This window comes from Deinococcus aerolatus (assembly GCF_014647055.1).
In the GTDB taxonomy this organism is placed as follows: domain Bacteria; phylum Deinococcota; class Deinococci; order Deinococcales; family Deinococcaceae; genus Deinococcus; species Deinococcus aerolatus.
In genome coordinates this window covers 1-56,798 of record NZ_BMOL01000018.1, presented here as the reverse complement: position 1 = coordinate 56,798, position 56,798 = coordinate 1, and the positions used below count along the sequence as shown (strand labels likewise).

Here is a 56,798-nt window from a genome sequence, read left to right as displayed (position 1 = left end):
GGTGACCGCATGGCACGCCCTGACGGCTGCTGACGTCCTTGCGCGGCTCGGCAGCGCCAAAGGCACTGGCCTGGATGAGAGTGTAGCTGCGGGGCGCCTGGAACGAGAGGGTCCCAATACGCTGCCCGATCCCGAAGTCACGTCGCCCTGGCGCATTCTGGCTGGTCAGTTCACCGATACCCTGGTGTTGCTGCTGCTGGCGGCCGCTGCCGTCTCGCTGGCGCTGGGCGAGCGGGCCGAGGTTATCGCCATTCTGGTGATCGTGGTGCTCAACGCCGGGCTAGGCTTCATGCAGGAATACCGCGCCGAACGGGCGGTGGCGGCCCTGCGCCAACTGGCCGTACCCGTGGTGCGGGTGCGCCGGGGTGGGCGGACCCGGGAGCTTCCGGCGAGTGCGCTGGTGTCCGGGGACGTGGCGCTGCTGGAAGCGGGGAACCTGGTGCCCGCCGACGGCCGCGTGATCGAGAGCGCGGGCCTGCAGCTACAGGAGGCGGCCCTGACCGGCGAGTCGTGGCCCGTGGCCAAGGCCGCCGGCATTCTCGGGTCCGCCACGCCGCTCGCCGAGCGGCTGAACATGGTCTACCTGGGCACGGCCGTGAGCGCGGGACGAGGCGTGATGGTGGTGACGGGCACCGGCGTCCGGAGTGAGCTGGGCCGCCTGGCGGGAGCACTTGCGGCCGCCGTTCGCCCGCCGACGCCCCTGCAGCGTCGGTTGGCCCGGCTGGGCCGCAGCCTGACCTTCGCGGCCCTGGCGCTGGTTGCGGTGGTGTACGCCCTGGGTTCGCTGCGCGGCGAGAACCCGCAGACCCTGCTGCTGACGGCCCTGGCCCTGGCGGTCGCTGTGGTGCCGGAGGGTCTGCCGGCCATGGCCACCATCACGCTGGCCCTTGGGGCCCGGCGCATGTTGCGGCGCCGGGTCCTGATCCGCAAGCTGCCTGCGGTAGAGACATTGGGATCGGTCACGGTCATCTGTTCAGACAAGACCGGCACCCTGACCCAGAACCGCATGACCGTCAGTGCGCTGGACGTGGCGGGGCACCGGCTGCATGTAGATACGCTGTTAAACGGCGGTGCGGAACTGGGTACGGAACTGGAGAAGCAGCCAGACGCTTGTGCCGGCTGGGGGCCGGGTGCTGAACGTCTGGGATTGCCTCCCGCCGCGTTGCCCTTACTGATTGCCGGGGCGCTGTGTAGCGACGCCGAACTGGGCCCACTGGCAGCGGTACCACCGACGGGGCCTCAGGCCGTGGGCGAACCCACCGAGGCCGCGCTGGTGGTCGCGGCGGCCCGGTTTGGTCTGTTCCAGGGGGGCCTCCGCGCGGCGCTCCCCCGTGTGGATGAGCGCCCCTTTGACCCGGGCCGGCGGCGCATGACAACCCTTCATCAGGCCGCCGGCGCCTGGCCCCAGACCTGGCCGCTGCCCCCGGCCCCGTATCTGAGCCTGACCAAGGGGGCCGCCGACAGCCTGCTGACCGTGTGCACGCAGGTGCTGACCGAAGACGGAATTGAACCCCTGACGGCGTCCTGGCGGGAACGCATTCTCGCGGCGCACAACCGGCTGGCCGGACGCCAGATGCGGGTGCTGGGTGTGGCGTGTCGCCTTCTGGAGGCGGTGCCGGCAGACCTGGAGGAGGACCTGATCTTCGTGGGTCTGTTCGGGATGCTCGATCCCCCACGTCCTGATGTGCGCGAGGCTATCGCGACCTGTACGGCGGCAGGCATCCGCCCAGTCATGATCACGGGTGACCATCCACTCACCGCACTGGAAATCGCCCGCGATCTGGGCATTGTTGGAAGTGGAAGTCCTGGGGACCAGGTGCTGACCGGCGCGGAGATTGAGGACCTGAGTAAAGAGGCGCTGGCCCAGCATGTGGCCACGGTGTCGGTGTACGCCCGGGTCGCGCCCCACCACAAGACCCGGATCGTCCGGGCACTCCAGGGACGCGGCGAACTGGTCGCCATGACCGGAGACGGCGTCAATGACGCGCCCGCCCTGAAGCAGGCCGACATTGGCGTGGCGATGGGCATCGGCGGCACCGACGTCGCCAAGGAGGCCGCCTCGATGGTGCTGCTGGACGACAACTTCTCGACCATCGTCCGGGCCGTTCGGGAAGGCCGGGTTATTTTTGACAACATCCGCAAGTTCGTGAAGTTTGCCCTGGCTGGCAATCTCGCCGAGATCTGGCCGCTGCTGGTGGGGCCCCTGATGGGCATGCCGCTTCCGCTGTTGCCGCTGCAGATTCTCTGGATCAACCTGCTGACCGACGGGCTCCCCGGGCTGGCGCTGGGTGCCGAGCGGGCGGAGGCGGGCGTCATGCTCCGCGGGCCGACGCCGCCGGATGCCAGTCTCTTTGGCGCTGGAGTCGGCCGTCATATCCTGTGGGTGGGCCTGCTGATCGGATCAGTGTCGCTGGGCGTCGGGTATCTGTACTGGCGGGCTGGGCTGGACACCTGGCAGACCATGGTGTTTGCCACCCTGACCCTGTCGCAGATGGGACATGTGCTGGCGGTCCGCTCGGGCCGCGAATCCCTGTTCCGGCAGGGCCTGGCCTCCAACCCGGCGCTTGGCGGCGCAGTCGCGCTGACCACGCTGCTGCAACTGGCCGTCATCTACCTGCCGGCCCTGCAGACTGTATTTCAGACGCGTCCACTGCCTGCGGCTGACCTTGCACTTGCGCTGGCGCTGTCCACGGCAGCGTTCTGCGCCGTTGAGCTGGAGAAATGGATGGTTCGGCGACGCGGAGCCCGGCAGTGATCTGGCTGGCGTTCGCGCTGGTGGCGGGAATCACCGTGGCGGCCGGAACGGTGCTGGCGCGGACCGGGGACATTCTGGCTGAGAAGACCAAAATGGGCCGGACCTGGACGGGCCTGATTCTGGTGGCCGCCACCACCAGCCTGCCCGAACTGTTTACCGGCGCCAGCGCCGCTGTGCAGGACCTACCGGACCTTGCGCTGGGGGACGTGCTGGGCAGCTCCATGTTCAATCTGCTGATCCTGTCTATGCTGGACATGCTGGGCGGACGGGTTCCTCTCTCGGCGCGCGCCAACCAGGGGCACGCGCTCACCATCGGGCTGGGCATGCTGCTGGTGGGTGTGGTGGGTCTGGGGCTGCTGGCCCCCCTGCCGTCTGTCGGCTGGATTGGGGCAATGACCCCGGTGATACTCGGAATCTATCTGCTGGCAGCGCGGTTGATCTTCCTGTTTGAACGTCGCCGTCAGACCCAGCAGGCCAGCCGGCTGGCCGCTGAACTGCGGTATGCCCATGTGCCGCTGGCCAGCGCGGTGCGGCGTTACGCCCTGGCCGCCGCCGTGGTGATTGCTGCTGCTGTCACGCTGCCCGGCATCGGGGAACAGCTTGCCCGCGACACCGGACTGGGTCAGGCGCTGGTCGGCAATCTGCTGATTGCCATCACGACCTCGCTGCCCGAGGTCGCCGTCTCGCTGGCCGCCGTCCGGCTGGGCGCACTTGACCTGGCCATCGGGAACATTCTGGGCAGCAATCTGTTCAACATGCTGATCGTGGCCGTCGACGACGTATTTTTAACCAGTGGGCCGCTGCTTTCAAGCGTGACGGGAAGCAGCCATCTGGTGTCGGTGCTGGCCGTTCTGATCATGAATGCCCTGCTCTTGATCGGCCTGACCTATCACGCTCTGAAAAAGCAGCTGGTCGTGGCGTGGGACACGGCGGGCATCGCCCTGACCTATCTGGTGGCCGTGGCGCTGATCTTTGCCCTGCGGGGAGGCTAGGCCGTCGGCTCGCTGGGGAAGGCCCCGCAGACGAACCCCGCGGTTTCCGGCGAACTGCAGGGAGCGGCGGAAAGCCGGTGCTCGCACATGCCCCCTGAGTTCGCCGGAGTGGGTCCGGCTGCTGACACGGCTGCCGTCCCGTAAGGTACTGAGGGCTGTCCTGACTGCTGGCCCTGGCTTTTTTCATCCCGCTGCTGGGCACCGGCGGCAACATCGGCAGCCAGATCACCACCACCCTCGTCCGCGCGATGGCGGTGGAGGGATTGACGCTGCGTGACCTACTTCCTGATTGCCCGGGCCGTCCTGGGCTTGTAGCCACCCCCGGTGGCTGGGCACCTGCACTGCGGTCATTGACGCGGCGTGCTCCCGCGCCCAGCACGGCGGTCCGTGCGGCGCCGGCAGTTGGCCACCGGGGGTGGAGGGTGGACGTTAAGCTGTGCGGTATGACGCCGCTCAGGGGATGGATGCTGGCCCTGGCCCTGCTGGGCGGCCTCTTGCCGTGGCTGGGGGCCTTCACCGGCAGCGCGAAGGGGGGCAGGATGACCACCGCCTACCAGAATGACAGGTTAAACGCGCAGCTTCTTCAGGCCGCCGAGGGCGGTGACCTGAACAGGGTCCAGGTGCTGCTGAAGGCAGGTGCGTCTGCGGTCGCCGCGGACAGGAACGGGCGCACCGCCCTGACCTGGGCCGCAAAGGGCGACCACGTCGCTGTGGCGCGGGTGCTGGTGGCGGCAGGCGCGGACCCCGATCCCCAGGACACGGAGGGCAACAACGCCCTGCTGGTCACGGGTGAGACCGGCAGCGTGGCGATGCTGCGCGAGATCCTGAAGGCCAGGCCAGACCTGACCCGGACCAACCGCTTCGGCGGCACCGCCCTGATCCCTGCCGCTGACCGAGGCCACCTGCCGTACGTCCGCGAACTGCTGCGGACCTCGAACATCAACGTGAACCACGTGAACAATCTGGGCTGGACCGCCCTGCTGGAAGCGGTGATTCTGGGCGACGGCGGCCCCACCCACACTGAGATCGTGCGCGAGCTGCTGGCCCACGGCGCGGACCGAAATATTGCGGACCGCGGCGGCGTCACGCCGTTGCAACACGCCCGGCAGCGCGGGTACGCCGGGATGGTCAGGCTGCTGGCCGACAGCGCCGGGCGCCCCTGAACCCCTTCGCCCAGTGGGTTCACTGTGTCCAGGTTGAGGTGGCGGGTCAGGGCGGCCAGGGTCTGGTCTCCCTCGCGGGCCAGGGTGGTCGGTACGCTGCACCGGGTGGCGGAACCCACGTCGCAGCACGCGAGGTTGTGCTGCTGAAGTTCGGTGAACAGCCGGGGGATGGTCCGCAGCGTTTCGGCCGCCTGGGCCGCCGTACCCCGCTGGTTGTTGCCAACTACAACATCCATGGTCACAGTGTGGGCGGAGGACATATCGTTGTCAAAAACAACTAAGTAAGGGCCAGACCCTCAGGCCCTCACCAGGACAACCTCAGCGCCAGGGCGCCGAGCGTCACGAGCAGCACCGGCACGGTCAGGACGATGCCCACCCTGAAATACTGACCCCACCCGATGCGGATGCCCTTGCCTGCCAGCACATGCAGCCACAGCAGCGTGGCGAGGCTGCCGATGGGCGTGATTTTCGGCCCCAGGTCATTGCCGATGACGTTCGCGTAGATCATGCCCTGCTTCACGGTTCCCGTCGCCTGACTGGCGTCAATGGCCAGCGCGCCGATCAGGACGCTGGGCATGTTGTTCATTGCGCTGGAAACAGCGGCCATCAGCAACCCCGTGCCGAAGGTGGCGGCCCACAGGCCCTGCGCGGCGAGGCCGTCAAGCCAACCGGCCAGGACGTCGGTCAGGCCCGCATTCCTCAGGCCGTAAACCACCAGATACATGCCCAGCGAGAACATCACGATCTGCCACGGCGCACCTTTCAGGACGCGGCGGGTGTCGATCACCCGCCCACGAGCGGCCACCCCCCACAGCAGCGCCGCGCCGGAGGTGGCCACTGCACTCACGGGAATCCCCAGGGACTCAGCGGTGAAGTAGCCCACCAGCAACAGTCCCAGTACCCCCCAGCCCACCTGAAACACCCGCTGGTCCCGGATGGCGCTGCCCGGCACCTCCAGGACTTGTGGATTGTACCGGGGGGGCAACTGTCGGCGAAACATCAGATACAGCGCTCCCAAACTGGCCAGGATGGCGGCCAGATCCACAGGCACCATGATGGCGGCGTAGGCTCCGAAGTCCAGGTCGAAATAGTCGGCGCTGACGATGTTGACCAGGTTGCTGATGACCAGCGGCAGGCTGGCGCTATCAGCAATAAATCCTGTGGCGAGGATGAACGCCAGGGTGGCCCTGGGCCGGAAGCCCAGGGCGGTGAGCATCGCCAGCACGATGGGCGTGAGAATCAGCGCCGTGCCGTCGTTGGCGAACAGGGCGCTGACCACTGCGCCCAGTAGCACCACCAGCGCAAAGAGCAGATGGCCGCGCCCGCCGCCCCAGCGGGCGACGTGCAGCGCCGCCCACCTGAAAAAACCCGCCTCATCCAGAATCAGACTGATGATGATGAGGGCGATAAAGGTCAACGTCGCGTTCCAGACGATGGCCCAGACCACGGGGATGTCCGCCAGATGGACGACGCCCGCGAGCAGCGCCAGCGCCGCGCCGAGGGCCGCGCTCCAGCCAATGCCCAGACCGTCCGGCTGCCACCGCAACCGGGGCTGCCAGATCACCAGCACCAGGGTGAAGAGAAAGATCAGGACTGCGGTCAGCACAGTAGTTACTGGGCCGTCACGGCAGGGCTGTCCTGGTAACTTTCGGGCAGAGGCTGCCCCCGCTCGATGGTCCGCACCACCCGGTCAAGCTGCACGCCCAGTTGGTCCCGCACCGCGCGCCAGCGCTCCAGACTGCCGCCGCTGGGGTCCATGAAGGGGTAGTGCCGCCGCACCGTCTGCCCTGGATACACCGGGCACGTTTCGGCGGCGCTGTCGCAGACCGTAATCACGTAATCGAAGTTCCAGGGATCGGGCACGTCGTACAGCGTCTTGCTGGTGTGGGTGGACAGGTCCAGCCCAACTTCGGCCATCACCGTGCAGGCGTCGTCCTTGACGCGGGTGGCCTCGGTACCGGCCGAATGAACCTCCAGGGGCAGACCAGCCCGCCGGGCGGTCTCGCGGGTGAGGGCCTCGGCCATCTGCGAGCGGGCGCTGTTGTGGGTGCACAGAATCAGGAGGCGTGGTGGGGTAGGCACGGCCTCAGCATATCGACTTTGTTTGATGCGTCAAGGCGGGGGACTCGACAAAGATCTCGCTGAGCAGCGCGCCGCCCAGCCCAAAGAACTTCTCCTGCTGCAGGGCGTAATAGGTGTTCTTGCCGCGCTGCTCGGCCCTGATTAGCCCGGCGTCGCGCAGAACCGCGAGATGGTACGACACCTTCGACTGGGGCAGGGTCAGCAGAGCCTCGAGGTCGCAGACGCAGCGTTCGCCCCCGGCCAGGTAACGCAGCAGTTCAAAGCGGATCTCATGCGAGAGGGCCTTGAGCTGGTCGAGCACGGTGGGCGCTGTCCGCGTGGTCATCCATTCACTCTAATGGATGCGATGAGACGGCGTCCGGGGGAGGTCAGTGGTCCAGCGGTTCAAGGGTTCCCACGCTTCATCGGGTCTGGTGGCTGCCCGGGCCCGCTGAATGTGCTGGGGGCACCGGTCGGGCGCGGCCCCCTGGCCGGATGTGCTCGGCCTCTCCCGGTTCAGGGCAGCTTCGGGAGCGTGAAGCTGAACGTCGCGCCCTCGCCGGGCCGGGCGGTGGCCGAGACCTCGCCGCCGTGCCGCACGACGATGCGCCGGACATTGGCCAGCCCCACCCCGGTGCCTTCGAAGTCGTCCTGCCGGTGCAGCCGCTGGAAAACGCCGAACAACCGCTCGGCGTAGCGGGGGTCAAAGCCCACCCCGTTGTCCCGGACAACCACCTTCCAGCTGTCCGGCTGCTCCTCGGCCCACAGCTCGATCAACGCGGTGTCCTGTTTGCTGCTGTACTTCAGGGCGTTGGACAGCAGGTTGACCAGCACCTGACGCAGCATCGTGGGATCGCCCGTGACCTGCGGCAGCGGACCGATCTGCCACTGAACCGGCCGGCCGTCCGTCTCGGTGGCCAGCGCCGCGCGGGCCTCCTCGGTCAGGTGGTTCAGATCGACCGGGCCGGTCCGCAGCGGCAGCTGGGCCGTGCGCGACAGGTTCAGCATGGCCTCCAGCAGCCGGTCCATGCGCTGCACGGCGTCCTGCACCACCGCGAGGTAGCGGGCCGCCTTTGGGTCGGTGGTGTGGCCCAGGTGCTTGTGCAGCAGCTGCGTGAACCCTGCGATGTGCCGCAGTGGGGTCCGCAGGTCATGCGAAACGCTGTAGGCGAAGGCCTCCAGTTCATCGTTGGCGTCTTTCAGGGCGCGGGTGCGCTCCCGGACCCTCATCTCCAGGTGCGTGTTGAGCTCGGCGATGTTCGCCTCGGCCAGCCGCGGCCCGGTGACGTCCTGGATCAGCCCCAGGACGTGGTTGGAGGCCCCGTCCCCGCCGTCCATGGTCTGGCCCCGCGCCCAGATCCAGCGCACCTCTCCGTCCACCCGGCGGATGCGGCACTGGAAGTCCCAGGTGTCACCGCGCTCCAGCGCAGCGCTGTACTTGCGGTCCACTTCCGCGCGGTCTTCCGGGAGGACGTGGTTGAGGAAGGTCTGGTAGGTCCAGGCCGGGTGTCCCTGCGGATACCCGAAGATCTCGTCGTGCCGCAGGGTCCTGGTGGCCACCTGGGTGCGGGTGTCGAGTTCCCAGGCGCCCAGTCCGGCGGCCTCCAGCGCAAAGTGAAGCCGGCTGCGGCTGGCCAGCAGGGCGGCGTTCGCGTCGGCACGCGCCTCGCCCTCACGGTGCTCGCGGCCCAGTGCCAGGCCCAGACTGCGGACGGCGGCCTCCAGGATGTTGCGGTGACGTGGGGTCAGGGCGTCTGGTCCGTCCGCGACGAATCCGAAGATGCCGCGCACCTCCGAGGCCCACCGGAGCGGAAGCATCGCCGCGTGTGGGTTGGCCTGCGCGGGCCCGTCCGGGCGGCCGGGGTAGTGCGGCTCGCCGGTCTCGAGGGGAATCCTGAGATGGGCGGTGTCGTGGGGCAGGGTGTCGTGGCCGCTCCCGCTCTGGTCGTCGGCGCCGCCGGCAGAGACGAGACTTCTGACATGCCAGCCCCCGCCGCTCCGTTCGTAATACGCCATGTGGCCAGCGGGCAGATACTCCAGCAGCAGCTGTTGCAGATGCCGGATCAACGCGCCTGCCGTCCGGTCTGCCGTAGGAGCCTGCACGAACTGCTCGATCAGGGCCAGGGAGCGGGAGCGCGCCTCCAGTTCAATGCGCTGCTCCTGAAGCTGCCGCCGCGCGTGAACCTCCGTGGTGGTGTCCAGCACCGTCACCAGGACGCCCCCCACGGCGCCGCTCTCGTCGTGAACGGGGCTGAAGCCCAGCGTGACGTACGCCTCCTGCGTTCCCCCCCTGGGGGACAGGGGCAGGCGCTGGTCGGTGAAGCGGAACGTCTCGCCGCGCCGCACACCCTGGAACTGGGGTCCGAAGACGGCCCACAGCTCAGGCCAGGAACGCGGAAGGCCGCGCCCCAGGGTGCCCGCATGCCGCTCGCCGATCATGTCCAGGCACGCGTCGTTGAACAGCGGCGTGAAGTCCTGTCCCCACAACAGCGCCGTGGGAAACGCGCCGCTCAGCGTGAGGCCCACAGCCGTGCGCAGGCTCTGGGGCCAGCGCTCCGGGACCCCCAGCGGCGTGCCGGCCCAGTCGTGGGCGCGCATCCGGGCCGCCATGACGCTGTCGCCGGGAAAGGTAAACGGGACCGCTGGTGCCGGTGGGAAGGAGGGGTCACTCACGAGGAATGGTCAGCATAGAGGCTGCGGGACGCGCCTGCCAGTATCAGACCTGACGGTCTGAACAGGCAGGTGACGTCGGAGCCGGCGGGTGCGGGGGCGCTGCCCCCTGACCGCCCCCCTGCATGTCGGTTCGTCTGCACCGCCTACATTGTCCCCCGCCAAACCTGCTACCGTCACTGAGGCCCGCCTGCGGGTGGGCCGCTTCCTTCGGGGCAGGGCGAAATTCCCTACCGGCGGTGATGGCCCCAGGCCTCAGCCCGCGAAGCCCGCGCAAACTGCACCACGCGCAGGCCCGATCCCGTGAAATTCGGGAGCCGACGGTCACAGTCCGGATGAGAGAAGGAGGAACGTCACTCTGCCCACCCCGGTGGGTGACGACAACCCATGTATACAGAGAAAATGCCGCCCGGAAGGGTGGCGGCGGCCCTGTCCGCAGACGAGCGCTGGATGACGCTCGCGCTGGATCTGGCCGCCAGAGGACTCGGGCGAACGGCCCCCAACCCACCTGTGGGCTGCGTGATCGTTCAGGATGACGAGGTGGTGGGATGGGGCTTTCACCCCAGGGCGGGTGAGGCGCACGCGGAGGTGTTCGCGCTGCGCGGCGCTGCAGCGCGTGCCCGCGGCGCCACCGCCTACGTGACCCTGGAACCGTGCAGCCACCACGGCCGCACCCCGCCCTGCGCGGACGCCCTGATTGCGTCGGGCGTCCGGCGCGTGGTGGTCTCTGCCCTGGACCCGGACCCCAGGGTGGCCGGGCGCGGCGTGCAGGCGCTGCGCGACGCTGGGATCGATGTGAACGTGGGGGTGCTGGAGGCTGGTGCGCTGCGTCAGCAGGCCGGCTTCCGCAGCCTGACCCTCCGGGGCCGTCCCTGGGTGGTGGCCAAGTACGCCATGACCCTTGACGGCAAGGTGGCCGCGCTGGGGGAGGGCAACGGAGCGGTCAGCGGCGAGGCGGCGCGGGCGCGGTCCATGACCTGGCGCGACGCGCTGGACGCTGTGGCCGTCGGCAGCGGCACCCTGCACAGCGATGACCCGGCCCTGACCACGCGGGGGGTCTGTGGGGGCCGTGACCCGCGCCCAGTCGTGTTTGATCGCCGTGCCCGGTCCAGTTCACAGGCCCGCGCATGGCGTCCGGGCAGCCTTCTCGTGACGGCTCCCGACGCCGAGACATCGGCTTTTGAGGCGGCGGGCGTGACCATCGTGCGGGCCGCGACGCCCCTGGAGGCCCTCACCGGGCTGGGCCGCCTGAATATTTCCAGCGTGCTGCTGGAAGGCGGGCCAACGCTGCTCAGCGCCTTTCTGGACGCCGGACTGGTGGACGAGGTGCGGGTCTTCATCGCTCCCAAACTGCTGGGACATGGTCTACCGCCGCTCACGTCGCCTGCCCGCCCCATGCACGAGTCCCAGCCCCTGCGCGACGTGACCGTGGAGACGCTGGGCACGGACGTCCTCGTGACGGGACTGTTGAGCGACATTCCCCGGCTCTGACGCGCCCTTCCCTCCCTTCTCTGACTCTTCTCTGAAAAAACGCTGGCCAGGGAACCCGCTTCCCGCCGCCAGCCGCGAGGTCAACCATGTTTACTGGAATTATTGAGCAGCTCGGGCGTGTGGCCCGCACCGTGGACACCGCCGGCAACCTGACCGTCACCATCGAACCGAACGAGATGTGGGCGGACCTGTCCCTGGGCGAGAGCGTCGCGGTGAACGGCACCTGCCTGACCGTGACTGCCTGGGACCACGCGGGCTTCACGGTGGACCTCAGCCGCGAGACCCTGGCCAAAACCGCCCCGCACTGGCAGGACGGGCACCGCGTGAATCTGGAGCGGGCCATGACCGCGCAGGCCCGTTTCGGCGGCCACGTGGTGAGCGGCCACGTTGACGGCGTGGGTGAGGTGCTGAACGTCGAGGCCCGGCCCGGCGCGTACACCATGACCCTGCGTGCCCCCGCCGCGCTGGCCCGTTACCTGGTGCCCAAGGGCAGCGTCACCGTGGACGGTGTGAGCCTGACCGTGGTGGACGTGGGTGGCCCGGCGGGCAGCCGCGCCGACCTGCGCGCCGACGAGTTCACGCTGTGGCTGGTGCCACACACGCTGGACGTGACCACCCTGCACACCTGGGCTGCCGGAACGCAGGTGAACCTGGAGGCCGATCAGATGGCCAAGTACGCCGAGCGCCTGCTGCTGATGCGGGACTGGACGCCGCCCACCCCAGAGGGGGCAGGCCGTGACGCCCAGCAGGTCGGCGCGTGACGGCGTCGCCCCTGGTCCTGGCCCCGGTGGCTGAACTGCTGCTGGAGTTGCAGGAGGGCCGCCCCGTCATTCTGGTGGACGACGAGCGCCGTGAGAACGAGGGTGACCTGCTGATGCCCGCAGCGACGGCGACGCCGCAGTGGATCAACTTCATGGCGCGCGAGGGCCGGGGCCTGATCTGCGTGACCCTGACCCCGGAGCGCGCCGGGCAGCTTGACCTGACCCCCATGGTGGGCCGCAGCACGGATCCGAACGGCACAGCCTTTACGGTCAGTGTGGACCACACCGGCAACACCACCGGCATCAGCGCCTTTGACCGCGCCGCTACCATCGCGGCGCTGATGGACGACGCGGCGCGGCCCACGGACTTCCGCCGTCCCGGCCATGTCTTTCCGCTAGTGGCGCGGCCCGGCGGGGTCCTGCGCCGCGCGGGCCACACCGAGGCCGCGTGTGATCTGGCGCGGTTGGCCGGTTTTGCCCCGGTGGGCGTGATCTGCGAGATCATGGGAGACGACGGCGAGATGAGCCGCCTGCCGGACCTGCTGACCTTCGGGGCGAAGCACGGCCTGAAGGTGGGCAGCATCGAGGCGCTGATCGCCTACCGCATGCAGCACGATCCCTTCATGCTGCAGGTGGCCGAGGCCGAGTTGCCTACCACGTACGGCTCCTTCCGCATCGTGGGCTTCGAGGACACGGTCAGCGGCGCGGAGCATGTGGCGCTGGTGATGGGTGAGGTCACGCCGGAGCCGCTGCTGGTGCGCGTGCACAGCGAGTGCCTGACTGGAGACGGCTTCCACTCGCTGCGCTGCGACTGCGGCGCGCAGCGCGACGCAGCGATGCAGGCCATCGCCGCCGAGGGCCGGGGCGTTCTGGTCTACCTGCGGCAGGAAGGCCGGGGCATCGGCCTGCTGAACAAGATCCGGGCCTACCATCTGCAAGACGGCGGTGCGGATACGGTCGAGGCCAACGAACAGCTCGGCTTTCCAGCCGACGCCCGCGATTTCGGCATCGGCGCGCAGATGCTGCATCTGCTGGGCGCGCGGCAACTGCGTGTGCTGACCAACAACCCCCGCAAACTGCGCAGCCTGGGGGGCTTCGGCCTGGAGGTCGTCGAGCGGGTGGCCCTGCACGCGGGTCACAACGAACATAATGCCCATTACCTGAACACCAAGGCCCTCCGGCTGGGCCACATTGGAACGGACGGCAGTCACACCTGAACCCGTGCGGAGGCGGATGCGACGCGCCCTGGCGGCCCGTGCCACCTGTCTCCCCCCCCAAGGAGCATTCCATGAACCGAACCGAAGCAAACCTGATCGCCACCGACATGACCTTTGCTGTTGTCAGCACGCGCTGGAACCACCTGATCGTGGACCGGCTGGTGGAAGGCGCGGAGCTGGCCTTCGTACAGCATGGCGGCGCCACCGGGCAGCTGGACCATTACCTCGTTCCAGGGGCCTACGAGGTGCCGCTGGTGGCACGCAAACTGGCCGAGAGCGGCCGCTACGACGCGGTGGTGTGTCTGGGGGCCGTGATCAAGGGCGACACGGACCATTACGACTTTGTGGCGGGCGCCGCTGCCACCGGCATCTTGAACACCTCGCTTCAGACCGGCGTGCCGGTGGCCTTCGGCGTCCTGACCACCGACACCGTGGAGCAGGCGCTCAACCGCGCCGGGATCAAGGCGGGAAACAAGGGCGCAGAGGCGGTCACCGCCATGATCGAGACCGTTAACCTGCTGCGGAAGGTGGCCGCCGCGTCCTCCTGACCCTGGGGCCAGGCCGAGCGCCGAGCGGATTGGCCCCAGTCAGTCGTCGGCGCCGCGGTCCAGCGCCCGCAACGCCAGGATCCGCAGCAGCCAGTAGCCATAGGGCAGGGGGACCGCTAGGGCCATAAGCTGGGCGCGGCCTGGACTCCCCTGGGAAAGGGGCCATTCTGGGGCAGATGCGCCTGGTGGTGCGGCGTGTCGCCTAGACCCCGTGCCAGGGCGGTGGCCTGCGCCAGCTTTTGGGTGTTGGGGGTGCAAAGGCCTTCAGGGCGGTGTCGTTTAGCCGTGTGACGGCGTGCGGGCGCAGGGCGCTGCCGGTGGCGAAATCGAAGTTGGCCCACTGCAGGGCCAGCAGATCACGTACCTGGTAGGCGTGCTGGTCGATCAGGACCAGGGCGGCGTGCAGCGTGGTGTCGGAGGCAGCCTGGCGGTGCAGCCGTTCCAAGTCCCCACCGAGTAGCAGTAGCTCCCTCCGGCGGTCATTGGCGGGCTGGTGTATGCCGTTTTGTTAGGCGGGGGGCACAGGCCTGAGAGGAGCGGAATCGTGGCATCGAGTTCGGTCGCCTGCTGCGCCCCCATTAGTCTGCGAGCGCGCTCACTACCTGAATCATGGGCTGAACGCAGAAAACCGGCGTTAATGGACAGAGACCTCATCATCCCACTTTATCAATGTTCCATTCCCATGTGCACAAGCCCAAGCATCAGCACAGTGAAAATTGCAGCTCACACGTCTACATTTACTTGTCCATTAACGCCGGTTGAATCCAGAGTGATGCAGAAGTTGATTTCGGGGTCAGCGACAAAGCGCTCCCGCCATTTCGCTCAGCGAGCCATGGCGCAATGACCTCCCATCTCAAGTCAGTCCCGGATTAAGACCTCGGCTTCTACTTCCACAGGGATGTGCCACGGCAACTCGGCCACGCCCACCGCCGAGCGTGCGTGCTGGCCGGTCTCTGGGCCGAAGACGTCGAGAATCACCGCGGAAAAGCCGTTGATGACGCCCGGTAACCCGGTAAATCCGGGCGCGGCATTGACCATCCCGAACACCCGCACCCAGGCGGTGATCCGGTCCAGATCGCCCAGACTCCGGCGCAGGCTGCCCAGCATTGCGAGGGCCACCAGGCGTGCGGCGGCGTGCGCCTGCTCCGGCGAGACCTCAGCGCCTACCTTTCCCAGCGGCGTGGCCAGCGTGCCGTTCGGAGCCTGCGGACCGTGGCCGGACACGACAGCGCGCTGGCCCACCACCCGGACCACCGCAAACGGCAACACCACGCCGTCCGGCAACTGCAGCGGCGGCGGCAGCACCAGGCCAAGCTCCCGGATCCGGGCCTCAGCCCCCATACGGGCCACCGCCTGCGCAGTCCAGGTCCAGGTGGTGAAGCTGACCGTCCATCATGTCGATCATCAGGTCCCCTGCCCTGCCAGTGCGTCCCCAAAAAACCGCAGCAGCGCGAGGCGGGCCGCCTCCCTTGATTCGGGGTGGGGGGCTGACCGTCCCTCGCCGCCCTGTCCCCGGTGAAGGATGGGATCACGGTACTGGTACGGGGCCTCCAGCATATTGAAACCGTGTTCCGCGCCGGGATAGACGACGGTCTGCACCAGGGCGCGGTCGGCCGGTCCCAGGCCGGTGATCAGGTCATGGCCCGAGTCGCCGGGGTCGTCGTAGCGGTCACGCCCGCCCACCAGAACCAGCACCCGCGCTCCGGTCAGGTTCCGCAGTTCATAGCCGGGGACGGTGTTGTAGATCCAGCACGCCGGATACATGGCCGCGTGTGCGGCGAACTGCTGGCCTGCTGGAAGGTACTGGTCACGGCACCGACGGGTGGCGCTGAGCAGCGTCACTACGCCGCCCCATGAGAAGCCCAGCACGCCGATGCGCTGGGGGTCCACCCGTGGATGCGCCGCGAGCAGGGCGAAGGCCCCGAACACGTCGGGCAGGTTCTCCCACGCCGCCCCCGGACGGCCCTCGGAGCCGCCGTCCAGTCCACGCGCGCCCCACATGTCGAGCTCCAGCGTGGCTATACCGGCGCGGTTCAGGTCCAGCGCGTGCAGTTGCCCCCGCGAGTCGATGCCGTTGGAGCCGTGGGCGATCACCACCGCAGGCACGCGCCGCTCCGACACCGGCAGCTGCAGCCGCGCGCCGATGTGCAGCGCCGTGCCGTCCAGCGCCTGCACCGGAAAGCACAACTGCTGGGTGTGCAGGGCCGGCCAGGCCCCGCTGGAAGGAGGCAGGACGTCAGTCACGTGCCGGACCGGTTCAGCAACAGCACCATACCGGGCAAAGCAAAGCGGACCAGGGTCATGGGGCATCGTAAGAGCGCGGCACAGCGGTGTCAATGGCGCCCCCGACTGGCGTGGCCCGCGCCGCATTCTGAGCGCGGCGCGGCGGGGGGTTCAGCCAACGTTGCGACTCGCGCCGCTGGGGCCAGGCCCCCACCCATACTGGGACACCATGTCCACTCCCCCTGCCTTTTCCGGCTACGTGCAGGTGCGCGGCGCGCGGGAACACAACCTCAAAGACCTGTCGCTGCGGGTGCCGCGCGACGCCCTGGTGGTGTTCACCGGCGTCTCCGGCTCGGGCAAGTCCTCTCTGGCCTTTGGGACGCTGTACGCCGAGGCGCAGCGGCGCTACCTGGAATCGGTCTCGCCCTACGCCCGGCGCCTGTTTCATCAGGTGGGAGCGCCGGACGTGGACGCCATCGAGGGCCTGCCCCCCGCCGTCGCCCTGCAGCAGCAGCGCGGCGCCCCCACCGCCCGCTCCTCGGTGGGCAGCGTCACCACGCTGTCCAACCTGGTGCGCATGCTGTACTCGCGCGCCGGGGTCTACCCGCCGGGGCAGGACATCATCTACGCCGAGGGCTTCTCGCCCAACACCCCCGAGGGGGCCTGTCCCTCCTGCCATGGTCTGGGCCGGGTGTACGAGGTAACCGAGGCCTCGATGGTGCCGGATCCGTCGCTGACCATCCGCGAGCGGGCCGTGGCGGCCTGGCCGCAGGCCTGGGGCGGTCAGAACCAGCGCGACATCCTGGTGTCACTGGGCATCAACGTGGACGTGCCGTGGCACACGCTGCCGCAGGACACCCGCGACTGGATCCTGTTCAGCGATGAGCAGCCGGTAGTGCCGGTCTACCCGGGCCTGACCCCGGACGAGACCCGGCGGGCGGTCAACCGCGGGGCCGAGCCCGGGTACATGGGCACCTTCAGCAGCGCCCGGCGCCACATCCTGCACACCTTTGCCAGCACCGAGAGCGCCTCCATGAAGCGGCGTGTGCAGGGGTACATGGTCTCGGCCGCGTGCCCGGTCTGCCGCGGCAAGCGGCTGCGCCCTGACGCCCTGGCCGTCACGTTCGCGGGGTACGACATCGCCGACTTCTCGCGGCTGCCGCTCAAACAGGTGGCGGCGCTATTGCGCCCCTACGCCAGCGGCCACGAGGATGGGCACGCGGGGCTGCTTGAGCAGCGTCCCGAACAGGCCCTGGCCCGGCAGCGCGTGACCGCGGACCTGGTGGCCCGGCTGGACGTGCTGCTGAACCTGGGGCTGGGCTACCTGCAGCTGGAGCGCTCGACCCCCACCCTCTCCCCCGGCGAGTTGCAGCGCCTGCGCCTAGCCACCCAGCTGTATTCCAACCTGTTCGGCGTGGTGTACGTCCTGGACGAGCCCTCGGCCGGGCTGCACCCCGCCGACACCGAGGCGCTGCTCGCGGCGCTGGCCGGACTGAAGGCGGCCGGCAACTCGCTGTTCGTGGTGGAACACGACCTGGATGTGGTGCGCCGCGCCGACTGGATCGTGGACGTGGGGCCGGGGGCCGGGGAACACGGCGGTGAGATCCTGTACAGCGGCCCGCCGGAGGGGCTGCGCCGCGTGGACGGCTCCCGAACCGCCGAGTACCTGTTCCGGACGGCCCCGCAACCTGCCCGCCACCCACGCATCCCGGCAGGCTGGCTGGAGCTGCACGGCGTCACGCGTCACAACCTTCAGGACCTGAGCGCTCGGTTCCCGCTGGGCGCGCTGACCTGCGTGACCGGCGTGTCGGGTTCGGGCAAGTCCAGCCTGGTCAGCCTGGCGCTGGCCGAGACGCTCGCTGCCCACTTCGGTCAGGAGAACACGGGGCAGGACCGCGCACCTGGGGCCGAGGAGGAGCTGGGGGAGACGCCGGTGGCCCCCAGCGCCGCGCGGCTGGGGGGCGACGTGGCGGCGCTCACGCGGCTGGTGCAGGTTAACCAGAAACCCATCGGCCGCACGCCGCGCAGCAACATGGCCACCTACACCGGTCTGTTCGACCACGTCCGGAAGCTGTTCGCGGCCACGCCACTGGCCCGGGTGCGCGGCTACGGCGCGGGACGGTTTTCCTTCAACGTCAAGGGTGGGCGCTGCGAGCACTGCCAGGGCGAGGGCTGGGTGATGGTGGAGCTGCTGTTCTTGCCCAGCGTGTACGCGCCGTGCCCGGTGTGCCACGGTGCGCGCTACAACGCCGCAACGCTTGAGGTTCAGCTGCGGGGGCGCAACGTCGCCGAGGTGCTGGGCATGACGGTGGACGCCGCCTGGACCTTTTTCAAGGATGACCCGGCGGTGTTCCGCAGCCTGGACACCCTGCGCGAGGTGGGCCTGGGTTACCTGCGGCTCGGCCAGCCCGCCACCGAGCTGTCCGGCGGCGAGGCCCAGCGCATCAAGCTGGCCACCGAGTTGCAGCGCGCCGGGCGGGGGCACACGCTATACCTTCTGGACGAACCCACCACCGGTCTGCACCCTGCCGACGTGGAGCGCCTGGCCCGGCAGCTGGACCGGCTGGTCGAGGCCGGCCACACCGTGATCGCCGTGGAGCACGACATGCAGCTGGTCGTCGGCAGCGACTGGGTCATCGACGTCGGACCCGGCGCGGGCGACGAGGGTGGCCAGCTGGTGGCCCAGGGCGCGCCTGCACAGGTCGCGCAGGCCAGGGGAAGCCGGACCGCGCCGTACCTGGCGCGGGCGCTGGATCCCAGTGAACGGGGAATAGACACGCGCTGACCAGACCAGGGACCCTCCACGTCAAGGTAACGCGCCCGGACAGCGGTCGGCCTTCCGGACAGTTTGAGCTCACGACTTCCCCGCAACCGCAGCGCCGCCAATATCAGCCCCCTCGGCTGGATCTCTGACACCACACTGGCCAGCAGGCCCTTCCCCGGCATCGCCCGGGTCAACCCTTCAGCGGCGGGTTGCGGTGGACGGCCCGATGATCCGGCGCAGGTGTTCGGCGGCCTCCAGGCCCTTGATCACGTAGCCCGCCGCCCCCATCTGGAGGGCCGTTGCCGCCAGCCTGGGATCTTCCAGTCCACTCAGCACCACCACCGGGACGCCCGCTGCCAGCCTCAGCGCGCGGGTGAGCAGTTCCAGACCAAGGCCGTCCGGCAGGTCAAGATCCAGCAGCAATAGGTCGAACGGCGTGGCCTGCCAGCAGCGGGCCGCCGCCTCGAAGGTCGGCACATCCTCAACGGTCCAGTTCATTCCCGCGAACTCCAGGGTGTCTTGCAACAGCATCACGTCCGCGCGGTGGTCCTCAACGAGCAGCACCCGCGTCATAGGAAAGGGCGCCCGTTAAGGCCCAGCACGCCCCATAGAGCGTTGACCCCAGCGAACGGCTCCATGCTGTCGCGAAGCAGCGCTGGAGTGGACCGGCCCAGAACACCAGCGGATGAGTCGGGCTGTACAGTCGTTGCTCCCACACAGGCACGATAGCGGAGCTGGACCCGCAGGTGAAGATGACGTCACTTAAGGTGTGGGGGCCATGTCTCTTCACGCTCCAGGCAACGACAGGCTTGAACCCAGGGTTGGCCCCCTGTCGGAGCCTCTGTCCGTCGCCGTAATCCACGGCGGCGAATACGCGCAGATCGGCACGTTTATCCGTCAGGGGTCAATCTGCTGGTGGTCGGCGGCGACGGTCTGGACAGCGATGAATTGGCCCAGGTGGCGGGCCGGGGCGCAAGCAACATCTCCTACACCACGGTCGGTCCACCTCTGGATTCACTGCCCGGAGTCAAGAACTTTGTTGCCACATACCGCAATGCGGCGCCTTCGTGTTACTCGGCGTAGGCGTATGACTCGGCCACCGTGATCGCTGAAGGCATCCTGAGCGCGATCAAGGCCCATGGCGGAAAGCTGCCCACCCGGACCGATGTGGAAAGCGCCATCTGGGGGGCAGTTTCAAGAATCTGCTGTCCGGCGAGGCGTCGTTCAACAGCGTGGGTGACCGCAACGCCGCCGCCCTGTATTTTATGAAGATGCAGGCGGGGAAGCTGCCCCTGTACGCCAGGTCGGTGGTCAGGCCGTGCTAACCCTGAGACTCCAGGTCTGGGGCCGTCCAGTGCCGGCCCGCACCTCAACCCCCCCCCCAGTCCAGCCACAGGAAAGGTTGGGAGGCCAACAGGCCACACGCGGAGCCAGCCGCCCCCTCCCAGCACCCGTACCTGGCGGGAGGGGTTCCCACCACTCCATTACGGCGGCCCCTCGGCATTCCCCTTAAGCCTTGCTCTGTGTCCAGCACACAAAAGCCTGACAGGGCTGGGGCATCATCAGACACGATCTGGCAGGTCAGGGGCGGGCTGAATTTCCCTGAGTCTGCGTGTCATGTTCGGCAGATCAGGGGACAGCTGCCCACCCCTCCAACAACGGGCGCGCGAGTGGGTTCCCGTCGGCCCCTGGAGGGTTCGAGTCCCCCCGCCCACCACCACAACCAAGGCAGGTCAGGGAGCGCGCCAGTCCCTGACTTTTTTTGGCCTGATGCATCCGGCGCGGAATAGAAAAGCTGAGTGCCCCTGCGCGCCAATGCCTGCTGTTCTGTTCCCGGCCCGGCGGCGGACCCCGAGGGCTGGCCGGCGCGTCTCCTGCCCGTCCGCGACGCTGCCTTCTCCTGCACGGCGGCAGCCCGCACCTGTCTGGGCGGCTGGTGTGGACGGCTGGGAAACACGTTCACGCGCCATTGCCTCAGGCTGTTTCAGCGCAGCACGGCGCTCTATAGTCGGCCCATGAGCTTCAGCCCGGACAATAGCGCGCTGGAGGGTCTCGGCACCCCACAGGCGGCCAGCGTCGATCTGCGGCTGCTCAGCCAGGCCCTCGCCGCCAGTGTCAACAGCGCCGTCATTGCAGACGCGCGCCTGCCAGACCTTCCCATCATCTACGTCAATCCCGCCTTCGAACGCCTGAGCGGGTACCTGGCGGTCGAGGTGATCGGGCGCAACTGCCGGTTTCTCCAGGGCCAGGACCCCAATCCCGGCCCCAGGGCGGCCATCCGCGCCGCCATCCGGGAGGGGCACAGCACCACCGCGCTGCTGCGCAACTACCGCCCGGACGGCACCCTGTTCCACAACGAATTGACCATCAGCCCCATCCGGGACGCGGCAGGAACCGTCACCCACTTCTTCGGATTTCAGACGGACGTGACCGCGCGGGAGGCGACGTCCGCCCTGCTGGCCGGCCTTCAGAGCGTGACTGGGGAACTGGCCGCCGCGCGAACCCAGCAGGCGGCGTTTGACCTCCTGCTGGGTCCGGCGCTGGAGGCAGTCGGGGCCACCGGCGGCGCAGCGCTGCTGGCGCACGGCAACCGCCTCAACGTCGCGGCCCGGCGGGGTGCGGCCAGCGCCAGCGTCTGGCAAGACGGGAGCCTCGGCAGCGCCGGTCCGGGGGCGGATGCCCTGCGCTCCGGCCAGCCCCTGTTCTTCGGGCACAGCGGCGCGCTGACGGCGGCCTATCCGGGCCTCGAAGGCCGCACAGGAGGCGCCGCAGCAGTGGCGAGCGCCGTGCTGCCGATGCAGGCGGACGGCCGGCCGCTGGGGATCATCGTACTGGACTTCCGCGAGCCGCATGAGTTCGCACCCGAAGAGCGCTACTTCCTGCTGACCCTGGCCTCACAGTTCGCACTGGCGCTGGGCCGGATTCACTTTGCCGAGACCCTCGAGCAGCAGGTCCGTGACCGCACAGCCGAACTGGAAGCCCAGCGGGACCTGTTGCAGGTGTCGAACGAGGAACTCGAGGCCTTCACCTACTCGGTCTCGCACGACCTGCGCACCCCGGTCCGCCACATCATCAGTTTCAGCAACCTGCTGCGCCGGTCCCTTCCCGCCCCCCTCAGTGACAAGGCCGAGCGCTACTTCGGCATCGTCCGCACCGCCGCCGACACCCTCAACACCCTGATCGACGGCATGCTCGACGTCTCCCGCGCCTCCCGCCAGCCACTGAGCCCGGTCCAGGTGGACCTGGACCGCGTGTTCGCCGCCGTCCGTCACGAGCTGAGCGTGGCCCACCCGCAGCGCCAGATCGTCTGGCAGATCGGCCCACTGCCCACCGTCCCCGGGGACCTGAGGCTGTTGCGGCGGGTGGTCACGGCGCTGCTGGACAACGCGGTCAAGTACAGCCGCGGGCGGGAGCCCGCGGTGGTCACGGTCTGGGCCGAGGACCAGGGCCACACCTGGGCGGTGTACGTGCAGGACAACGGCGTGGGATTTAACCCGCAGTACCGAGACAAGCTGTTCACGATGTTTCAGCGGCTGCACCGCCAGGAGGAGTTCGAGGGAGCGGCGGTGAGCCTGGCCAACGCGCGGCGGATCGTGACGCGGCATGGCGGCACGGTGACGGCACACGGCGAGCCGGACCTGGGCGCCACCTTCGGCTTCGTTCTGCCCAGGGAAGCGGACGACGCTCCCGCAGCCTGACGGTGCCGGGGCGTCCAGTCCGCTTTCCAGGGCCCGGTGGCGGCAAGGAGACCGGGCGCAGCACGGCCCCTGGCCCGCGCTTCACGGCATGAGCGTCACGGCGGTGACACTCACGCTGCTGTGCTCCCCTTCTGGCGTAGGGGCCGGTGCGTCCGTGAGGTCCGGGCATGGCCCTTGACCGCATCCAGGACCGGTGCGTTCTGGAACCACTCAGAAAAGATGCTTGTCAGACAGCGTGACTACTCTGGTTCCGTGCATCGTGCCCCTCCCTCCCCCCCCATCCTCCCGGGCAAGTGCGATTGCCATCATGTCCAGTCTGTGGGCACTGACGGCATGGACGGTCTGGCGCTGTACGCCGCGTCCCGTCATCTTCAGCGCAAACTCTGGCTCTCCCTGGACGCCCATCAGATCTCGTTTCAAACGCACGGGCCCGCGTTCATCGTGCACTCGGACGCCTTTTCCGGGCTAAGCACGTTGACCGCCGGTTTCACGGCAACCGAGCAGCACGAAGTCCTGGCCACACCGTGGCACGGCGGCGAACCGGACCCGTGGCAGACCGCACCGCTGGAGCAATGGATGCACCGGCTGAACAGCCCCTGGTTCGCGGACGCATGCCAGCATCTTCACTTCGAAGTCCAGCCGATTGTGGGCCTCAACGATCTGGACATCTACGGCCACGAGGCGCTGGTGCGCGCGCACTGGGACGGGCAGACCCTGGGAGCCGGCCCCCTGCTGCGCGCCGCCGCTGCCCATGGCCAGGCCCGCGCGTTCGACGCCCTGGCCCGCCGCAACGCCATCACGCAGGTCTATCCCACGCTGCCGCCCGGTCAGCAACTGTTCATCAACTTTTCGCCCAGCGTGGTGTACAACCCCGATATCTGCCTGCAGACCACCTTCGAGGCCTGCCGTCAGGTGGGGGCGGACTTCAGCCGGCTGGTCTTCGAGGTCACCGAGAGCGAGGCCTTTCCCGACCTGACGCTGCTGCGCCGCATCCTGAAACGCTACCGTGCCGAGGGCGCGCAGGTGGCGCTGGACGATCTGGGGGCCGGGCACACCAGCCTGACGTACCTGGCCGAGTTGCGCCCAGATGTGGTGAAACTGGACCGCGCGCTGATCCGAGGCCTGCACGCCGATGATCCCCGCCTGCCGCTGGTGCAGGCGCTGATTGCCTATGCCCACGGTCTGGACATCCGGGTGGTGGCCGAGGGCATTGAAACAGCGGGTGAACTTGCGCTGGTCACCGCGCTGGGCAGTGATTACGCCCAGGGATATCACCTGGGCCGGCCAGCGCCCCAGCCGGTGTCCGGGCCTCTGAGAACGCCTCAACACTGACCGCGCCGCCGGTCTGAGTGTCACCCGTGCACAGGCCCTGGGGTTCGACAGGTTCCCGCAGGCGGTACGTTCCCGGAGTCCTGGCGGTACGGAGCCCTGGCGGCAAGCCCCCGCCTCTTCCAGCCGGAGCAGGCCCTGCACCGCACCCACAGGCTGGCAGGGGTCTATTCGGCACACCCTGGAGCATGGCTCAACATTGAATGAAGTTCCCTGGCTCGCCGAGGCACCACCCGGCCCCCATCCCCGGACACAATGGGACATGCTCAGATTGTCCCTTCTCCCGCTGCTCGCTGGCCTGGCGCTGGGTGGTGGGGCCGCCGCCCTACCCAGCAACGTGACCCTGAAAAATGTTCGCCACGAGTATCAGGGGCCAGACAACTGCGCGCCAGTCACGGCCCTGACCGTGCTGGGCTACCACGGCACGCGCGTGACCCAGGCGGCAGCAGCGGCAGCCATGAAGGATTATCCGGGAGACCCGCAGGTTAGCAGTCTTGAACTCGCGGCGTACCTGGGGCGTTTCGGCCTGCGCAGTGTCATCCGGTACGCAGGCGATCCTGACGTGCTGCGCGAACTGGTGTCGCGCGGTTTTCCGGTGGTGGTGCAGCAGCGGCTCAGGGCCGGGAGCAACGTGGCGCATTTCCGTACCGTCTACGGCTACAGCGGCGGCTCGTTTCTGCCACCGCCAACTGGCGGCACGCCCAGATGCACGGCGAACAGGACGTAAAGACGCGGCCGGGCGATCCCTACGCCTGGTGGGGAGTGGCAAAGGCCAGCCTCCGGCTGGGCAATGCGGAAACCGCGGCCGAGCAGTTTGACCGTGCGGTGAATCTGGGCGTGCCAGCCATCTACTACCTGTACCGGCAGGAAGCCTTTGAGGCCTGGACGCAGGTCGGCTGGTACTCCAGAATGCTTCAGGTCACCGGACCCGCCCTGACCTCCTTCCCAAAAAGCAAGGAACTACTGAAATTCCATAATGTAGCCCGGGAGGCGCTGGGGGATTAGGGACGATTTGCCTCTCGCCCGAGGGGTTGAAGTCGGCACTTCAACGGCAATATGTATACACACGGTCTGGCGTGATGGGCAGAATAGAGAGAGTTCGTCAGCAGGCATGATCCACGGTTCATGCGCGACAAGGGCCAGCAGATCAAGAAGTTCAGCGGCGTGGTGCGGGTTCGTAGGTTAACAGCAGCACGCCCGCGCCCAGGTCTCTCGAGGCGGTGAGGTTCAGCGGCAGCCGGTCCCCGCCCGCGAACAGGCGCTTGCCGCTCCCAAGGACCAGGGGGTAGACCATCAGGCGAAGTTCGTCCACAAGGCTGTGCCGCAGCAGCGTCTGCACCAGGGTGCCGCTGCCATACACGAGGAGATTCCGGCCGTCCTGCTCCTTGAGCGCCCGCACCGCCCCGGGAACGTCTTCCCCGAGGGAGGTAGCGTTCCACGTCAGGGAGGTCAGGGTCGTTGTGGCGACGAACTTCGGCAGGCTGTTCATGCGTTCACCAAACGCACCGGTATCCGTGGCCGTCGGCCAGTACCTGGCAAAGCCCTGGTAGGTCACGCGGCCCAGCAGCAACGCGCCGCTGTCAAACAGTTCATCGTGCTTGAACGGGCCGCTATCGGGGCTGTAGCCCCTTTGCCAGGGCGTGGAATCTTCATACACACCGTCGAGGGTCAGGAACTCGGTCACGATCACCTTGCGCATGCGTCCTCCTTCGCTTCCTTGTGCACCGCTCCATGCTACGCGGCAGGCGGGCAGGCACGTTCACCGGGTGGCACTCCCCCGGCAGGCCCCCACAGAACACCAAACCGTAAAGAAACAAGGGCAGGGCCGGCGCATCCAGCCGCCAGGGTCCTGGGGCATAGTGGGCCCATGTCATCTGCCAGAGCACAGGTTGAGCGCGCGGGCCGCAAGGTGGCTCCGGGCCTCGAGGTCCTGGCCCGTTTCGGTTACGCCAGCAAGGGCGTGGTGTACGGCACAGTGGGCTTTCTGGCCCTGAGCCTGGCGCTGGGTGCCGGCGGCACCACCACCGACACCAAGGGGGCGCTGCTGCGCCTGCAGGACCTTCCGGCGGGCAGCGTGCTGCTGTGGGTGCTGGTGGTGGGTCTGGTGGGCTACGCGCTGTGGCAGTTGCTGCGGGCCGTGCTGGATCCCGAGCACCAGGGCACCGAGGCCAAGGGGCTGGTCAAGCGTCTGGGCTACGCGGTCAGCGGCGTCGCCTACCTGGTGCTGGCGGTCTTCAGCGCCCGTGTGGCAGCCCAGGGCAGCGCCCCCCGCAACCAGAACAGCGAAAGTCAGACCGCCTCCGACGTGCTGCAACTGCCCGGCGGTCAGGTGCTGCTGGGTCTGGCGGGTGTGGCGCTGCTGGCAGTTGCGGCCAACCAGCTGTACAGCGCCTACGGGGCCAGATTCATGAAGCGCATGGCCTTTACCGACGTGGGCGCGCGGTACCGGGACACGCTGAAGCGCGTCGGGCAGATCGGGATCGCGGCGCGCGGCGTGCTGCTGACCATCGTCGGCATCTTCCTGCTGGTGGCCGCGTGGCGGGACAAGGCCAGCGTGGTGATCGGCACCTCCGAGGCGCTGGCGTGGCTGCGCGATCAGCCGGCCGGACAGTTCCTGCTGGCCGCTGTGGCGCTGGGCACGCTGTGCTACGGCGTGTGGTGCGTGACCCAGGCCCTGTACCGGCGCATCAACGTCTTGGACTGAGCCGAACCCGGCAAGACGTCGCCCGGCCAGCAGACACCGCACGGTCCACCCCTGACGCGGAACTCGCGTACCCGCTGTGGCGGTGACCGAGGGGCCGCCACACTTTCCGGCGGCCGACGCTCAGCCGAACACGCGCGCCGGGTTCCCGACCGTCATCTGTGTGATCTGAGTCTGGGTGACGCCGCGCCGCAGCAACTCGGGCAGGATGTCATCGCTCAGGTGGGTGGGATGCCAGTCCCTGATGGCGGGCAGGATGGCGTCCGGCACCGGCAGAGGGCGGCCCAGCCACTGCCAGATGCTGTCGTGCGACAGCAGAATGCGCCCCGCGTGGCCGTCACCCAGCAGCGCCTCCAGCACCCGCAGGCGGTCCGTGTCCATCGGCGTGCCCACCAGGCCCTGCAGCCCAAGGCGGTCGAAGGCGATATTGACGCCGTGTTTCAGGGTTTCGCGGTGGTAGTCGGGATCGGTGTTGCCGTCCATGTGACCGATCATGATTCGTTCCGGATCGGCCCCCTCCCCCACCAGCAGTTCGGCCTGCTGCGGTCCCTGGCGGCCCTCCTGGGTGTGGGTGATGATCGGCACACCGGTCTCGCACTGCACGCGGGCGGCGGCCTGGAAGAACACCCGCTCGTAGGGGCGAATCGCGTCGCGGCTGCTGGCCAGCTTCAGGACCCCGGCCCGAATACCGGTTGTGCCGATGCCCTCGGTCACCTCCCGCAGCATCATCTCGTAGACCTCCTGCAGGCCGTCGGTGAGCGAGAAGCGGAACTTGAAATAGGCGGTGGCCCCCTCTCCCTCGTAGTAAAAGCCGCTGGCACACAGGATGTTCAGCCCCGAACGCTCGCTGACCTCGCGCAGGAAGGCGGGGTCACGGCCGCATTCGTTGGGCGTGGCGTCGACGACCGTCTGCACGCCGCGTGAGCGCAGCGTTCCGGCCACCTGCACGCACGCCTCAAGGGCGGCGGCGTGGTCAAAGGCCCCCAGGGTCACGTCCCCCTGGTACCCGGGATACCCGAAAATCACGTGTTCATGCGGCAGGGTAAACCCAAGCCCATCGGCGGGAACGGGACCTGTGACGGTCTGTGCGCTCATGACAGTCTCCTTTGCAGTGGGGGAAGGTCCGGGCAGCCGGATGAACCGATCTGCCGCAGGCGGGCGTCGAGATGGCCCATCATGGCCAGCGCCGCGTCCCACGTCAAATTTCCCTCCAGCTGTGGCGTACAGTGGAGGCCGCCTCTACCGTCCCCGGCCACCACTCAGGGAGAACAGCACATGACCCAGTTCGGCCCAGCCCACTCTGATCCGGCGCACTCCGATCCGGCCCGGTCCGGCCCCGCGCAGCCACCCCGGCCTCTCAGCCCCAGCACCCGTTACTGGCCGCCCGGGCTGCCGGTCAGCCTGGATGTGCCGCAGACCAGCCTGTACGACAACCTGCAGGTGTCGGCCCGCCGGTACCCCGGCAAGGCGGCGCTGTGGTACTACGGCCGGGAGGTCCGGTACCGTGAGCTGCTGGCCGAGACCGACGCGCTGAGCGGTCACCTGGCGGCCGCGGGCGTGCAGCGGGGAGACCGGGTGCTGATCGCCATGCAGAACAGCCCGCAGTGGGTGGCGGCGGCGCACGCGATCTGGCGGCTGGGCGCGGTGCTGGTGCCGCTGCCCCCCATGCTCGGAGCCGACGAGTACCGCTACTTCCTGGAAGACGCGGGCATCTCGGTTGGCCTGCTGGGCGGCGAGCAGTACCCGGCCCTCAGGGCGGCGGGGCTGGTCCACGCCGTCGTCGCGGACCTGTCGGAAGGCACGACGCTGCCGCTGCCGGCGGGACTGGACGCCAGGCCTGACCTTCAGGCCGGAGATGTGGACTGGCAGACGGCCCTGAGGGCCGCGCCCGCGCCGGTGGCAGCAGTGACGTCGGATGACCTGGCCGCGCTGCCCTACACCAGCGGCACCACCGGCAAGCCCAAGGGCGCGATGCACACCCACGGCGGCGTGCAGGCCAATGTGACCGGCAGCGCGGTGATGCGCGGCGCGAACCCTGCCGACGTGCTGCTGATGACACTGCCGCTGTTTCACGTCTCGGCGTTCATCCACGACATGCTGATGGGCCTGTACCTGGGCAACCGCGTGGTGATGATGGCCCGCTGGGACAAGGCGCTGGCCAGACAGCTGACCCGGACCCAGGGCGTGACCGTGTGGTTTGCCATCACGACGCTGGTGGTGGACCTGCTGAGCCTGCCGGACCTGTCGGCCGCCGACCTGCCCACGCTGCGGATGATCGTGGGGGGCGGCGCGGCGATGCCCGAAGCGCTGGCGCGGCAGCTGCGTGACCTGAGCGGCCTGACCTTCGTGGAGGGCTACGGCCTGACCGAGACCATCTCGCAGAGCCACTTCAACCCCATGCACCGCCCCAAGCTGCAGTGCCTGGGCCTCCCGGTGTTCGACGTGGACTCACGCATCGTCGACCCGGAAACGGGTCAGGAATGCCCGGCGGGCGAGGTCGGGGAAATCGTGACACGCGGGCCGCAGGTGTTCCGGGGCTACCGGAACAGGCCCGAGGCCACCGCCGAAGCCTTCATGGAGCTTGACGGCCTGCAGTTCTTCCGCACCGGGGACCTGGGCTACGTGGACGAGGAGGGGTATTTCTTCTTCGTCGACCGGCTCAAGCGCATGGTGAACGTGGGCGGCATGAAGGTCTGGCCTGCTGAGATAGAGGCGCTGCTGCACGCCCACCCTGCCGTGCAGGAGGCCTGCGTGATCGCGGTGCCCGACGGGCGGACCGGCGAGCGGGTGCGCGCGGTGATCGTGGCCCGCCCCGGCGCGCGCCAGGATGAGGCGGAACTGATCGCGTGGGCGCGCGAACACATGGCCCACTACAAGGCCCCGCGCGAGGTGCAGTTTGTGGGTGCCCTGCCGCGCGGCGCAACCGGCAAGGTGGCGTGGCGGGCGATGCAGGACGCCGCCCGGGACGCGGACGTGAGGAACGCCTGAGCAGTCCTGCTTCTTATCGTAAGCAAGCGAAGGCCGCCTGATCTTCACAGTCGTATGCGCCCTCCGAACCTGCCTGCCCTGGATGGGCCGTGCAGCCAGTCGTTCCGTTGCCACAAGATCAATGCGCCGCCTCCGGGCCTCCCTCTGGCGGCTCTGGCAGGGTGAAGGTGTGCTGCAGCACGGGCATCTCCAGGGTCTCGGTGCCCTGGCTGACCACCCGGCCGCCCGCGTACCGGGCCACGCTTTCCAGCGTCCGTTGCCAGCTGAGGCGCTGCGCGGCATGAACGCCCAGGACGTAGGCCAGCAGATCGAAGGTGGAGCTGCTGCGCAGCAGCGACTCGATCTGCAGCGTCAGGTCTCCGGGCGCCGCTCCCGGAATGACGCGGAAGTCGGTGGTGCCGGCCTCCGGGTGCAGCCGCAGGGTCCGGACCCGGAAGCCCAGGGAACCGACGTGTTCCACCACCACCCGCCCTCGCCGGATCAGGAAAATCCGGAGCCACAGGCGGTCTCCCTGCTCGACTGGCGGAATGGGATGGTCCAGGCCCCGGAACCAGATCAGCCCTTTCGGTGCGTGGTCCGCGAGATGCGTGCGCCAGTGGCGGGCCACCTCCCCGGCCGGCCGGCCGGAGCCCGTCAGCTCCACCCAGTAGCGCCGGCGGATCAGGGGGCCCACGCCGTCCTGGGCAGAGGAAGGACGCAGGGGATGGCGGGGGCCTTTCAGGAGGGCCGTCGCGGCCGCCGCGAGCGTAAGCACAAGGAACAGGGGAAAGCGGTGCGACACGATAAACCTCCAGTGGATGGAACGTCGGTGGTCTAGAACATATGGTCCAGTCCGGGGCCTTGCCTTGCTGGCCCGTTCATCAATTTGAAAGGAACGGTCTAGACCCCCCGGTCCAGCCGGACACCCGGCGGTCCCCAGACGCGGCGGTCCACCCGGCGCGGGCATGGTTTCATCGCGTCTCCTTCATGCTTCCCTCAACTGCGCCCTCCCCCGCTGCACCTAGGCTGAGCGTATGCCCAGCATCGACGCCTCTGCCCTGACCGGAATCGGGCTCTACCAGCGCTGGCTGTCGCCCCACAAGGGCTTCCGCTGCGCCCACGCCGCCTTCTATGGGGGCGAGTCCTGCTCGGCCGCCATTGCGCGCACGGTCCGGGAGCATGGCCTGGGCGCAGGGGCTCCGGCCATCGCGGCCCGCTTCGCGGCCTGCCGTCAGGCCTACGGCCATCTGTCCGACCAGCTGACCGGCGGGGCGCGCGTCCGGGGCGTGTGCTGCTGCGGCCCTCTGCCCATTCCATTCCGCTGCGGCTAAGCCCGCCGCGCAACTGTGCCGTCACCGCGCGGCCCAGGAGGTCACCATGAGTTCTGACGATACGTCCCACCTGTCCAATGCTGCTACGCCCGCCACCAATACCCAGCGTCGCCGCGCCCGCCTGCTGCGCCTGGGGCTGATCGGCATGGCGGGCGCGCTTACCGTGACCGCGCTCAATGAGGGGGTCCGGCGGGTGTTGCCGCACGCGCCCCGCATCGAGGTGATCGGGGAGCGCGCCCTGGCCGGCTCGCTGCAGGCGCTGAATGTAGATCCCCCTCGCGGCGCGGCGCTGTACCGCTGGACGCTGCTGGGGGACCTGCTGTCCAACACGCTGTATTACGGCCTGGTGGGGCTGGGACCGCGGCAGGGCGCGTGGCAGCGCGGCGGGTTGCTGGGACTGGCCGCAGGCCTGGGCGCGGTGGCCTTGCCCCGGCCCCTGGGGCTGGGCGGCCAGCCCGGCGCTCGCTCGCCAAGAACGCCGCTCCTGACGGCAGCCTGGTATCTGGCCGGCGGTCTGGCGGCTGCCGTGGCCGCCCGCCAGCTCGACACGAATTCCCGGGGAGACTGAGGGACTGACCGTGACCCAGAGCTCTTGGTGCCGTCAATGCCCCCAGGGCCAGAGGGCAGGAAGGCCAGGGGGCAGGTCTTTTACGCCGCTCAGCACTCTTGATCGTGAAAGCTCACGGCTGCTGAGCGCATCCTGCGGTCCGGTACGGAGCAGCCCGGCCATGCGCTGCGATGGGCGCTCCCACGTTCTCCTGCCTGATCAAGCTGCTGAGTGCTTCGTTCCGCGTTTCAGGTAAGGAGGCTGGAAATTGAGCCCCTTCGATATCTGCTCAAGGCGACTTGCTGTCTCCTTCTTTGCCATTCATCAGTTGGGCATGTCCGACTCTACTTTGGTCTGAGGATTCAGCAGACGAGCGGGCGCCCGGTGATCGGCAGACGCACCCGTTTGCAGCTGCCGAGCACGGCACGGCCGCAACGCATTCCCAATCCCCTGACCATGGGTCTGGTGCGTCAGCCATTACGACGGCATATGCTGGCTCATTTGGTCAGGGGCGGGAGACTGGCCGCTTCGATCCCGCTGGCTTACTCAGGGGACCTGTGTCAAGACGCGCTCAATTCGCTGGCCACCAGTGTTGTTTATGGGCGATCCAGTAACGCCTGAACACCCGATCCACCGTCTTACAACTCACCTGGAGGCCCAGGGCATATTCGCGCATCCGGGCATGCTCGGTCAACGTCACGTCCTGATGCTCTTTCAGCTGATTCACGAGCTGTTGTTCGCCACTGAAGGTCACGCGTCGAGGACGCCCTGAACATCGCTCAATTTGGTCCAGCGTTCCCAGACGCTGCTTCTCGAGGTAGCGCTCCACGGGCGTGATGGGGCTGCCGTACAACCAAGCGACGGCTTTTTGAAATGTCTGGCTTCAACCGCGGTGACGGTGCGTTCTCGCCGTCCTCCCCTTAACCGACGGGACGTGTCATTCAGCAGCAATAACGCTGAACGACACGTCTCGTCGGACTTAAGTTGACAGAACCTTCTTATACGACAGGTGGGATCTTTAGCGCGGTCCAGTCCCAGTGGTGTGGGTGGTGCCTGCAGGATACGTCCGATCATCTCTACGGCGCAGCCCCGCCAGACCCAGCAGGCCGAGCAGGCCCAGCCAGCCCCAGTCAAAGCCGTCGTCCGAGGTGGTGGCGGTGGTCGTCGTTCCCGTGGTGGTGGTGTCGGTCTGGGCAAGGGCCGGGACCGGGGCGAGCAGCAGGGACAGCAGCAGTGTGGACTGAATCATTCGTTTCATGGCAGGGTCCTCCAGGACGGGATTGACCAGAAGGGACGTTCTCTGGTGGGTGAAGCATGTCACGCGGCCGCAGGATTTCGCCTGAAACTGTCGTTCAGTAAGCGTCCATACAGTCTTAACCTTTGGAGCGTTTCGGGGTGCGGCATCCACAGCCTGCGGGGTCCCGACCCGACGGAACTTTGCCCTTGATATTCGGAAGCCCAGTGGTTCAGGCGGGTCTGATCCCCTGAGAACACCACCGTGAGTGTCTACAGGCCCGCGGCCAGAACAAGCACCTGGGCCAGAGGGCCGCAGTTCGTGCCGCACCTGCCCCCTTCAGATCTACGTGAAGGCCGCAGCCTGATGCTGCGTCTGCTGGTTTTGCACCTTGGACCAAGATACGGATACTATAGAGACTTGACCTCGAACCATACCGCCCGCCCGCTCCCACCCAACGAACATCTCCGCCAGCTCCATCACGTCTACGGCCCCCTGAGTCCTGCGTTTGTCGCTGAAGAACTTGGATGCAGCCTCGAAGAGGCGATTCACCTCCTGTACGGTTCCCGCGCTGCCGGGTTCTGCTGGGTCAGTCTGGCGGATCTGGCCTATCTGTCGGCTGTAGGCATGGCTGCATTAAAGCGGTGGGTGCAGCGACATCACCTCCAGAGTGCGCAGCGGGGCCAGGGACGCACTGCGCACCGCTATGTCCATCTGGACGACGCCCGCCAATTTTTGCTCAACAACCAGCATCTGATCTCAGGATCAGGAGATGTCACGGCAGACGCGCTGCCCCGGGTGCGGGGCGAAGACCTGTGGTCCTCTCCCCCAGTGGTCCGGGCACCCGTGGTAGATGTGGACTGGCAGCTGGCGCGGCAGGCCGCCTGGCCCATGACGGTGGAGCGCCTGGCCGAAGCGATCTACGGTTCCCGTGCCGAACACGCCCAGCACCAGACCCGGAAGACGCTCCGGCGCTGGGAATCCCAGGGGCGTGTCGTGTGCTTTGCCCGGGGTCTGTATGACCTGGTGCGTCCGTCACTGGTGCTGGATCAGGAACGTTACGGACGGAGTGTGTTGCCCAGAGAGGAGCTCCAGAAACTGCGCACCCACCATCCAGAGATCGCCCACTGGGCTGGTGGGCCCCTGGCAGCCGCCTGGCGGGTTTACAGTCACTTCTATGCCCGGACGCTGCTGTCCGTGATGGACCGTGGGGAGCCCACGCTGCTGGAATACCTGATGGTGCGCCAGTTGAACCCAGACTGGGTGCCTGAGAATGTTGACGCCCATTATGAGGAGCTCTGCCGGGAGGCGGCCTTCTACCGTCTGTTGCCCGCACCATGCCAGGGTGTGCTGGCGATGGAACAACCTGTGCTGACCGTGGAGAACATCGAGGCAGGCCTGATCGACTTTGGAGCGGCCGCCGAGGCGACCCGGTTGAAGATGCAGCGTCACTCCGGCAGGGGCCGGAACCCAGACGGAGGCCGCAGGACAACGGGGGCGAGCGGTGTGCAGGAGCGCGCGTAGCGCATAGTTCAGAGGTCAACAGCGGCCAAAGGTACACAGCTGGTAGATTCCAGGACAGCACAGCGCCGCCTCCCCATCGCCAGGGCGAGGCAGAACCAGGCATACAGACGGTGGAGCGGGGTTGCTTGAGGAACAAGCCGCCCTGCCTGGTCCTCCAGACCTTCATTTCTGCCTGTGGTGTGGACCGTTCCGGCACCTTGCCGGTGTCCGTCACGTTGCGGGGTAGCCGTGCCAGCCGCACAGCGTACTCCAACGCGCCGTGAAGCAGCACGTGAGGGTGCTCCAACAACGGTGAGACAGCCGCTTGCCCTGAATCTGCTTGTGCAGGTGGTAGGTAAGCAGTGGTTGTCAAAAGCCGTCCTGATCCCTGGCAGCGTATGGTAGGGGTATGACCCAGAATGCTGACCGCCATGATCCCGAGGCTGCGGCCGACGAGAAACATGAGCCCACCAACGTGGAGTTGCAGTTTATGGGCCACGTTGACGAGCGCGAGGAACTGAAGGCCAGGGTCGAGGCCGAGAGCAGTGAGGCTGGCGCCTACAAGCTGCGCGGCATGGACGAGCATGATGTCGCCCTGAAAGGAACGATGGACGCGAGCGATCCGCCCAGCACCAACATGGGCGAGGCCGACGAGGACCTGACGACCTGAGCTGAACGGTTCTGCCTCACCCAAAAGGCCTCTGGCCCCTAGAGACAGTTGGTTTTGCTGGACAAGCCTCTCAATGAGCGAGCCTGCCGGCGACGGCGGGAACCGCGCGGCCTGCGGCGTGATGAGGTTCCCGCCAGCAGGCCATGTTGACCTGGAATGCCTTTCAGGCCACAGCGCGGGCCGCACCCCTCTGACAGGCCCTTCCGTTGTTCGTCCCTGCCCACTGCTTTCTCCCACCCTGCCAGGTGAGGACAGCCCCGAATTCCTCAGATTTTCTTGGGTATTCGTGAATCTGATTGACCATTTTTTCCCATGGGCGTACGCTGCAACCTGAACACCATCAACTCGCGTCTGCCATAGCCCGCAGCCCATCAGCACGTGGATCCGATTCCGCATGGAACGCTCCGTGACCCGGCCACGTTCTCCCAGGAGGTTTCCTGTTATGACCCGTCACACTGGTTCGTTTGGCCGTGGTGCAGCTTTGCTGGCGCTGCTCACTCTTGGTGCAGGTCAGTGGGCTGGTGCCCAGGGGTATACCGGGCCGCAGGTCAGTCTCACCTTCCTGCACGGGTTTACTGGTCCGGACCGGCCCGTGATGGAAGGGCTGATCAAGACGTACAACGACACCCATCCCAACGTACAGGTGCGCGGTCAGGCCCAGCCGTGGGGCACCACCTGGCAGCAGCTCCCGGCGCTGGTTGCCTCCGGGAAGGCTCCCGACGTGGTGGTGATCAATGAGGACCAGATCACGGGCTTCGTGGCGCGCGGCGCTGTGTCGCCGCTGACGCCCGCTGAATTGAAGGCCGCGGGCATCGACAAGTCAAAATTCTTCGGGCCGCTGTTCGCCACCGCCGACTATAAGGACCAGGCCTATGGGGTCCCGGTTTCGAGCGTCGCCTACGTCATGTTTTATAACAAGGACCTGATGAAGAAGGCTGGCCTGGACCCCAACAAGCCGCCCCGCACGCGAGACGAGTTTCTGAAAGCTGCCCTGGCCTGCACGGTGGACAAGAGCGGCAAGAAGGCGGGTGAGGCAGGCTTTGATCCCAAGAACCTGGACACCTGGGGCGTGAGCCTGTACAACAACTGGGTTGGTGCGCGCGCGGCCTACGCGGCAATCCTTCAGAACGGCGGGCAGATGGTGGACAAGAACCAGAACGCGGCCTTCAGTTCGCCGCAGGCCGTCAGCGCCGTCCAGTTCCTGGTGGATCTGGTGCAAAAACATCACGTCGCCCGGCCCAACAGCACCGAGGAGGCCGAGCTGGCCGCCTTCAGCCAGGGCAAGGTCTGCATGTTCCCCAGCGGACAGTGGTACCTGGACCGCTTCGAGAGCCAGAAGATGAACTTCGGCGTGACCTTTCTGCCGCGTGTGGGCGGGACCGTCAGGGACGCGGCCTGGGGCGGCTCCAGTCACCTGACCCTGCCCAAGCAGCGCCCCGGCTACGACGCCAACAAGCGCAAGGCCGCGCTCGACTTTATGGCGTGGATGAGCCTGCCCGCGCAGAATCTGGCGTGGACGGCCACCGGCAGCCTGCCCACCCAGGCCGCCGTCGCCAAAGATCCCGCCTTTGCCAAGGCGCCCATCAGCGGCATCTTTGACCGCCTGGGCAGTGTGTACGCGACCAGCGGTTATCCCTGGGTGGGCCAGGTGATGGGACCGTTCGATCAGGCGTGGGAGGCCGCGTACCTGGGCAAGAAAACCGTGGCGCAGGCCCTGGCCGACGGAGTCAAGGAATCGAACAAGCAGATTGAGCAGGCCCGCAAGAACTTCCAGTAGGGCGTGCGGTGGCCCGGCCCTTCCTTCTCGCCCGGCGAGATGAGGTGGTCCGGGCCGCCCTGTCGAACGACTTCACGCGCGAGGTATTCCGTTCATGACCATCACCCGAGCGCCCACCCGGACCACCACGGCACCGGCTCCCGCGCCGCGCCGCCGCATTCCGCTGGAACCCTACCTCTACCTGTTGCCGCACGCCCTGCTGTTCTTCGTCTTCACGGTGTATCCCATCGGCTACGGCCTGTACATCAGCCTGCACCGCTGGGACCTCCTGAATCCGGTCAAGACGTTCGTGGGCTCCGAGTTCTACCGCAACCTGTTCACGCCGGGCACGCCACAGGCGGACTTCTTCTGGAAGACCCTGTGGAACACGACGTTTTTCACGGTGGTCAGCGTGCCGCTGCTGATGGCCGCGGCGCTGGGACTGGCGCTGCTGCTGCACCGTCCGATTTTCGGGCGCACGTTCTTCCGGGCAGTGTTCTTTATGCCCGGCATCCTGACGGTCTCGGTGATGGGCATCCTGTGGCGCTGGATGTTCGACAACCAGATCGGGCTGGTCAATGCCGCGCGTGACGCGCTGCTGGGCGCCCCACCCATCCCCTGGCTGTCCACCGAGGGCCTGGCCTGGGTGCCGATTGTGGTCGGGACGGTGTGGTGGACCCTGGGCTTCAACATGACGCTGTACCTGGCCGCGCTGGGCAACGTGCCGCTCAGCCTGTACGAGGCGGCCTCGCTGGACGGCGCCACGCCGTGGCAGAGCCTGCGCTTCATCACCCTGCCGCTGCTGGCCCCGGTCACGCTGTTCGTGTTCGTCACGACTGCGTTGTCGTCTTTCCAGCTGTTCGGTCAGTCGCTGCTGATCACGGGCGGTGGCCCGAGCCGCTCCACCCAGAGCGTGATTCAGTACATCACCGAGGAGGGCTTTAGCAACGCGCAGTACTCCAGCGCCGCCGCGATGGGTTTTGTCTTCGGGCTGATCATGCTGATCTTCACCGCCGCGCAGTTCGGCATCATGGCGCGCGACGTGAAGGGAGACGGGGCGTGACGGGTCTCACCCCCGCCCACCCACCCAGGCGCCGCCGGCTGCTGCCGCGCGACATTCCACGTTTCCTGCTGCTGTGTGTGCTGGCCGTCATCTTTCTGGCCCCGGTGTACTGGATGCTCTCCACCTCTCTGAAGCCCGAGGCCGACGCCATCGCCACGCCGGTGCAGTGGATCCCGACGCAGCCCACCCTGGACAATTACCGCGAGATTCTGACCTCGCCGGACGGCAACATCCTGCGCTGGACCTGGAATTCGCTGTACGTGGCCCTGGCCTTTACCGGGCTGCACGTCGCCCTGTGCGCGCTGACCGCCTACCCACTGGCCCGCATGCGCTTTCCGGGCCGCAACGGCTGGTTCTGGTTCATTCTGTCGAGTCTGATGATTCCCGGCATCGTGACCCTGGTTCCCACCTACATCATGATGCTCAATTTTGAGTGGATCAATTCGTACCACGCGCTGATCTGGCCGGGCCTGAGCGGGGTCTTCGGGGTCTTCCTGCTGCGGCAGTTCTTTATCGGCATCCCGCGCGAACTGGAAGAGGCCGCGAGGCTGGACGGGGCGGGCAGCCTGCAGATCCTGTGGCGCATCATCTTGCCGCTGAGTGTTCCGGCACTCGCGACGCTGGCGGTGTTCGCCTTCATGGGGTCGTGGAACAACTTCCTGTGGCCGCTGTACACCGTTACCGACGTGGACAAGATGACCCTGCCGGTGGGCATCACCACCTTCTCGCAGCGTTACGTGACCGAATACGGCAAATTGATGGCCGCCACCACCCTCGCGGCCGTTCCCGCCCTGATCGCTTACCTGATCGCGCAGCGCTTTCTGGAAGCGGGCCTGTCCACCACCGGGCTCAAGGAGTAGACATGCGGCGTTCCCCCCTGCTTCTCGGTCTCACGGTCCTGGGGTTTGCGGCCCCGTCCCTGGCGGGCGGCGGCTCCACGGCGGCTCAGCCTGGGACCCCGGCCCCCGCCACGTTCCGCAATCCGGTGCTTGACGAGAATTTTCCCGATCCCGGCATCCTGCGGGTCGGTTCCACCTACCACGCCTACTCCACCAACAGCGCGGGCGCCAACGTGCCGCACGCCGTCAGCCGCGATCTGGTGCACTGGGAAGTGAAGGGAGACGCCATGCCGGCGCTGCCCCGCTGGGCCAGAGGCGGCCGCACCTGGGCTCCCGAGGTGGCCCAGATCGGGAAGACCTTCGTGCTGTACTTCACCGCGCAGGACGCCGCCAGCGGCCGCCAGTGCATCGGCGCGGCGACGGCAGCCTCCCCTGCGGGGCCGTTCATGGATACCTCGGGCAAGCCGCTGGTCTGCCAGCTGGGCGAGGGCGGCAGCATCGACGCCAGCCCCTTTCAGGACAGCGACGGCACACGCTATCTGCTGTGGAAAAACGATGGCAACTGCTGTAACCAGGCCACCAACCTCTACCTGCAGCCGCTCAGCGCCGACGGGCTGAAGCTGACCGGCAAGGCCAGCGCCCTGATCCAGAACTTTGCGCTGTGGGAGGGCAACGTGATCGAGGCCCCCACCCTGCACCGCGCGGGGGGCGTGTACTACCTGCTGTATTCCGCCGGGCCATACGACAGCGACCTGTACGCGGTGGGGTACGCAACGGCCCCGCGCGTGACCGGCCCGTACAAGAAGGCTCCCGACAATCCGGTGCTGGTGAGCCGGGGCCAGGTGGCCGGACCCGGGCACCAGACGGTGGTGAGCGACGGTGCAGGCCGCACTTGGCTGGCCTACCACGCCTGGACCGCCGGACGCACCTCGGACGCGGCGGGCGGCTACCGCAGCCTGCGCCTGGATCCAGTGAATTTTGTGGGAGGCCGGGTCAGTGTGGCCGGGCCAAGTCTCGCGCCACAACGGGCGCCGAAACCGTGAGTCCTTCACCCGGCCCGTTGCCGTCCGGCCCCCTGTACCCTGGATACTTTGCCGATCCCTTCGTGCTGCTTGAGGGCGGCGTGTACTACGCCTACGGCACGGGCCTGCACGGCGAGGCGGGCACGCGGGCCTTCGAGGTGCTGTCCTCGCCGGATCTGGTGCACTGGACCCCGCACGGCGGCGTGCTGGAGCCGCTGAGTGCACAGCGGATGGACTACTGGGCCCCGGAGGTCGCGCGCCAGGGCGAGACGTTTTATCTGTATTACTCGGTGGGCGACGGTGACCAGGGCCATCACCTGCGGGTGGCGACCGCGGCGCATCCGCTCGGCCCTTTCGTGGATCTGGGCGTGAACCTGACGCCGGACGAGCCGTTCGCCATTGACGCGCACCCGTTCCTGGCCCCCGACGGCACCTGGTGGCTGTATTTTGCGCGCGACGATCTGGGCAGCGGGCGCCCCGGAACGGTGCTGGCCGTGGCCCCGTTGCACAACATGACCCGGCTGGGCGAGATCCGGACCATTCTGCGGGCCAGCGGCGACTGGCAACGGTACGAGCAGGGACGGGCCATGTACGGCGGCGTGTATGACTGGCACACCCTGGAAGGGCCCTTTGTGCTGTGGCGGGACGGTCAGTTTCACCTGCTGTACTCGGGTGGGGCCTGGATCAATGAGACCTACGGCGTGGGGTACGCCGTCGCTCCGCATCCGCTGGGGCCGTGGACCGAACCTGTTCCGGGCGCCCATGTGCTGCGCACGGCAGGCCCACTGCTGGGGCCGGGCCACGCCAGCGTCACCACCCTGGGCGGCCAGGACATCCTGGTGTTTCATGCCTGGGACGCCCACCACACCCACCGGCAACTGCACGCTGCTGCGCTGTCGTGGGAGGAAGGTCGGCCCATGGCCCGGCCCCGATCGTCGTGACCTCCAGGAACGACATGACCCGCTGCAAAAGGTGAGATCATTTGCGAAGCGGGGGGACGCACCGTCTATCGGCGGCCGGGACAACGCCCACGCGGTGACTCCCTGCTGTGGGGAGGACCAACCAGCCCTTCAGACAACCGCGGTCGCAACATTGCCCCTCTGAAGATTTCCGCAACCTACCCGCCCTGCAACCTGCACCGTCGAAATTGCGGCCATGCTGCAATGGGGCATGCCCAAGACCCACAGCCCAGCAGCTCCCAGCCGCAGCGAGGTCTACGCCAGAAGTCCGCTTCCGCTCGCCAACGGCACCTTCGCACCTGGTGGGCGGCTGGTGGTCAGCCACCACCCGATGTTCGGAACGCCGCAGCGCGTGTCGGTCTTCACCGGACCCGATACGCTGGAGCCGTTCCCCAGTGCGGCCTGGAATACCCCACGCGACAACGACGACGACTGGCTCGACGCGGTTCAGGGCCTGCGCACCGACACGCAGGGCCGCGTCTGGCTGCTGGACATGGGCAGCCGCAGCGGCATTACTCCTAAATTCGTGGTCTGGGACTGCGCGGCAAACGCGCTGTCGCAGATCATCCGGCTGCCCTCGTCGGTGCTGAACGAATATTCCGAGCCGAACGATTTCGTGATCGACGAGCGTCACGGCGCGGTGTATATCGCCGACGAGGGCGCGGGAAACGGCGGGGACGGCTCGCGCGGGGCGCTGATCGTCGTGAACACCCGCACCGGACAGGCCCGCCGCCGGCTGGAGGGCCGCCCCGGCATCCTGGCCGAGGACTGCCCCATCGTCATCGAGGGCCGCGAGGTGACGGAGGAGACACGCGGCGCCGGGCGGCGTGGGCTGCGCGTCGGTGTCGACGGCATCGCCCTTGACCACAGGGGCGAGTGGGTGTACTACGGGCCACTGACAGGCAACGCCATCTGGCGGCTGCGGACCCGTGATCTGCTGGACGAGCGCCTGGACGACGACGGGTTGCAGCGACGCGCCGAGCATTACGCGGACCGGCCCAACACGGGCGGCATGTGGATGGACGCGGCCGACAATCTGTATCTCACCGAAATCGGGGGCGCTGCCATCGGCTGCATCCGTCCGGGCGACCGTTCGTACCGGCGCGTGCTGACGCGTGAGGACCTGTACTGGCCCGATGACGTGATTCCGGGCCCGGAGGGCGCACTGTACGTGGTGGTCAGCCAGTTGCCCAGTGCACCGCCGCTGAACGCGGGGGAACGGCAGCCCACCCTCCCCTTCCTGGTCGTCCGGTTCTGGCCGCAGGAGGACGGTACCTGAACCTGGCAGTCGCCCGGCTGAGGCGCCACCCGGTGGGTCACAGCCCAGGCGCAGGGCGGCGATCGTTCAGGCGCGAGCAGCGTCCCGGAGCCCTTCCGGCACAGCGGTCATACGTGCGTCTCGACCTGCAGGGTCCTGACTGCACCCGGGGACCAGATGCAGTACAGTGACGGCGCTGCCCCCACGGGCAGCCTCCGCAGGAACCGAGGGAAGTCCGGTCATACCTGTGCGCCCCAAAGGCGCAGCAGGCTCAGTCCGGCACAGTCGCGCTACGGTTTTCAGTCCGAACGCTCGCCTCGCGGAGCCCACGCCTTCTCGTGCCTGCTCCCGCGTCAGGAGCCAAGGGTGACCACCGTGCCGAACTAGTTGTGAGCTGACCGTCTTTGCCGTCCCCAGGGGACTGTGCGGGGGCGTTTTTTCTTTTCTGACCCTGCTATGACCGGTGCCTGCATCCGCACCGGTGTCTCTGCCTGCGCGCATTTTTGTGAGGTCACCCATGGACTGTCCCGCACTGGACCGCCTGAATCCGCCGCCCGGCGACATGCAACGCCGCCTCCTGGCCCGCCTCCACGCCCCGGAGACCCGCGTGACGCATGTGGTCTTTCCGGGCGACACCAACCACCACGGCACGCTGTTCGGCGGCGAGGCCCTGTCGTTCATGGACAGCGCCGCCTTTATCGCGGCCACGCGCTACTGCCGCCGCAAGGTGGTCACCCGGCACCTGGACGCCATGGAATTCACCCGTCCTATTCCGCAGGGCAGCCTGGTGGAACTCGTCGCCCGCGTGATCCGCACCGGGCGCAGCAGCATGACTGTGCTGGTGGAGCTGTTCATCGAGGAGATGTACAGCGAGTGCCGTGAACTGGGCTGCACCGGAACCTTCGTGCTGGTGGCGCTTGGAGATGACGGACAGCCCACCGCCGTGCCCAGCCTGATGGACCAGACCAGTGCCCCGTGAAGCAGACGCCCTGAGCGCTGTCCTGCCGGGCGCAGCGCGGGGCTGTGGCGTGATCCCGGAGACGGACGTGCGGCGGGTGGTGGGCATGCTGGCGGCGGAGGCCCGGATGTTCCGGGCGGGGCGGCGCGGTGGACGAGGACTGGAGCCGGAGTGATGCTGCTGGCCTACGACTCCCTGACCGGCAACGTGCGCCGGCTGGCACTGGAGCTGGCCGGACAGCTGGGCGCCGCCGTGGTGGACGTGCGGACGCAGGCTCCAGCCCATGAATACCTGCTGCTGACCTACACCTTCGGTTGCGGACAGGCGCCAGACAGCACCCGCAATTTTCTAGATCAGCACAGCCCGCTGCTGCGCGGCGTGGTCGCCAGCGGCTCGTACCACTGGGGGAACAATTTCGCCCGGGCGGCGGACGTGATCGCCGCCCGCTACGGCGTGCCCGTCGTCGCAAAAGTCAACAAGGGCGGCACCGCCGCCGACCGCGTGCGGGTCCTGACGTGGTTAAGGGAGCACAACCGATATGGAACGCTGGATTGAACTGAACAACCTGGTGCTGGCCGGAACCCTGGTACAGCCGCAGCATGATCTGGACGCCCTGCAGGCCTACTTTCAGGAGAAGGTCAACCCCAACACGGTCTTCTTCCACAACCTGGCGGAGAAGGTGCGCTACCTGACCGAGCAGGGTGTGTGGGACGCCGGGCTGTTTGAGCGCTACACACCCGAAGAGGTGCAGGCGGTCTTTGAACGCGCCTACAGCGCCAAGTTCCGCTTCCGGTCCTTTATGGGCGCGTACAAGTTCTACAACGAGTACGCTGCTATGACCCCGGACCGCACCCGCTGGCTGGAGCGCTACGAGGACCGCCTGAGCGTCACCGCCCTCGCGCGTTCGGCAACCGTGGAGGAGGCATTGGAACTGGTGCATCACCTGGTGGGCCAGACCTTTACCCCGGCCACGCCCACGCTGATGAACTCCGGCAAGGCGAATACGGGCCGCCTGGTCAGCTGCTTTCTCTTGCAGGACTGCACCGACAATCTGGATTCCATCACAAAAACATTGTCCTTCGTGGCCGAACTGAGCAAGGGCGGCGGCGGCATCGGCGTGGAGGTCAGCAACCTGCGGGCGCGCGGCGAGAGCCTGCGCGGTATCCAGAACGTCACCAAGGGCGTGATGGGCGTGGCCAAGATGCTGGACAACATGCTCAGGTACGCCGATCAGGCCGGGCAGCGTCCCGGCGCGGGGGCCATCTACCTGAGCGTGATGCATGCCGACTTTCTGGACACCCTGGGCGCCAAGAAGATCGCCACCGACGAGGACGCCCGCCTGAAGACCCTCAGCGTGGGGGCCACCATCCCCGACATCTTTATCGAGAAGGTGCGGGCGGGCGAGGACATCTACCAGTTCTACCCGCACTCGCTGTGGCAGGAAACCGGGCGCGAGTTCACCGACATCGACTGGACGCGCGAATACGACGCGCTGGCCGACAACCCGCGCATCCGCAAGAAGCGCGTGTCGGCCCGCCGGATTCTGGAAGAAATCGCCGTCACGCAGGGCGAGAGCGGCTACCCCTACCTGCTGTTCGAGGGCCATGCCAACCGGGCCAACCCCATTCCCAACGTCGGCAGCATCAAGATGAGCAACCTCTGCTCGGAAATCCTGCAACCCACCCTGCCCAGTTATTTCCACGGTTACGGGCAGGAAGGCAGGGACCGCATCGGGCTGGACGTGTCGTGCAATCTGGCCTCGCTGGTCATTGAGCAGACCATGGGCAGCGGCGACATTGGGCGGGTGGTGGGCGCGGCGGTGCGGATGCTGGACAACGTGGCCCGCTCCACCTGCGTCGCAGAGGTGCCCGCCGTGCGCCGCGCCAACGAGGAGATGCGCTCGGTGGGCCTGGGCGCCATGGGCCTGCATTCCTTCCTGGCCGGCCGGGAGCTGATCTACGGCTCTCCCGAGGCGCTGGAGTTCGTGGACGTGTTCTTTGCCGCCGTGCACTACCACGCCCGCCGGGCGAGTATGGAAATCGCGCGGGACACGGGCTTCGTCTTCGCGGGCTTCCAGGGCAGCCGCTACCAGTCCGGCGAACACTTCGCGCAGTACCTGGAACGGGACTTCGCGCCGAGGATGCCGGAAGTCGCGGCCCTGTTTGACGGTCACGCCCTGCCCACCCGTGCCGACTGGAAGCAACTCGTCGCCGACATCAAACGGCACGGCCTGGCCCACTCGTTCGTCATGGCCGTCGCCCCCACCGGCAGCATCAGCTACGTGTCCAACGCTTCAGCGAGCATCATGCCAATCACGGAAAGGGTGGAGACGCGCACCAGCAACAAGGCGCGCACCATCTACCCCATGCCGGGGCTCAGCACCGAGACCGAGTGGTACTACGAGGAGGCCTACGACATGGACCAGCGCCGCGTGCTGGACACCGTGGCTGCCGCGCAGAAACACGTGGATCAGGGCATCTCCTGCACGCTGTTCGTCCCGGCCAGCGCCACCACCCGCACCCTGCAGGCGTATTACCTGTACGCCTACCGCCTGGGCATCAAAACCCTGTACTACACGCGCCTGCGCAAGTCCAGCCTGCAGGAATGCCTGAGCTGCGTCGTTTAAGGAGTCCGCATGTCATCCCCACCCTTCTCCGCCACCAACTGGTCTGACCCCGAGGACAGCTTCTCGGCCACCTTCTACGAGAAATACACCTCCCAGCTGTGGTTTCCCGAGGAAATCCCGCTGAGCAACGACGCCCTGGTCTGGATGACCCTCGGGGACGCCGAACGCTGGACGTACATCCACGCCTCGGCTGGCCTGAACGCGCTGGACACCCTGCAGGGCGAGGTGGGCATGCCGGCCCTGCGCGGCCTGGTGGACGGCCACATCCGCAAGGCGACGCTGCAGTTTCAGGGCATGATGGAGGACATCCACGCCCGCAGCTATAGCCTGATGAACAAGACGTTCCTGACAAGTGGCGAGGAACGCGGGGTCTTCGAGTGGGTGCGGACGCAGCCCCACCTGCAATTCAAGATCGCCCTTATTCAGGGTGTGTTCAATAATCCCGACGTGTCCACGCTGGGCCTGTGGAAGAAGATGGTGGTGTCGTGCATGCTCGAAACCGCGCTGTTCTACAGCGGCTTCTTCTACCCGCTGTATCTGGCGGGGCAGGGCCGCATGGTCTCGGCGGGCGAGATCTTCAATCTGATCATTCTGGATGAGGCGCTGCACGGCGTGTACGTGGCGCTGCTGGCCCAGGAAAAGTTCAGCCTGATGTCGGGGGCCGAACAGGCGTATGCCAGGGCGTGGTACGAGGGAACGCTGCAAACGCTGTACAGGAACGAGTTGGCCTACACCGAAGTCCTGTATGCGGACGTGGGACTGGCCGGGGAGGTCAAACGCTTCATCCGCTTTAACTTCAACGTGCTGGCCGACAATCTGGCGCTGGAACGCACCTTCGCCGACGAGGAGATCAACCCGGTGGTGCAGAACGGCATCCAGTCGCGCGGCACCACCCACGACTTCTTCAGCGCCAAGGGCAGCAGCTACAGCAAGATCACCACCGAAGCGATCACCGACACCGACATCGAGGCGCTGTGGGCGGGCCGCTTCCCTGATCTTCAGCCCAGTGTGCAGGTGGGCCATGGCTGAGACCCGGAGCCCCACCGCGCCCTTTGTGCTGCTGACCCAGGATCACTGCCCCAGCTGCGAGCGCCTGAAGTTGATGCTCGCCAGGCCCCTGAAGGGCCAGTTTGACGCCCAGATCGAGGTGGTGCACCGCCAGCAGCAGCCAGGAGCATTTGCCGCGCTGACGGAGAGCAGTGGCGTTCGCAGCACGCCGGCGCTGATTCACCGGTCCACCGGCCGGGTGCTCCTGAACACCGGAGGACTGGGCCAGGTCCGGGGCTTTCTGCTGGAACAGGACTGAATCCACACCGCGAAGGGCCGAGGCGGCGCTCAGCGTTCATGGTAGGGCCAGAAGCAGGGCGCGTGAAGGCGAGCCGGCGATCAGGCGTGAGGTCGCAGAAATAGAGAGCCCCGAACACGGACCTGGACCCCATGACCCACAGGCCCGGTCATGTTGCGCTGGTGATTCGGTCCGCCGCCACTGCTCCAGCAGCTGGAGGCGGACACACCTGCCGGGGCGCAGCCGGGGTCAGCGCGCTGGCAACCTATCCGCACCGAACTCCAGTTCGGCCCGGTTCCAGTGTCCCAGTTCCGCCGCTGCCACGTAGGTGCTCTGCAGAAACGCCAGCAGCGTCGCGTCCGGCTCTGCTGCCGTGCGCACTGCCTCGTAGGGCAGCACAAACTCCCCCAGGTCTGCGTGGTAGTACGCCGCGGCCGGCTCCACCTGGGCCGTCCTGAAGCCGGACGGCTCCGGGTAGGCGTAGGCATAGAACGCCGCCTCGCCCAGTCCGGCCCCCGGCCAGAACCCCGCGCTTGACAATTCGTGGGAATACGCCTCTTCCATCACCCAGTCCGCGCAGTTGGGCGCCCCGCCGGGATGCCTGGGCGCCGTCCGCCCTGAAAAGCGCGTCACCGCCAGGTCACTGGCCCCCCAGAAGTAATGCACCGGGCTGACCTTGCCCAGAAAGCGCGAGCGGAACACGCCAAGGACCCGGTGGATGCTCAGCAAGGCCTGCCAGTACCGCGCCACCGCCTCCGGGTCATACGCCGCGTGGCCGTGGTCGTCCGGGAAGGGCGTGATGGGGTCAGACAGCTCCACCGGTCTGGGCCAGATCTCCACACTCAGGCCAAGGTTGTCCAGGACCACCATCAGGGCCTGGTAGAACCCGGCGACACTCAGCCCCTCCAGCGCGAAGGAGGGGGCCTCGCCTGTGGCCGTCACCACCGCGAGGTGATGACGACGGAAATCGAACTCGATCTCGAAGGTGCCGTGCGGATGGTGGATCGGCCCGGTGGTCAAGCCGCGGGCGCCCGGATACAGGGTGACGTGCCAGGAGTGGTTGGCCCAGGGGGTCAGGGCCAGCCGGACCTTGCCGACGATCTGGGTCCACAGGTGCAGGGTTTCCATGGTGTCCTGCCAGGGTTCAAGCGGCAGGGGCGGCCAGGCATCATGGGTCAGGGTCATGCGTCCTCCAGAGGGTGGGTTCAGGGCCTGTCGGGCAGGTGGTCTCGCTGGACAGGGTGCGGCCACCGGGAAAGAGGGCGGGCCTGTTCAGCGCGCCTCAGGCAGGCGGTCAGGTCGGGATCGGCGGGTCCCGCCAGGGTCAGGAGAGGCCAGAACTCTTCCGGGGCACGGCCAGACAGGTGGGTCCCCACCCCTGGCGCCCGCATCACTCCCCGAGCAGCGCAGCGTCGGCCTGCTGTCCGTCCTCCCGGTGACCGTCGCCGCGCAGGGCGGCCGAGGCCTGACCCCCGGGCTGTTCGCTCTTCCAGCCGATCCTGGCGTGCGTGCCGTCGCAGAAAGGCTTGTGGCCGCTTGCGCCGCAGCGGCACAGCGCGGCCCGGACCTCGCGCACCTCACCCTCCGGGGTCTGAATCACCAGGTCACCGCGCAGGGTCAGCGGGCCGTCCATGACCGGCGTCAGCGTGGTGGGCACGGCTGGGGCTTCCGGAGGCCCCCCGTGCAGGGCGTAGTGCAGCGCGCCCGTCGGGCAGGTCCGGACGATCTCGGCCACACGCTCGGCAGAGGCCTCGTTTTGCAACTGAATCCAGGGGCGCTCCTCCGGGCGAAACACGGCAGGCAGCCCACGGACGCAATTGGCGACGTGGGTGCAGCGCGTGGCGTCGTACGACACGCTCACCCCATCGCCGGTGTACACCTTGCCCCGCAGGAGGTCCTCACCCACCGGTTGATGTTGCTGGGTTTGAGAGTGCTGGGTCATGGGTCAGATTAATGCATTGGCCATCAACATGGGCGGAGAGCCGGCGACAACGGAGGCGGGCCACTATGATCATCGCAGCCCTCAGCGCCGATGCCGGGCAGCGCAGAGCGGGAAGTCTGAGACACGGGAGGCCAGCTATGGCAGAGATCATCAAGAACGAGGACCAAGGGCGGTATGAGGTCAGGGTAGACGGTCAGGTGGCCGGGTTTGCCGAGTACCGTCTCGTGGGGGACGCCGTGATGCTGCCCCACACGGAGATTGACCCCCAGTACGAGGGCCAGGGCCTGGGAAGCCAGGTGGCCCGGTTCGCCCTGGACGACGTGCGTCAGATGGGCCGGCTGGCGATTCCGATGTGCCCCTTCATCGCCAGTTACATCCGGCACCACCCGGAGTACGTGGATCTGGTGCATCCGCAACAACGCGGCGTCTTTCACCTGTAGGCGGCCGTGCTGCCCTCTGCCGGGTGGTGCCATCGAGGTGACGGGAACATGGGGACAGCACACCCTGTGGCCCTCGCAGGCGCAGTCCCCCTTGGCCTCACGCCCGGCACTCTCCTGGCGGTCCAGGCCCAGGCCGTCAGCCCAGACCGGGGGGGGCCGCCGCCACTGGCCAAGAATGGGGTCACGCGTCGACCACCGGGCGGCGGGCCGGAGCCCTCAGGACCACGCTGATACCCGAGACCGCGATCACCAGCATGCCCAGCAGGCTGACGGCGTCCGGCACCTGATCAAACACCAGCAGCCCGATCAGGGCTGCCCACAACAGTTGTAGGTAGGACAGCGGCGCAAGCAGGGAGGTCGGCGCCTCCCGGAAAGCCAGCGTGAAGAACAGGTGGCCCAGACCGCCGCTGACCCCCAGGCTGAACATCAACGCGGCGGTGGCCACGGTCAGGACCGGGCCGCCCAGCACGAACGGGGCCACCAGCCCGAAGACCAGCGTGCCGGCCACCGCAGACTGGTACAGCAGGCTCACCGTCCGTTCGCCGATCAGCAGGCGGGAGAGCAGCTGATAGACCGAATTGAAGACGGCCGCCAGGAAGGCAAACAGGACCCCCAGGGTGTCCAGCGCGCCGCCAGGCCGCACGATCAACAGCACGCCCAGAAATCCGCCGATCACCGCAAGCCAGCGCGACAGGCTCAGCCGTTCGCCCAGGACCGGTCCCGCCAGCAGGGCCAGCAACATGGGGGCCAGAAAGACGATGGACGTGGCTTCTGCCAGTGGCAGCCGGGACAGGGCGTAGCCCATCATCAGCGTCACCAGCACCAGGCTCAGGGACCGGGCGGCCACCAGCACCGGCCGGTGGGTGACGAACAGCGCGCGCCGCGGCCGGGGCAGCAGGGCGGTCATGAGCAGCAGCTGGCTCGCGTAGCGCACGGCGGCCACCACCGGCACCGGGTAGTGGGCGGTCAGTACCTTGGTGGTGCCGTCCAGGCAGGCAAACATCAGCAGGGCGGCGCAGTACAGCAATACGCCGCGCACGGGACGGGGGGCGGCCAGCGGCAGCGTGGTCACCGGGCGGAGCCTGGGCGATTGGAGTCAGCACGGCCGTGACCTACCCGGCCCCGGCCGGGGCCAATCAGAAGGGCGGCGCAGCTCCCGGCGGTCCTAGACACGGTTCTGTCTACCACGCGGCGCCGTGAAGAGTCTCCGGGAAGAAGCCGGAATACCCGCGCCTGTCCAGGCGGTCAGGTTGCCCGACCCGGCCAGAAAGTCCCGCCCACACCTACTGGACGGGAAAGGAGATGCTAGCTTTCAGCGTTCCGGAGGCTGCTCCGGCAGGTCTCCCAGGAGTGCAGCGGGCAGCGCGAAACGAACTGCTCCGGAATGTCCTGTTCCCCGTCCTGGGTGGTCCACCCTGCGGGAACATCAGTATCGGCATCCGGACTTTGGGAAGGCTCAGTCATAACGCTCCTTCTGCAGGTCTTTGCTTCACGGGGGCGGTGTGGGCGCCCGCGCAGGCGCTGAAGGTGAATTCTGCGGAGGCGGTCGTCATGCGTAGTCTCTTCGGGCAGAGCAGACAGGGCAGACGGAAAGCGGTTGGGGTCACGCCTGAGAACCCAGCAGCGGCATATCTGGTGAAGTGCCGTACAGCGGTCACAGGAGCATCACCGAGACACTCAGCGCCGCCAGGGCGAGCGGCAACGTGAACGCCTGGCTCAGCTGAGTGTGCCCAATGACAAGCCCAGTCTGGGGCGGCCCGGCCAGGTAGCCGGCATAGAACACGGCCGTCAGCAGGGCGATGCCGGCGCTGAAGGTCAGCGGGGCCAGGACGCTCAGGCCCGCTCCGGCGAACGTGAAGCCCAGCACGGTTCTCAGGGCCGAGTCAGTCCAGGTGACCAGCGCGAAGCCGGCCGTGGCCGCGAGGGCCGCTTAGTACTACAGTTGCAGTTAGCAACGGTAAATTGAAGCATGTTGCATCTCAGCGCCCGACAGCAACCTCGGCGCTGGTTGGCAGATCTTGAAAGGCTCCACCAGCGCATTGCCCCTCATTTTGCTCGCAGTGAACAACGTCAGCGTGCCCTGGCGTATCTCCACGCGCTCTTGAGCCCAGTCGAACGCAAGAACGGTTGGCAAGTCGCCAAGCACATCGGCGAGCGTACCCCATTCGGTGTCCAGCGGCTGCTGTTCACCGCCCGGTGGGAGGCAGACGTCGTGCGTGATGACCTGCGCCAGTACGTGCTTGAGCACCTCCAGACACCAGATGCCGTCCTGATCCTTGATGAGACGGGCTTCCTCAAGAAAGGCACGAAATCTGCCGGTGTCCAGCGGCAATACAGTGGGACGGCCGGCCGAATCGAAAACTGCCAGATCGGTGTCTTCCTCGCGTACGCCACCTCTCAGGGCACGGCCCTGATCGACCGGGAGCTGTTCCTGCCGAAGAGCTGGGTGGATGATCATGCTCGTCGTGCTGCAGCGAAGATTCCCGAGACCATTCGGACCGCCACCAAACCACACCTGGCTTTGGAGATGCTCACACGGGCGTTTGAAGGCTGCGTGAACGCCGCCTGGGTCACGGGCGATTCGGTGTACTCGGCGTATAACGTCCGTGCCTTTCTTGAACAGCGCCAACAGCCCTACGTCCTGGCCGTCGCGTCAAACCCTCATGTGTGGGTCTGGGACCCGATGGGTCCCAGACAAGCGCATGTCGCTGATATTGCTGCGCAGTTTGAGCCCCACCAGTGGCAGACGTTGAGTGCAGGATCTGGAAGCAAGGGAGAACGCCTTTTTGACTGGGCCTGGGTCAGTGTGACCGAGCTCATGGGTCCCGCCGGTACGGCGGGACTTGGGGCGACTGCGCCCGAGGGATTCGAGCGCTGGGTGCTGGCTCGTCGGTCATGCAAAGGCGCCACGGACCTGGCGTATTTCATGGTGTTTGCGCCCTTGGGCACGACCTTGGGTGAGGTCGTGCGCGCGGCTGGGTCACCCTGAGCAATTGAAGTGGCCTTCGAGATGGTCAAGGGGGACGTGGGGCTTGATCAGTACGAGGTTCGCTCCTGGGTCGGGTGGTACCGGCACATCACGCTGGCAATGCTTGCACACGCGTTCCTGACCGTGGTGACTGCCCACGAGAAAAGGGGGGGTCAGCCCACGACGAAGACCTGATCCCATTGACCGTGCCTGAGGTCCGTCGCCTCTTGCTGCTGGCGTTGCCACAGCACAGGTCCAGCGCGCTGGTGTGGTGGTGGTCGTGGTGGAGACGCCGCCATCAGGCGCACGCCAAACGAAGGCATGTCCAAGTCCAACAACGCCGCCTCATCCGTTAATTGCAGCTGTAGTACTAATGTGGACAGGTTATTTGGGTTCAGGTCACTGAACACATGGCGGTGACGCTGGCCGTGTGCCGCACTCACCCTGCGGTGCGGCCGCCTTTGGCCAGTCAGAGCGCACCATGAAGGGCGGGTGACACCCACAGTGACCAGGCTCCATGTTCTCCGGACGGCCACACCGCGGCATGTGCCCCCACAGAAGGTCCGAACAGGACAGAAAAGGTCCAAAGTTTGACTTTTGAATCGATTAACCCATACTCTCAAGGCGATTCAAGCGCTCGACACCTTATGGGAGATTCCTGCCGTGATCCCTGCCCTGCCCACCGTTAATCCTGCGAATCTCACTGCGGCCGCCCGCCACGCTAATGCTCCCGGTCTTCCCAGCTCCGCCAGCGGCTTTCGACCGTCATGGTGGGGGCCGGGCCGGGAACGGGGGGCGGTCGGCCACGGCCCGGCCCACGCCGTTCTTCTCTCTGGAAGGAGGTTCCAGGCGGATTGGCCCAGCGCAGGAACACCCAGTCCGTGATTGCACGTCAACCTGTCCGGCCGAAAAGCAGGGCGCCGGGCTATGCCCGGGTGAGCTGGTGGCTGTTTGTGCCCACCCTGGTGCCGGTGATCATTCTGTCCATCTGGCCCCTGCTGCAGGGCCTGTACATGGGGTTTACCAGCGATGAACTGGGGGCGGCCGGCCGCAGTTTCGTGGGGCTGGCCAACTTCCAACAGATGCTGGGCGACACCCAGTTCTGGGCCTCCTTCCGGATTGGTGGCGTGTGGGCGGTGGTGGTCACCGCCGGAGTCATGGTCCTGGGCCTTGGCCTGGCCCTGCTGCTGAACGCCGGGCTGCCGTTTCAGGGTGTCGCCCGGGTGCTGGTCCTGATTCCCTGGGCCATTCCGCCCGTCATCAAAGGCGTCATCTGGCGCCTGGTGTACCACCCGACCAGCGGCGTGCTGAATTCGGTGCTGCTGTCCCTGGGCGTCATCAACACGCCGATCGACTGGCTCAACAGTTTCGACTGGGCGCTGCCCGCCGTGATCGTGGTGGGCATCTGGACCGGTCTGCCCCAGGCGACGGTGGTGCTGCTGGCCGGCCTGCAGACCATTCCCGAGGAACTGAAGGAGGCCGCCGCCCTGGACGGCGCGTCCAGCACGCAGCAGCTCCGTCACGTCACCCTGCCGCTGATGGCGCCGGTCATCTTCGCCGTCACGGCGCTGGAGTTCATGTGGAATTTCAACTCGTTCGGCCTGGTCTACACCCTGACGGCCGGCGGCCCCGCCGGGACCACCCGGCTCCCGATGCTCTTTGCCTATGAGGAAGCCTTTCAATACGGCCACCTGGGGTATGCCTCGGCGCTGGGGACCGTGATGGTGTTGATCGTGGGTCTGGCGCTGGCCTACAGCGTCCGCCGTCAGCTCCGGGACGCCGCACCCAGGGAGACCCTATGACCCGAACGCTCCAGCCCCGCGCCCCGGCCGCTCCGGGCAGACCCAGGCGCCGTCCACGGCTGCAACCGGCCCGCATCCTCATGGGCCTCCTGCTGCTGCTGTTTGTGGTCTTCCTGTCCTTCCCACTGCTGTGGTTGATCTCAACGGCGTTTAAACCGCTGTCGGAAACGTTTACCGCCGGGCTGCTCCCGAAACAGCCCACCTGGGCCAACTTCAACGAGGCCATCAACGACCTTGGCGTGCTGCAAAGCGCAGCCAACACCTTCAAGGTCAGCATCATCTCCGCGCTGCTGACGCTGGCCATCGCCACCCCGGCCTCGTACGTTCTGGCCCGGCGGCCCAGTCCGGTCAACCGGGCGGTGCTGGTCTGGATTCTGATCACGCAGACCTTCCCGGTCATCCTGATCATCGTGCCGCTGTTCCTGATTCTGGCCCGCGTGGGGCTGGTCAACACCCACCTGGGACTGATCGTAGTGTACGTGGTCTGGAGCCTGCCGTTCGTGCTCTGGATGTTGCAGGGCTACGTCTCGGGCATCCCCAACGAACTGGAAGAGGCCGCAGCGGTGGACGGGGCCACCCAGGTGCAGACCATCACCCGCATCCTGCTGCCACTGTTGATTCCGGCGCTGGTGGCCACCGGCCTGTACGCCTTCGTCAACGCCTGGAACGAGTTCTTTTTCGCGCTGGTCCTGCTCAAGTCCCCGGAACTGACCACCATTCAGGTCAATCTCTCGAAACTGCGCGGGATCGAGGGTCTGGCCCGCTGGGGGCCGCTGGCCGCCGGCAGCCTGCTGGCCACGCTGCCCACCCTGGTGCTGTTCGGTTTCATGCAGCGCCGACTGGTGTCTGGTCTGCTCTCCGGCGGCGTCAAGGCCTGACCCCGGCCCGTCGGCTTTCGTCTCCCCTTCACCCGGTCACACTGTATTCAGGAGGTCCCACCATGAAAAGCACCCTGCTCGTCTCCGCCGCGCTGCTCACGCTCGTCTCCTCTTCCCCGGTCCAGGCCCAGTCCGCTCCGGTCAAGCTCCGGTTTGTCAGCCTGGCCTGGCAGACCCAGGCGATCGCCGCCGTGAAGGAGGCGGTGGCCGGCTGCAACGCGGCCAACAAGAATGTTCAGGTGGAGTACCAGCAGGTGTCGTGGGACTCGGTCCAGGACTACCTGACCACCTCGTTCCAGGCCAGGAACGTGCCGGACGTCTTTCACTTCGAGTCCACGCCTGTCATGGAGTTCGCCGCGCAGGGGGTGCTGACCGACATGTCCAAGCTGATCCCGGCCGAGATGAAGAGTGACATTGCGCCCGGCGCGTGGGCCACCGTCACGGCGGACAACGGCGCGATCTACGGTGTGCCGTTCCTGTGGGAATCGCTGATCACCATCTACAACAAAGACCTGTTCAAAGCGGCAGGTCTTCGCATTCCCACGGTCGCCAAGCCGTGGACCTGGACTGAGTTTCAGCAGGCCTCCAAGAAACTGACCGTGGACAAGAACGGCGACGGCACGCCCGAGCAGTACGGCTCGGCCTTCGGCCTGCGCTCGCCCACCAACCGGATCATGAACCTGTCCCTGGGTTTCGGCGGCACCTATTTCTACAAGGACGGCGGCAGGTACGTGGTCCGCGTGGGAGACAAGGAAAAGGCGCTGCTCAAGATTCTGCTGGACATGCAGTACACCTCCAAATCATCGGCGCCGGAAAGCCTGACGGCCCAGAGCCCCGAACTGTTCACCGGATTTTTCTCCGGCAAGTTCGCCATGCTGCCGGGCATCGGCGTGTGGGCGCGCCAGACCATTGCCGAGACCGGGCCCAAGAACTTCAACTGGGGGGTCTTGCCGCCCATCAAGGCCACCACCCAGGCCCAGGGATCGGCGACCCAGACCCTGAGCATTCCCGCCGCGTCCGCCCACAAGAAGGAGGCGGCCCAGTTCATCACCTGCTTTGTCAGCCGGGTCAACAACGGCAAGCTGGCCGCCGGCGACTGGCTGTTCCCGACCCGACAGTCCTCGCTGCGCGGCGCCCCCTTCCAGAACGAGGCCAACGGGTGGCGGGTGGCCAGCGACTCGGCCAAGCACCTGACCATGGCCCCCTATCAGGAGGTCAAGGGCTACACCGAGGTCAAGAACAAGGTGCTGACGCCCACCTTCCAGCAGATGCTGGCCGGCCGAATTACGCTGGACGACGCGGCCAGGCAGATCGAGAAGGAAGGCAACGCCATTCTTGCTAAGTACTACAAATGAGACGCTCTTCCCAGGGTGTCAGGACGGGCGTGGCGTGGCCCTGAACATCAAGGACGGCGCGCGCGGCTAGAGGCTGGAGGACAGGCCATCCAAAATTGCGGGAGGGAATCTGCTGGGTTCAGAATCGGGTGTGACGCGACGTGCCTACCCCAGCGATGTTGATGACGAGACGTACCACTTTCTGCTGCCGTATCTGGCCCTGAGTGCAGAACACGCGCCACAGCGGAAATACCTCCTCCGAGACGTGTTGAACGCGTTGTTATGGATGAGCCGCACTGGAGCGCAATGGGAATATTTACCGCATGAATTTCCCCCGCCTGAGATCGTACGATCTCAGGCTCAGCGCTGGTTCGCTGCCCACTGCTTTGAAAACGCGGTGCATGACCTGCGACTGTTCACCCGGGTGCAGCAGCAACGCGGTGGGGAACCCACCGCGATCATCGTGGATAGTCGAACCCTGCAGAGCACGCCAGAGAGCGGCCATCGTGCCGGGTATGACGGCGCCAAGCGGCGCAAGGGCACCAAAGTCCACCTGGTTGTCGATACGCTGGGCCACCTCGTGACCCTGATGACGTCCCCAGCGCATGAACAGGACCGGGCACAGGTCAAAGACCTGTGCCGAGAAGCACAGGCGATCACCGGCGGGATGCTGGAAGTCGCCTTCGTGGATCAGGGCGATACCGGACAAGCGACTCAGGACGCGGCCAGGCAGAGCAATATCGAACTGGTGGTCGTGAAGCGTTCAGACGCTTCACGTGGCTTCGTGCTGCTCCCCAGGCGCTGGGTGGTCGAGCGTTCCCTGGCGTGGTTATCACGCTTTCGTCGCCTGGGGCGAGATTTGGAACGCCTTTCTTCCACTCTTCTCGGCTTTCATTTCGTCGCTGCTTGCGTTCTGATGTTGGCGAAAATTGAGGGTGCCCCACTGACGGCCTGACACAAAGTATAAGAAAGCGTCCCCGGTAGGGGACACTTTCTGTTTGTGACAACCGAAAATGCCACCGGGGACGCGTCCCGACTCTACC

At 67.2% G+C, this 56,798-nt stretch carries 53 protein-coding genes, 2 pseudogenes and 1 riboswitch (1 of these 56 running past the window's edge); of the genes and pseudogenes, 38 read left to right on the top strand and 17 right to left on the bottom strand.

What is annotated here, in order from left to right; translation table 11 throughout:
- From IEY31_RS15345 to IEY31_RS18795, 4 genes are all read left to right on the top strand, one after another.
- Nucleotides 1-2,755: the 3' portion of a cation-translocating P-type ATPase gene (locus IEY31_RS15345; protein WP_188973534.1), read on the top strand. It extends 74 nt beyond the left edge of the window; 2,755 of the gene's 2,829 nt are visible here — the last part of the coding sequence; its start codon lies beyond the left edge, outside the window; the stop codon is at nt 2,753-2,755.
- Complete coding sequence (locus IEY31_RS15340) at nt 2,752-3,747, top strand: sodium:calcium antiporter (protein ID WP_188973532.1); 996 nt, start codon at nt 2,752-2,754, stop codon at nt 3,745-3,747. The genes IEY31_RS15345 and IEY31_RS15340 overlap by 4 nt, the downstream gene beginning before the upstream one ends.
- Before the next feature lie 443 nt (nt 3,748-4,190).
- On the top strand, nt 4,191-4,910 hold the full coding sequence (locus IEY31_RS15335; protein WP_229723686.1) for an ankyrin repeat domain-containing protein: 720 nt from the start codon (nt 4,191-4,193) through the stop codon (nt 4,908-4,910).
- Nucleotides 4,911-5,047: 137 nt separating this feature from the next.
- On the top strand, nt 5,048-5,191 hold the full coding sequence (locus IEY31_RS18795; protein WP_229723684.1) for a hypothetical protein: 144 nt from the start codon (nt 5,048-5,050) through the stop codon (nt 5,189-5,191).
- Between the two features lie 23 nt (nt 5,192-5,214).
- Here the strand turns inward: IEY31_RS18795 and IEY31_RS15330 are convergent, their stop codons facing one another.
- From IEY31_RS15330 to IEY31_RS15315, 4 genes are all read right to left on the bottom strand, one after another.
- Entirely contained in the window at nt 5,215-6,516 is a 1,302-nt protein-coding gene (locus tag IEY31_RS15330) for an arsenic transporter (RefSeq protein ID WP_188973530.1), read from the bottom strand.
- A 5-nt stretch (nt 6,517-6,521) separates the two neighbouring features.
- Nucleotides 6,522-6,992, bottom strand: a complete 471-nt coding sequence (locus tag IEY31_RS15325; protein WP_268238965.1) for an arsenate reductase ArsC — start codon at nt 6,990-6,992, stop codon at nt 6,522-6,524.
- Nucleotides 6,993-6,996: 4 nt separating this feature from the next.
- Nucleotides 6,997-7,317, bottom strand: coding sequence for an ArsR/SmtB family transcription factor (locus IEY31_RS15320; protein WP_188973528.1), 321 nt, complete (start codon nt 7,315-7,317; stop codon nt 6,997-6,999).
- Nucleotides 7,318-7,487: 170 nt separating this feature from the next.
- On the bottom strand, nt 7,488-9,644 hold the full coding sequence (locus tag IEY31_RS15315; protein ID WP_188973527.1) for a sensor histidine kinase: 2,157 nt from the start codon (nt 9,642-9,644) through the stop codon (nt 7,488-7,490).
- Nucleotides 9,645-9,843: 199 nt separating this feature from the next.
- Nucleotides 9,844-9,992: riboswitch (FMN riboswitch) on the top strand.
- 51 nt (nt 9,993-10,043) lie between these two features.
- Between IEY31_RS15315 and ribD the strand changes: the two genes are divergently transcribed.
- The 4 genes from ribD to ribH all read left to right on the top strand — a co-directional run bounded on the left by ribD (nt 10,044) and on the right by ribH (nt 13,658).
- Nucleotides 10,044-11,132, top strand: a complete 1,089-nt coding sequence (gene ribD, locus IEY31_RS15310) for a bifunctional diaminohydroxyphosphoribosylaminopyrimidine deaminase/5-amino-6-(5-phosphoribosylamino)uracil reductase RibD (protein ID WP_229723682.1) — start codon at nt 10,044-10,046, stop codon at nt 11,130-11,132.
- A gap of 86 nt (nt 11,133-11,218) precedes the next feature.
- Nucleotides 11,219-11,893: a riboflavin synthase gene (locus tag IEY31_RS15305; RefSeq protein ID WP_188973525.1), complete on the top strand. Its 675-nt coding sequence runs from the start codon at nt 11,219-11,221 to the stop codon at nt 11,891-11,893.
- Nucleotides 11,890-13,110 (top strand): bifunctional 3,4-dihydroxy-2-butanone-4-phosphate synthase/GTP cyclohydrolase II, encoded by a 1,221-nt coding sequence (locus IEY31_RS15300; protein WP_373289181.1) that lies wholly within the window; start codon nt 11,890-11,892, stop codon nt 13,108-13,110. Before IEY31_RS15305 ends, IEY31_RS15300 begins: the two co-directional genes overlap by 4 nt.
- 71 nt (nt 13,111-13,181) lie before the next feature.
- Nucleotides 13,182-13,658, top strand: coding sequence for a 6,7-dimethyl-8-ribityllumazine synthase (gene ribH, locus IEY31_RS15295; protein ID WP_188973523.1), 477 nt, complete (start codon nt 13,182-13,184; stop codon nt 13,656-13,658).
- 202 nt (nt 13,659-13,860) lie between these two features.
- On the opposite strand, the gene IEY31_RS15290 is transcribed toward ribH, so the two are convergent.
- From IEY31_RS15290 to IEY31_RS15280, 3 genes are all read right to left on the bottom strand, one after another.
- A complete protein-coding gene (locus IEY31_RS15290; RefSeq protein WP_188973521.1) occupies nt 13,861-14,103 on the bottom strand; it encodes a hypothetical protein in 243 nt (80 codons plus the stop codon).
- Nucleotides 14,104-14,516: 413 nt separating this feature from the next.
- Entirely contained in the window at nt 14,517-14,999 is a 483-nt protein-coding gene (locus IEY31_RS15285) for a RidA family protein (protein WP_188973519.1), read from the bottom strand.
- A 63-nt stretch (nt 15,000-15,062) separates the two neighbouring features.
- Nucleotides 15,063-15,902, bottom strand: a complete 840-nt coding sequence (locus tag IEY31_RS15280) for a dienelactone hydrolase family protein (RefSeq protein WP_188973517.1) — start codon at nt 15,900-15,902, stop codon at nt 15,063-15,065.
- A gap of 208 nt (nt 15,903-16,110) precedes the next feature.
- On the opposite strand from IEY31_RS15280, the gene IEY31_RS15275 reads away from it, so the two are divergent.
- Nucleotides 16,111-18,666, top strand: coding sequence for an excinuclease ABC subunit UvrA (locus IEY31_RS15275; protein ID WP_188973515.1), 2,556 nt, complete (start codon nt 16,111-16,113; stop codon nt 18,664-18,666).
- Nucleotides 18,667-18,843: 177 nt separating this feature from the next.
- Here the strand turns inward: IEY31_RS15275 and IEY31_RS15270 are convergent, their stop codons facing one another.
- Nucleotides 18,844-19,218 (bottom strand): response regulator, encoded by a 375-nt coding sequence (locus IEY31_RS15270; RefSeq protein ID WP_188973513.1) that lies wholly within the window; start codon nt 19,216-19,218, stop codon nt 18,844-18,846.
- 556 nt (nt 19,219-19,774) lie between these two features.
- Between IEY31_RS15270 and IEY31_RS19110 the strand changes: the two are divergent.
- The 5 genes and pseudogenes from IEY31_RS19110 to IEY31_RS18785 all read left to right on the top strand — a co-directional run.
- Nucleotides 19,775-19,885, top strand: a pseudogene (locus IEY31_RS19110) (EspF repeat-containing protein); the annotation flags it as partial.
- Nucleotides 19,886-20,660: 775 nt separating this feature from the next.
- Nucleotides 20,661-22,343, top strand: a complete 1,683-nt coding sequence (locus IEY31_RS15260) for an ATP-binding protein (RefSeq protein WP_188973509.1) — start codon at nt 20,661-20,663, stop codon at nt 22,341-22,343.
- 318 nt (nt 22,344-22,661) lie between these two features.
- Nucleotides 22,662-23,675: an EAL domain-containing protein gene (locus IEY31_RS15255; protein ID WP_229723680.1), complete on the top strand. Its 1,014-nt coding sequence runs from the start codon at nt 22,662-22,664 to the stop codon at nt 23,673-23,675.
- Nucleotides 23,676-23,934: 259 nt separating this feature from the next.
- Entirely contained in the window at nt 23,935-24,399 is a 465-nt protein-coding gene (locus tag IEY31_RS18790) for a C39 family peptidase (protein ID WP_229723678.1), read from the top strand.
- Nucleotides 24,378-24,677, top strand: coding sequence for a tetratricopeptide repeat protein (locus tag IEY31_RS18785; RefSeq protein WP_229723676.1), 300 nt, complete (start codon nt 24,378-24,380; stop codon nt 24,675-24,677). Before IEY31_RS18790 ends, IEY31_RS18785 begins: the two co-directional genes overlap by 22 nt.
- A gap of 151 nt (nt 24,678-24,828) precedes the next feature.
- Here the strand turns inward: IEY31_RS18785 and IEY31_RS15245 are convergent, their stop codons facing one another.
- Nucleotides 24,829-25,371 (bottom strand): dihydrofolate reductase family protein, encoded by a 543-nt coding sequence (locus tag IEY31_RS15245; RefSeq protein ID WP_188973507.1) that lies wholly within the window; start codon nt 25,369-25,371, stop codon nt 24,829-24,831.
- 168 nt (nt 25,372-25,539) lie between these two features.
- On the opposite strand from IEY31_RS15245, the gene IEY31_RS15240 reads away from it, so the two are divergent.
- Complete coding sequence (locus IEY31_RS15240; RefSeq protein WP_188973505.1) at nt 25,540-26,376, top strand: DUF1206 domain-containing protein; 837 nt, start codon at nt 25,540-25,542, stop codon at nt 26,374-26,376.
- 120 nt (nt 26,377-26,496) lie between these two features.
- Here the strand turns inward: IEY31_RS15240 and IEY31_RS15235 are convergent, their stop codons facing one another.
- Nucleotides 26,497-27,468 carry a phosphotriesterase family protein gene (locus IEY31_RS15235; RefSeq protein ID WP_188973503.1) on the bottom strand — a complete coding sequence of 324 codons (972 nt, stop codon included), beginning with the start codon at nt 27,466-27,468 and terminating at the stop codon, nt 26,497-26,499.
- Between the two features lie 180 nt (nt 27,469-27,648).
- On the opposite strand from IEY31_RS15235, the gene IEY31_RS15230 reads away from it, so the two are divergent.
- Nucleotides 27,649-29,361, top strand: coding sequence for a long-chain-fatty-acid--CoA ligase (locus IEY31_RS15230; protein WP_188973501.1), 1,713 nt, complete (start codon nt 27,649-27,651; stop codon nt 29,359-29,361).
- Nucleotides 29,362-29,479: 118 nt separating this feature from the next.
- Here the strand turns inward: IEY31_RS15230 and IEY31_RS15225 are convergent, their stop codons facing one another.
- On the bottom strand, nt 29,480-30,034 hold the full coding sequence (locus IEY31_RS15225; protein WP_229723674.1) for a DUF1990 family protein: 555 nt from the start codon (nt 30,032-30,034) through the stop codon (nt 29,480-29,482).
- Nucleotides 30,035-30,374: 340 nt separating this feature from the next.
- Between IEY31_RS15225 and yidD the strand changes: the two genes are divergently transcribed.
- Both yidD and IEY31_RS15215 read left to right on the top strand, forming a co-directional pair.
- Nucleotides 30,375-30,671 carry a membrane protein insertion efficiency factor YidD gene (gene yidD, locus IEY31_RS15220; protein WP_188973497.1) on the top strand — a complete coding sequence of 99 codons (297 nt, stop codon included), beginning with the start codon at nt 30,375-30,377 and terminating at the stop codon, nt 30,669-30,671.
- Between the two features lie 46 nt (nt 30,672-30,717).
- Nucleotides 30,718-31,239, top strand: coding sequence for a hypothetical protein (locus IEY31_RS15215; RefSeq protein WP_229723673.1), 522 nt, complete (start codon nt 30,718-30,720; stop codon nt 31,237-31,239).
- A 550-nt stretch (nt 31,240-31,789) separates the two neighbouring features.
- On the opposite strand, the gene IEY31_RS15210 is transcribed toward IEY31_RS15215, so the two are convergent.
- Both IEY31_RS15210 and IEY31_RS15205 read right to left on the bottom strand, forming a co-directional pair.
- Nucleotides 31,790-32,047, bottom strand: coding sequence for a hypothetical protein (locus IEY31_RS15210; protein ID WP_188973495.1), 258 nt, complete (start codon nt 32,045-32,047; stop codon nt 31,790-31,792).
- A gap of 189 nt (nt 32,048-32,236) precedes the next feature.
- Nucleotides 32,237-32,476, bottom strand: coding sequence for a WGxxGxxG family protein (locus IEY31_RS15205; protein ID WP_188973493.1), 240 nt, complete (start codon nt 32,474-32,476; stop codon nt 32,237-32,239).
- 342 nt (nt 32,477-32,818) lie between these two features.
- On the opposite strand from IEY31_RS15205, the gene IEY31_RS15200 reads away from it, so the two are divergent.
- From IEY31_RS15200 to IEY31_RS15135, 14 genes are all read left to right on the top strand, one after another.
- Nucleotides 32,819-33,976, top strand: a complete 1,158-nt coding sequence (locus tag IEY31_RS15200; RefSeq protein WP_188973491.1) for a hypothetical protein — start codon at nt 32,819-32,821, stop codon at nt 33,974-33,976.
- Nucleotides 33,977-34,364: 388 nt separating this feature from the next.
- Nucleotides 34,365-34,625, top strand: coding sequence for an M-like protein (locus tag IEY31_RS15195; protein ID WP_188973489.1), 261 nt, complete (start codon nt 34,365-34,367; stop codon nt 34,623-34,625).
- A gap of 442 nt (nt 34,626-35,067) precedes the next feature.
- On the top strand, nt 35,068-36,402 hold the full coding sequence (locus IEY31_RS15190) for an ABC transporter substrate-binding protein (RefSeq protein WP_188973487.1): 1,335 nt from the start codon (nt 35,068-35,070) through the stop codon (nt 36,400-36,402).
- Nucleotides 36,403-36,496: 94 nt separating this feature from the next.
- A complete protein-coding gene (locus IEY31_RS15185) occupies nt 36,497-37,444 on the top strand; it encodes a carbohydrate ABC transporter permease (protein ID WP_188973485.1) in 948 nt (315 codons plus the stop codon).
- 77 nt (nt 37,445-37,521) lie between these two features.
- Entirely contained in the window at nt 37,522-38,304 is a 783-nt protein-coding gene (locus tag IEY31_RS15180; RefSeq protein WP_188973548.1) for a carbohydrate ABC transporter permease, read from the top strand.
- Nucleotides 38,305-38,306: 2 nt separating this feature from the next.
- Complete coding sequence (locus tag IEY31_RS15175; protein ID WP_188973483.1) at nt 38,307-39,326, top strand: glycoside hydrolase family 43 protein; 1,020 nt, start codon at nt 38,307-38,309, stop codon at nt 39,324-39,326.
- Nucleotides 39,323-40,246, top strand: coding sequence for a glycoside hydrolase family 43 protein (locus IEY31_RS15170; RefSeq protein WP_188973481.1), 924 nt, complete (start codon nt 39,323-39,325; stop codon nt 40,244-40,246). The genes IEY31_RS15175 and IEY31_RS15170 overlap by 4 nt, the downstream gene beginning before the upstream one ends.
- A gap of 229 nt (nt 40,247-40,475) precedes the next feature.
- The gene (locus IEY31_RS15165) at nt 40,476-41,543 is read left to right on the top strand and encodes an L-dopachrome tautomerase-related protein (protein WP_188973479.1); all 1,068 of its coding nucleotides are present in this window, start codon (nt 40,476-40,478) and stop codon (nt 41,541-41,543) included.
- A 496-nt stretch (nt 41,544-42,039) separates the two neighbouring features.
- Nucleotides 42,040-42,501: an acyl-CoA thioesterase gene (locus tag IEY31_RS15160; RefSeq protein WP_373289180.1), complete on the top strand. Its 462-nt coding sequence runs from the start codon at nt 42,040-42,042 to the stop codon at nt 42,499-42,501.
- Nucleotides 42,491-42,655 (top strand): hypothetical protein, encoded by a 165-nt coding sequence (locus IEY31_RS15155; RefSeq protein WP_188973477.1) that lies wholly within the window; start codon nt 42,491-42,493, stop codon nt 42,653-42,655. The genes IEY31_RS15160 and IEY31_RS15155 overlap by 11 nt, the downstream gene beginning before the upstream one ends.
- A complete protein-coding gene (locus IEY31_RS15150) occupies nt 42,655-43,035 on the top strand; it encodes a ribonucleotide reductase stimulatory protein (RefSeq protein ID WP_229723669.1) in 381 nt (126 codons plus the stop codon). Before IEY31_RS15155 ends, IEY31_RS15150 begins: the two co-directional genes overlap by 1 nt.
- The gene (nrdE, locus tag IEY31_RS15145; protein WP_188973473.1) at nt 43,019-45,106 is read left to right on the top strand and encodes a class 1b ribonucleoside-diphosphate reductase subunit alpha; all 2,088 of its coding nucleotides are present in this window, start codon (nt 43,019-43,021) and stop codon (nt 45,104-45,106) included. Before IEY31_RS15150 ends, nrdE begins: the two co-directional genes overlap by 17 nt.
- A 9-nt stretch (nt 45,107-45,115) precedes the next feature.
- Entirely contained in the window at nt 45,116-46,135 is a 1,020-nt protein-coding gene (locus IEY31_RS15140; RefSeq protein WP_188973471.1) for a ribonucleotide-diphosphate reductase subunit beta, read from the top strand.
- Complete coding sequence (locus IEY31_RS15135; RefSeq protein ID WP_188973469.1) at nt 46,128-46,412, top strand: thioredoxin domain-containing protein; 285 nt, start codon at nt 46,128-46,130, stop codon at nt 46,410-46,412. Before IEY31_RS15140 ends, IEY31_RS15135 begins: the two co-directional genes overlap by 8 nt.
- 228 nt (nt 46,413-46,640) lie before the next feature.
- Here IEY31_RS15135 and IEY31_RS15130 read toward each other — a convergent pair whose 3' ends face one another.
- Together IEY31_RS15130 and IEY31_RS15125 are read right to left on the bottom strand one after the other, a co-directional pair.
- Complete coding sequence (locus IEY31_RS15130) at nt 46,641-47,576, bottom strand: DUF5996 family protein (RefSeq protein WP_188973467.1); 936 nt, start codon at nt 47,574-47,576, stop codon at nt 46,641-46,643.
- 205 nt (nt 47,577-47,781) lie between these two features.
- Nucleotides 47,782-48,333 carry a (4Fe-4S)-binding protein gene (locus tag IEY31_RS15125; protein ID WP_188973465.1) on the bottom strand — a complete coding sequence of 184 codons (552 nt, stop codon included), beginning with the start codon at nt 48,331-48,333 and terminating at the stop codon, nt 47,782-47,784.
- Between the two features lie 137 nt (nt 48,334-48,470).
- Between IEY31_RS15125 and IEY31_RS15120 the strand changes: the two genes are divergently transcribed.
- Nucleotides 48,471-48,773, top strand: coding sequence for a GNAT family N-acetyltransferase (locus tag IEY31_RS15120; protein ID WP_188973463.1), 303 nt, complete (start codon nt 48,471-48,473; stop codon nt 48,771-48,773).
- A gap of 181 nt (nt 48,774-48,954) precedes the next feature.
- Here IEY31_RS15120 and IEY31_RS15115 read toward each other — a convergent pair whose 3' ends face one another.
- Together IEY31_RS15115 and IEY31_RS15110 are read right to left on the bottom strand one after the other, a co-directional pair.
- The gene (locus tag IEY31_RS15115) at nt 48,955-49,845 is read right to left on the bottom strand and encodes a DMT family transporter (protein WP_229723667.1); all 891 of its coding nucleotides are present in this window, start codon (nt 49,843-49,845) and stop codon (nt 48,955-48,957) included.
- Between the two features lie 582 nt (nt 49,846-50,427).
- Entirely contained in the window at nt 50,428-50,640 is a 213-nt protein-coding gene (locus tag IEY31_RS15110) for a hypothetical protein (protein WP_188973461.1), read from the bottom strand.
- 102 nt (nt 50,641-50,742) lie between these two features.
- Here IEY31_RS15110 and IEY31_RS15105 point away from each other — a divergent pair.
- From IEY31_RS15105 to IEY31_RS15085, 5 genes and pseudogenes are all read left to right on the top strand, one after another.
- A pseudogene (locus IEY31_RS15105) lies at nt 50,743-51,936 on the top strand (IS701 family transposase).
- Between the two features lie 758 nt (nt 51,937-52,694).
- Nucleotides 52,695-53,543 (top strand): carbohydrate ABC transporter permease, encoded by an 849-nt coding sequence (locus IEY31_RS15100; protein ID WP_229723666.1) that lies wholly within the window; start codon nt 52,695-52,697, stop codon nt 53,541-53,543.
- Complete coding sequence (locus tag IEY31_RS15095; RefSeq protein ID WP_188973456.1) at nt 53,540-54,421, top strand: carbohydrate ABC transporter permease; 882 nt, start codon at nt 53,540-53,542, stop codon at nt 54,419-54,421. Before IEY31_RS15100 ends, IEY31_RS15095 begins: the two co-directional genes overlap by 4 nt.
- 62 nt (nt 54,422-54,483) lie before the next feature.
- The gene (locus IEY31_RS15090) at nt 54,484-55,776 is read left to right on the top strand and encodes an ABC transporter substrate-binding protein (RefSeq protein ID WP_188973454.1); all 1,293 of its coding nucleotides are present in this window, start codon (nt 54,484-54,486) and stop codon (nt 55,774-55,776) included.
- A 130-nt stretch (nt 55,777-55,906) separates the two neighbouring features.
- Nucleotides 55,907-56,710, top strand: a complete 804-nt coding sequence (locus IEY31_RS15085) for an IS5 family transposase (RefSeq protein WP_188973452.1) — start codon at nt 55,907-55,909, stop codon at nt 56,708-56,710.
- The last annotated feature ends 88 nt before the right edge of the window (nt 56,711-56,798 follow it).

Bases quoted from the DNA above. Each gene is read 5' to 3' on its own strand.
- IEY31_RS15335 (WP_229723686.1), top strand. From the start codon at position 4,191: ATGACGCCGCTCAGGGGATGGATGCTGGCCCTGGCCCTGCTGGGCGGC.
- IEY31_RS15320 (WP_188973528.1), bottom strand. From the start codon at position 7,317: ATGACCACGCGGACAGCGCCCACCGTGCTCGACCAGCTCAAGGCCCTC.
- ribD (WP_229723682.1), top strand. From the start codon at position 10,044: ATGCCGCCCGGAAGGGTGGCGGCGGCCCTGTCCGCAGACGAGCGCTGG.
- IEY31_RS15305 (WP_188973525.1), top strand. From the start codon at position 11,219: ATGTTTACTGGAATTATTGAGCAGCTCGGGCGTGTGGCCCGCACCGTG.
- ribH (WP_188973523.1), top strand. From the start codon at position 13,182: ATGAACCGAACCGAAGCAAACCTGATCGCCACCGACATGACCTTTGCT.
- IEY31_RS15285 (WP_188973519.1), bottom strand. From the start codon at position 14,999: ATGGGGGCTGAGGCCCGGATCCGGGAGCTTGGCCTGGTGCTGCCGCCG.
- IEY31_RS15275 (WP_188973515.1), top strand. From the start codon at position 16,111: ATGTCCACTCCCCCTGCCTTTTCCGGCTACGTGCAGGTGCGCGGCGCG.
- IEY31_RS15270 (WP_188973513.1), bottom strand. From the start codon at position 19,218: ATGACGCGGGTGCTGCTCGTTGAGGACCACCGCGCGGACGTGATGCTG.
- IEY31_RS15260 (WP_188973509.1), top strand. From the start codon at position 20,661: ATGAGCTTCAGCCCGGACAATAGCGCGCTGGAGGGTCTCGGCACCCCA.
- IEY31_RS18790 (WP_229723678.1), top strand. From the start codon at position 23,935: ATGCTCAGATTGTCCCTTCTCCCGCTGCTCGCTGGCCTGGCGCTGGGT.
- IEY31_RS18785 (WP_229723676.1), top strand. From the start codon at position 24,378: ATGCACGGCGAACAGGACGTAAAGACGCGGCCGGGCGATCCCTACGCC.
- IEY31_RS15245 (WP_188973507.1), bottom strand. From the start codon at position 25,371: ATGCGCAAGGTGATCGTGACCGAGTTCCTGACCCTCGACGGTGTGTAT.
- IEY31_RS15240 (WP_188973505.1), top strand. From the start codon at position 25,540: ATGTCATCTGCCAGAGCACAGGTTGAGCGCGCGGGCCGCAAGGTGGCT.
- IEY31_RS15235 (WP_188973503.1), bottom strand. From the start codon at position 27,468: ATGAGCGCACAGACCGTCACAGGTCCCGTTCCCGCCGATGGGCTTGGG.
- IEY31_RS15230 (WP_188973501.1), top strand. From the start codon at position 27,649: ATGACCCAGTTCGGCCCAGCCCACTCTGATCCGGCGCACTCCGATCCG.
- yidD (WP_188973497.1), top strand. From the start codon at position 30,375: ATGCCCAGCATCGACGCCTCTGCCCTGACCGGAATCGGGCTCTACCAG.
- IEY31_RS15215 (WP_229723673.1), top strand. From the start codon at position 30,718: ATGAGTTCTGACGATACGTCCCACCTGTCCAATGCTGCTACGCCCGCC.
- IEY31_RS15205 (WP_188973493.1), bottom strand. From the start codon at position 32,476: ATGAAACGAATGATTCAGTCCACACTGCTGCTGTCCCTGCTGCTCGCC.
- IEY31_RS15200 (WP_188973491.1), top strand. From the start codon at position 32,819: ATGCTGCGTCTGCTGGTTTTGCACCTTGGACCAAGATACGGATACTAT.
- IEY31_RS15195 (WP_188973489.1), top strand. From the start codon at position 34,365: ATGACCCAGAATGCTGACCGCCATGATCCCGAGGCTGCGGCCGACGAG.
- IEY31_RS15190 (WP_188973487.1), top strand. From the start codon at position 35,068: ATGACCCGTCACACTGGTTCGTTTGGCCGTGGTGCAGCTTTGCTGGCG.
- IEY31_RS15185 (WP_188973485.1), top strand. From the start codon at position 36,497: ATGACCATCACCCGAGCGCCCACCCGGACCACCACGGCACCGGCTCCC.
- IEY31_RS15175 (WP_188973483.1), top strand. From the start codon at position 38,307: ATGCGGCGTTCCCCCCTGCTTCTCGGTCTCACGGTCCTGGGGTTTGCG.
- IEY31_RS15165 (WP_188973479.1), top strand. From the start codon at position 40,476: ATGCCCAAGACCCACAGCCCAGCAGCTCCCAGCCGCAGCGAGGTCTAC.
- IEY31_RS15160 (WP_373289180.1), top strand. From the start codon at position 42,040: ATGGACTGTCCCGCACTGGACCGCCTGAATCCGCCGCCCGGCGACATG.
- IEY31_RS15150 (WP_229723669.1), top strand. From the start codon at position 42,655: ATGCTGCTGGCCTACGACTCCCTGACCGGCAACGTGCGCCGGCTGGCA.
- nrdE (WP_188973473.1), top strand. From the start codon at position 43,019: ATGGAACGCTGGATTGAACTGAACAACCTGGTGCTGGCCGGAACCCTG.
- IEY31_RS15140 (WP_188973471.1), top strand. From the start codon at position 45,116: ATGTCATCCCCACCCTTCTCCGCCACCAACTGGTCTGACCCCGAGGAC.
- IEY31_RS15135 (WP_188973469.1), top strand. From the start codon at position 46,128: ATGGCTGAGACCCGGAGCCCCACCGCGCCCTTTGTGCTGCTGACCCAG.
- IEY31_RS15130 (WP_188973467.1), bottom strand. From the start codon at position 47,576: ATGACCCTGACCCATGATGCCTGGCCGCCCCTGCCGCTTGAACCCTGG.
- IEY31_RS15125 (WP_188973465.1), bottom strand. From the start codon at position 48,333: ATGACCCAGCACTCTCAAACCCAGCAACATCAACCGGTGGGTGAGGAC.
- IEY31_RS15120 (WP_188973463.1), top strand. From the start codon at position 48,471: ATGGCAGAGATCATCAAGAACGAGGACCAAGGGCGGTATGAGGTCAGG.
- IEY31_RS15095 (WP_188973456.1), top strand. From the start codon at position 53,540: ATGACCCGAACGCTCCAGCCCCGCGCCCCGGCCGCTCCGGGCAGACCC.
- IEY31_RS15090 (WP_188973454.1), top strand. From the start codon at position 54,484: ATGAAAAGCACCCTGCTCGTCTCCGCCGCGCTGCTCACGCTCGTCTCC.